Consider the following 57,671-nt stretch of genomic DNA (forward strand, 5'->3'; position numbering starts at 1 on the left):
GTGTTGTAGAGCTCGCGCACATTGCCCGGCCAATGATGCTGGCGCAGGTAGCGCAGCGAGTCGGCCGACAAAGCCTTCTCTCGCCCTTCCGCTTCATTCAGCCTCTGCAGGAAGCTGCGAGCGAGCAGGTAGATATCCTCGCCCCGCTGCCGCAATGGCGGGATATGCAGGTGAAACACGGCCAGCCGGTACATCAGATCGGCTCGCAGCTTGTTGTCCGAAAGCGCCTCGGACAACGGGCGATTGGTGGCGGCGATCACTCTGGCCTGTAGCGGTAGCTCGCGCTCGCCGCCAACGCGAGTAAAGCGCCGCGACTCCAAAGCCCGCAGCAACTTCACTTGCATCTCCAGCGGCATCTCGCCGGCTTCATCGAGAAACAACGTACCTCGACCGGCGCGCTCGAAGTAACCCGCCTGCGCGCGGATCGCGCCTGTGAAACTGCCGCGCTCGTAGCCAAACAACTCCGCTTCCACCAGCGTAGCTGGAATGGCGCCGCAGTTCACCGCAACGAATGGTTCATCTCGCCCGGCGCTCAGCGAATGTATGGTCTCGGCCACCAATTCCTTGCCCGTGCCGCTCTCGCCAGTCAGCAATATGCTCACTGCGGTCGGCGCGACTCGGCGAATTCGCTGAAACAGCTCACGCATCGGTGGGCAGACGCCTACCAGGCTTCCCAAGCCGCCCACCTGCGTATCGCCCCCCTGCTTCTCGCTCTGATCCTGCTCCGTCTCGAGCTCTGCGACGCTACTCTTTCCCAGACCCAGCCCGTCGTGCGCCGGCTCGTACTGCAACCTTCTATTCGAGTCCAGGGGATTCATGCTCACGACGGCTCCATGTTCCGGAGAGTCAACGGCGCCACCTTGAAACGAATGAACGATGGCGCGCACCGAGAACCGCGCATTCCAAGGACGCGCAAAGCCTGCGCATCGCCCCTCGACAATATCGAGCATGCCGTGATGGGCGGAGACTTCCGATAGTTGGAAGTCGATTGACGCCGCGGGGCCACTGCTAGATCGCGTTCACTCCCGCTAATGGCGTGGCGGCACTGGAAAGTTCCTTTGTACCCCGTAGTGACATGTCTCCGCGTCGCAGCCGCCGCTGCACATCCCGGATGGTCATCATCAACCCGGCATCGAGATCGGTGCGTGGCCGCCAGTCGAGCGCACTGATCGCCAGTGAGATATCGGGCCGTCGACGCGGCGGGTCATCCACCGGCAACGGCCGCATTTGAATCCTGGAACGCGAGCCGGTGAGCTTGATCACGCGTTCCGCCAGCTCCCGCACGCGAATTTCCGCGGGATTGCCGATATTCACTGGTCCGCCAAAGTCTTCCGGCGCCCCCATGATGCGCATGATGCCGTCGATCAAATCATCGACGTAACAGAACGAGCGGGTCTGAGTGCCATCGCCATACACGGTGAGCGGCGCATCCGACAGCGCTTGTGAGATGAAGTTGATCACGACCCGGCCGTCCTGGAGGCTCATTCCCGGACCATACGTGTTGAAGATGCGCGCGATGCGCGCGGCCACCCCAAACTCTTGCCTGTAGATGAAGCACAGAGTCTCGGCGCAACGCTTGCCTTCGTCATAACAGGCTCGTGGTCCAACCGTATTGACGTGCCCCCAGTACCGCTCCGACTGCGGATGAACGGTCGGATGTCCGTAAATCTCGCTGGTGGATGCCTGGAACAGCTTCACGCCGCAGCGACGCGCGACTCGCAAGAGCGTATCCACGCCACGCACGCTGCTGAAGAAGGTGTCGAGCGGATTGCGCTGATAGAGAACCGGCGACGCCGCACACGCGAGATTGAAGATTGCAGCCACGTCTCCGAACTGCCCTTCGTCCAGCGACATGACATCGCCGCGCATCAGCTCGAAATTCGGATGCGACAGCAAGTGCTCTACCGATTCGGGATCGCTGGTGCAGAAGTTGTCGACGCACAGGACAGGCTCGCCCTCCGCAAGCAATCGGGCACAGAGGTGCGAACCCAGAAAACCCGCTCCGCCGCACACCAGGATCGGCCTACGTGGGACTACTGACTTCGCGCCCTCGCCGCCGTTTTGCTTCTTGATTGCCGTACTCACAGGATCTCCTTCGGTGAGTCTCGGCTTACAAGAGACAGCACCTCGTCATTGCTGATGCGCCAGGGCGCACGAATACCGTTGAGGAAAGTAGCAACAAGCGTGCCGCACGACTTGGGCGCCGCGATCGTTGCACGACAGCGTACAAACAAGAAGCTGGATGCCGATCCAGCGGCACTGCGGTGGCGCAGAAATACCAAGGCGGCAGAAAAGTTACACGGGCCTGGATCGCTTACATATCGACGCCCGTATCGACGCCCGTATCGCCGCCGTGGCGATACATGAGCAGCGGAGCATGTGCCCGTGAGGATCAATCATCGAGGTGAGCCATTGGGGGGGTGAGCATTAGGCCGATCATGATCCAGCGAGCGCAGCTCACGCGAGGAAAGTTTCGTTTGGCGACCGCGTACGGCTGGAACCTTATGGCGGGCGCAAAGTTGTTTTGAGCAACGCCTTTCGATGTATCCGCAACGGAGTCAGCCATGAGCGAATCGACCGACAACATCTCGTCCCGCGCCGCCAATCGCGCGGCAGACCTGAAGCAGCGCGTAAAGCGCGACAGCAAGCAACGCATCGACAAGGGCAAGCGTGCCGCGGCCGATCAGATCGAGGATATCGCCGATGCTCTGGACGTTGCCGGCTCCAGACTCGATCAATCGCAGCCCACCCTCGCGAGCTACGCATCCAAGCTAGCGGATGGCGTAGGCGCGCTCGCCACGCGATTGCGTGAGGACAACATCGAGGACCTATATCGGGACGCGCGCCGCTTCGCGACGGAGCATCCAGGAATGTTCCTATTGGGCGGTGCTGCCGTGGGCCTCGCAATCGCGCGGTTCATGAAAGCGGAAGTCGTTGACGACGACCGTGCGAGCCTCGGTACCGATACCACCCAGTCGGCCTTTGCGTCCGAAGTCGGCCTCGAGCGATCCGAGCGGTTCGAAGGCGCATCCGGCTCGGCTCCGGGAGTGTAACGCCATGGCTACGCCCTCGAACCAGGTTGACGGCGGCGAAACAACTTCGATTGCCACCCTGCTGAGCAGACTCGTGGAGGACGCCACAGCGCTCGCGCGCAACGAAGTTGCACTCGCGAAAGCCGAAGTCCGCGGCGTCGTTCGCGACGTAAAGATGAGCGTGGTCCCGTTCACCATCGCTGGCGGTGTACTGCTGGCGGGCGGGCTCACACTGGTCGCCGCACTCGTACTGGCACTAGCTGAAGTCGTAGAGCCATGGCTGGCGGCGCTGATCGTTAGCGTCGTGCTGCTCGTCATCGGTTGGGCGCTGCTCAAGGCCGGCCAACGCAAGTGGTCCCACATCAGTTTCGACCGCACTCAGGAATCCCTGCAGAAAGATGCGACCGTGGTCGCGAGGAGAGCTTCATGAACGCCAGCACCGATAAAGGCGGAACCTGGAAGCGCGGCGGCACCTATGGTGGCGCCAGCGACCTGGAGCGCGAAGGCGATCAGCTGCGCGCCGACATGGATCGCACCCTGGACGAAATCGAACGCGAGTTGTCCCCGCACAAGTTGTTGGACCGCTCGATGGAGTTCTTTCGAGAGCACGGCTCGGACTTCGTCAGGGAGGCCGGCGACACGATTCGCCGCAATCCCATGCCGGTGCTGCTGACGGCCGCGGGTGTCATATGGTTGACGGCCGCAGTGGCGAGCTCGCGCTCGTCATCGGGTCAGGGGCGTCAGCGCTGGGACGGCGGATCGCATCTCGATGAGGACATGGCCTCCTTCGACGACTTCTCCGCAGGCCATGGGTACAGCGACACTTCGACGCACTCGGGGTCAACCAGTCGTTGGAGAGAAAAGTCCCAACATCTGCAGCATCAGCTGCACGAGAAGTCACAGCAAGTCAGCTCGGAAGTGGGCTCGCACCTGGCACGATTGGTGCGTGAGCAGCCCATCGCCCTTGGCGCATTGGCCGTCGCTGCCGGTGCATTACTAGGCGCGGCTTTGCCTATGACCCGGTATGAGAATCGCGTGATGGGTCCGTCCCGTAACCGTTCGTCGTGGCGAGATCGTGAGGAGCGTGGCCAGCGCAGTGATGAGTCTCGCGAGTTCTCCTCGTCGGCAGCGGGAACGACCGCGGGCGACACGACCATGATCGACGAGTAGGAGGCCATCATGGCGATTGCCGCAGGACCTGCCATGTCGAAGCTGCCCCAGGCGGCTTCCCGATCCATTCGAAATCTGCGCGATCGTGCGGATCGCGAAACCATCAATCGTTCGCTCGGCTGGTTCAGCCTTGGCCTGGGCGTCGCGCAATTGCTTGCGCCCAGAGCCGTAGGACGAGCCATCGGTATCGGTGACCGTCCAATTGCCATGCGCCTGTGTGGCGCGCGAGAAATCGCGAGCGGTATTGGCTTGCTCTCGGGTCGTGCTCCCACAGCGTTTGCCATGGCGCGCGTGGTAGGCGACGCGATGGACCTTGCCCTGCTCGGGGCATCGCTCGGGTCGCGGCGAGCCAACCGCAATCGAATTGCCGCTGCCGCCACCGCGGTAGCGGGCGTGACGGCGGTCGATCTCTATGCCAGCAAGCTCGACGTCGAGGAGTCGAGAAGACAGGCACGGCACGATCAACCCGTCACGGTCAGCCTGATCATCAACGCGCCGCCGGAACGGTTGTATGAATTCTGGCGCAAGCTCGACAACCTGCCCCGCTTCATGAAGCACCTGCAGTCGGTCGAAGTGCTGGACGAGCGTGTATCGCGCTGGGTTGCGGTGGCACCGGGCGGTGCGCGCGTGCAGTGGGAATCGGAGATCATCGACGATCGTCCGAACGAGTTGATCTCGTGGCGCACCCGCCCCGGTTCACAAGTGAATCACCGTGGCAGTGTTCGATTTTCCCCGGCACCAGGCGGACGAGGCACGTTGGTGCGCGTAGAGATGATTCACGGAGCGGTCCAGGGCGCACTTAACGGCGGAATTCGCGCTCGCATCACCAAACTGCTGGGTGCGGCACCCGAAGTGGTGATCAAGGAGGATCTGCGCCGGTTCAAACAGTTGATCGAGACCGGCGAAATACCAACGACGCGCGGGCAACCCACCGGTGCGCGCAGCTTCATCGGCCAGAACCTCTCACGCACGGTCCACCAGGAGGCAGAATGAAAGCGGTGTGTTGGCAAGGCATCGGCAAGGTGGGCGTCGAGCACGTTCCCGAGCCGCGCATCCTGAACCCGCGCGACGCTATTGTGAAGGTGACTCGTGCGGCGATCTGCGGCTCGGATGTGCACCTCTACGATGGCTATGTGCCGGGCATGCTGCGTGGAGACATCCTGGGTCACGAGTTCATGGGTGAAGTGGTCGAGGTCGGTTCAGCCGTCAGCAATCTGGCGGTCGGCGATCGTGTGGTGGTGCCCTTCCCCATCTCGTGCGGCAATTGTTTCTTCTGCGAACGGGAGATGTTCTCGCTGTGCGAGAACTCCAACCCGAATGCCAGGTTCGCCGAGAAATTCTGGGGATATTCTCCCGCCGGCATCTTCGGCTACTCGCACTTGCTGGGTGGATTTGCTGGCGGCCAGGCGGAGTATGTGCGCGTGCCGTTCGCGGACGTGGGTCCGCTGAAGATCCCGGAATCGCTCAACGACGAGCAGGTCTTGTTTCTGGGTGACATTCTGCCCACGGGCTACATGGCGGCCGAAAACTGCAACATTCAGGAAGGCGATACTGTCGCGGTGTGGGGCTGTGGCCCGGTAGGACTGTTCGCCATCCAGAGCGCCAAGCTGCTTGGAGCGACGCGCGTGATTGGTATTGATCGGTTCCCTGAACGTTTGCGACTTGCGCGCCAGGCGGGCGCAGAGCCGCTCAACTATGACGAGAGCGACGTGCTCGAAACGTTGCGCGATATGACCGGCGGTCGCGGGCCGGATTCGTGCATCGACGCGGTGGGCATGGAAGCACACATGCACGGGCTGCAACACGCTTATGATCGAACCAAGCAGGCGCTGCGCATGGAAACGGATCGGCCAGGAGTGCTACGGCAGGCGATTCAGGCCTGTCGCAAGGGCGGCACCGTGTCAGTTGCCGGCGTGTACGGCGGAGTGGTCGATAAAATTCCCTTCGGCGCCGTCGTCAACAAGGCGTTGACCGTGAAAGCCGGCCAGACCCACGTGCAGCACTACATGAAACCGCTGCTTGCCCGCATCGAGAGCGGCGAGATCGATCCCTCGTTCATCATCACGCACCGTGTCGGCATCGACGACGTGCCCGAGGCCTTCGCCATGTTCCGCGACAAGCAACACGAATGCGTGAAAGTGGTCATCCAGCCGAACGGGCACTGACCGGCTAGTTGTTTCCTTCGCGACGAGTGTGCTCTGCAACGTCATGCACGCCGAGGGGTTCCCAGGTCCGGGGCAAGGTTGTCGCAGACTGGTATGACGCGAGGGTGTGCGACGTGCGAAGCACCAGCGTGGAGTCGAGCTATCGGCTCCATCGCAACAGCAAGCCCGACACGATCGTGCTGGATCTGGCGATTCCATACCCGAACGCCACGGTTGACCTAGGTCAAGGCTGCACTGCCGCCTGCGAGCTGTAATTCAGACAAGAATTCTGCAGCAATGTCCGAGCAACGGACGCAAGCGAGCACCAGTGGCCGATCCCCTTCTCTATCCGTGTTTTCTCGGTCCGTACGCCGAGAATGACAATATCCTCGAAAAACTCGTCGTCGAGTTTTTGCGCGACCACGTGTACTGGCGCCGCAACTTCCACCCCGAGGATCCGCCGGCGATTCCCACGTCCGCCGCCCTGCAGCCGGAGTTCCAGGCCTTCGAAGCCCGGCTGCGGCGTGAGTTGCATTCGCTGTCGGCGGCGCTCAAGCGCTCCGTGCCGTTTCATAGCCCGCGCTTTCTCGGCCACATGGTTTCGGACCTGCTGCTGCCGGGGCTGATCGCGCAGATCCTGACGCTGCCGTACAACCCCAACAACGTGAACGACGACGCCGCGCCGGTCACCGTCGATCTCGAAATCCAGGTCGGTCTGCAACTGGCGCGCCTGGTTGGCTATCCGCACGATATCGCGCAGCCTGCGTGCGCCTTCGGTCATCTGACCTCCGGCGGCACGCTCGCCAACGTTCAAGCGTTGCGGCTGGCGCTGGCCATGAAAGCATTCCCCGTCGCTCTGCGTGCGATCCGTCCTCCGGACTTCGAGTTGCCCGACGACGACTGGACGGCGTTCGGTCTGTCGACTGACGCGGTGTGCTCGCTCCTTTGGCGATGGGAGCAATGGCTCGCGGAGCAGCCGACGCGCGACCAACACGCGTGGCGGCTCGCGCTGAGTCGCGAACGTCTCGAAACGCTGGGTCATCACGCCTTCTTTACACGACACCCGCAGCTTCGACCACCGTTGCTGCTGGCTCCCGCGAGTGCGCACTACTCCTGGCCAAAAGCCATGAAGCTCGTCGGGCTCGGTGTGGACCAGTACGTCACGATCGCGCAGCACGATCTGCATCTCGATCTGGGCGCATTGGAGGAAACGCTGGCTCGCGCTCACGCGCGACGCGAACCGGTCCTGGCGGCGGTTGCGATACTCGGCACGACGGAATTCGGTGGTGTAGATCCCATCGACGGCCTAGTCGCAGCTCGTGATCGATATGCAGCGGCAGGCAGCGGCTTTTCGGTCCACGTCGATGCGGCGTGGGGCGGCTATCTCGCCACGGTGTTCCGCAATCCCGACGGCACTCTGCGTTCGCAACAAGACGTCGCCGGCGACTTCAAGCACTTCCCTTCATCGCGAGTGCACGGCGCCATTGCCGCGCTCGGCCGCACCGACTCGATCACCATCGATCCCCACAAGCTCGGCTATATCTCTTATGGCGCGGGCGCCTTCGTCTGCAGGGACCATCGCCCGATGTCGTTGCTGGCGAGCGATGCCGACTATGTATTCACGGAAGCGGCTTCGACCGACTACATGCGCCGCTATCGCCAGCTCGGCCGCTATGTTCCGGAAGGATCCAAACCCGGTGCCATGGCCGCGGCAGTGTATGTCACCCACCGCGTGCTACCGCTCGACCATGCCCACTTCGGGCGATTGCCTGCCCAGTCGCTGCGCGGCGCCGAAGCGTTCGTGGAACGGGCACAGCAGTTCATCGTGGAATGCGCCGATCGAGTCCATGCCTGTTTGCCGTTCATGCCCGACTCGAACCTCGTCTGTCTCGCGCTCAACCCCGCGGGCAGTTCGGATCTCGAAACGGCCAACGCCTTCGTGCGCCGTATCTATGATGAGTTGCATATCGATCCGCACGCACCATTACAAACCCGAGAGTTCTTCGGTTCGACCACGACCCTGCGCCTGGACCGGCTGCGCCCGGAGACCTTGCAGCGCGCCCTCGATGCCTTGCATCTGGCGAAGCCCTCCGACCTCGCGGCCACGCCGCTGCTGGTCCTGCGTCATACCATCATGAATCCGTTCGTGCTGGACACGCAGAACGACATCAACTACATCGATCGCTATTTCGAGTACCTGTCCCGGCGCATCCGCTCACTGACGCCGCTGTGAGGCCAAGCCGACAGTCTGGCTGGCAACGCATTGTGCAACGACGCGACCCGCGCCACCCACCGGTCCATTTCAACCCTAAAATGCCTATGATATAGCGGTCCTTTTGCAGCGAACACGCTTATCGCAGAATTGATTCAGGATTCAAATTATAGTTCGACCGCCTTGCGCGCGCAATCCGCTCGCAGGTAGATTCCCGCCTCATCTTGTCATCGCGGGCCCAGCGTCGAAGCCCTGCCATCGCGGCGATTTCGGCAGCCCTGCAGAGCTACACGCGAACATGCTAAGCAAAACCGAAACCGCCCTGCTGCGCGCCTTGGAGAATGACGCTCGCCTCTCTTTCGCTGAGCTGGGCGAGAAGGTCGGCTTGTCGAAGACCCCCTGCTGGTCGCGAGTGCAGGAGCTCGAGAAGCTCGGCGTCATCAAGGGATACCGCGCGGAGATCGATCCAGCGGCATTGGGCTTGCAGATTCACGCGTTCGTGCAGGTCACCATCGACTCGGCGAAGCACGTCGAGTTCGAGGCGGCCATCAATCGCCACCCTTCGGTGGTCCAGTGTTTCGCCACGGCTGGCGACGGCGACTATCTGATTCAGGTTCTGGTGCCAGGCATCGCCGACCTGGACGTCCTGCTACGTACCGAAATCTCTCGTCTGCCTGGAGTGCAGCGAATCGTCACCACGGTCTGCGTGAAAACGATCAAACATCGCACGTCGATCGTCGACTGCGTGCGTTGAGGCCACGCGCCTTCGGCCAGAGAGTCCGCAGCATCGGCGGATGAGCGCGCGTTCCAGGCTCGGCGCGCCCTATCACATCGAGGAACCGCCGCGCTTGACCTATGTCAAGGCGACAGACCACCCGCGAATGTCAGAGTTCCGCGCATTCCGCGTCCTCGAAAGCCGATGCCTAGAATCGAAACCTACAATGATGATGTCGTGCGCCTGTTTCTGCTGGCCGCCGCGGTCTGGGGCGTGGTGGGCATGTCCATCGGCGTGTTCATCGCCGCGCAGCTGGCCTGGCCCGCGCTCAATCTCGATACTCCCTGGCTGACGTTCAGCCGCATTCGCGCCAACCACACCTTCGGGGTGATCTTCGCGTTCGGCGGTTCCGCCCTGATGGGCACCTGCTATTACATCGTGCAGCGCTCGGGGCACACGCGCCTCGCACTGGGCCGCCTGGCCACCTTCACTTTCTGGGGCTGGCAGTTGGCCGTCGTGCTCGCCATGGCCACGATGCCCTTCGGCGTGACCCAGGCGAAGGAGTACGCCGAGCCGGAATGGTTCATCGACATTCTCATCGCCGTCGTCTGGATCTGTTTCGGCATCGTGTTCTTCGCCACGCTGCGCCGGCGACGCATCAAGCACATCTATGTGGCGAACTGGTACTACGCCGCGTTCATCCTCGCGGTGGGCCTGCTGCATATCGTCAACAACCTCGCGCTGCCGGCCTCGCTGCTGAAGTCCTATCCGATCTACTCGGGCGTGGTCGACGCCATGGTGCAATGGTGGTACGGCCACAATGCGGTTGCGTTCTTCCTCACGGCCGGGTTCCTGGGAATGATGTACTACTTCGTGCCGCGACAGGCCCAGCAACCCTTGTGGAGCTACCGCTTCTCCATCGTCAATTTCTGGGCGCTGATCTCGGTGTACATGTGGGCCGGCGCGCACCATTTGATGTACAGCGCGCTGCCGGATTGGGTGCAGTCGGTCGGCATGGCGTTTTCGCTGGTGCTGTTGATGCCGAGCCTGGGCTCCGCCGCCAACGGCCTCATGACGTTCAACGGGTCCTGGGACAAGCTGCGCTCGGATCCCGCGGTCAAGTTCATGGTGGTTGCGCTGGTGTTCTACGCGGCGTCCACCTTTGAAGGCTCGATGCTGGCGATCAAGTCGGCCAACTCGCTGTCTCACTACACCGATTGGACCATCGCGCACGTGCATTCCGGCTCGATCGGCTGGGTCGCGATGATCACGATAGGCTCGTTGTACGCCATGGCACCGCGCGCACTGGCGCAGCCGTCCATGCACTCGCACCAGGCGATGGAACTGCATTTCTGGTTGCACACCATCGGTCTGCTTCTTTATGTGATCGCGATGTGGGCCGCCGGCCTGACGGAAGGTCTGATGTGGCGGGCGACCAATGCGGACGGCTCGCTCGCGTACAGCTTTCTCGAGAGCCTGATCGCGATCAAGCCGTTCTATGTGCTTCGCCTGCTCGGTGGTCTGCTGGTTCTCAGCGGCATGGTGGTCATGGCGTGGAATCTCTGGCACACGGCCGCGGACGCGCGAGCGGCCTTGATCAAGCCGATTCCCGTTCCCTTGCCGGCACCGCTGCCGGCGCATGGGTAAAGCGATGGCACTGCGTTACAAACATTTCGAAGCGATCGAAAAGCATGCCGGCCTGCTCGGCGTGCTGATCGCAATCATGGTCTCGCTCGGCGGTCTCGCCGAGATCACGCCGCTGTTCGTCAAAGCCTCGGCCGCGGCGGCACCGCCGGGATATCCGCCGTACGATGCCCTGCGCCTGGCGGGCAAAGACATCTATGTCCGTGAAGGATGTTACTTGTGCCACTCGCAGATGATCCGCTCGCTGCGCTTCGAAACACAGCGCTATGGCGAGCATTCCAGTGCCAGCGAGTCGGCATACGACCGGCCGTTTCAATGGGGCTCCAAGCGTACGGGACCGGATCTCGCCCGGGTCGGCGGAAAGTATTCGGACGAGTGGCATCGGTTGCACCTGACCGCTCCGCGCGCTGTTGTGCCGGAGTCGAACATGCCGAACTACGCCTGGCTGGCGGAGCGTACCGTCGATGTCACAACTGTGCAGGGACGCATGCAAACCCTGCGTCGCCTCGGTGATCCATATACAGACGCGGACATTGCTGCCGCCGCCGATGCGCTCGAGGACAAGACCGAGCTCGATGCACTGGTCGCGTACCTGCAGGGACTCGGGGTTCGCAACAAACCGCAGGCGCCAGGCGCGCCGGCCGCGCCATGAGCAGCGGCTGGGGACATTTCTCCGGGATCGTCACCCTCCTCCTCATGGCGATCTTCATCGGGATCTGGTTCTGGGCCTGGCGTCCGCGGCACAGGCACGTGTTCCATGACCTCGCACGGATTCCTCTCGCCGATGCGGACCCGCCGGCAGGAACGAAGGGGCATACGCGATGAGCGCGTTCTGGTCGACCTGGGTGAAATTCCTGGTGGTGCTGAACCTCGGCATCACGTTGTTCCTGTTTCTATGGGCTCAGCGCGTGCGCATCCCGACGCTGAACGATGGCACGACCGGCCACACGTGGGCACACGGCGTACTGCGCGAAGGCGTGCGCGATCTGCCTCGCTGGTGGATCGCATTCTCCGCATGCATGTTCCTCGCCGGCTTCGTTTACTTGCTTCTTTACCCCGGCTTCGGCAGCTTCAAGGGAGTGCTCGACTGGACGTCCGCGGCACAGTTGCAGCGCGAGATTTCCGTCAACGATGCAAAACTCGAAACGGCCATGCGTCCGTTGCGTTCGCTCTCCATTGCCGAGCTGGCAGCGCGGCCCGACGCGGTGGCACTCGGGTCACGCTTGTATCTGGACAACTGCGCCGGTTGCCATGGTCGTGCGGCGCTAGGCAATCAACAGTTGGGCGCGCCAGATCTTACGGATGCGGATTGGCTGTACGGCGGCTCCGGCGAAACCATCCAAACCAGCATTCTCGATGGTCGTCAGGGCACCATGCCCGCGTGGGGAGCCGTGCTCGGTCGCGACGGCGTCAACGAAGTGACCGCGTACGTGTTGAGCCTCGCCGGATACTCCGGGCCAGAGGATTGGATCGCGGCGGGCAAGTCTCGCTTCGAGACGCTATGCATTGGATGTCATGGCATCGATGGACGCGGCAATCCTGCCCTGGGCGCACCGAATCTGACTGATGGCGTGTGGCTCTACGGTGGCGACTTCTCCAGCATCGCCACCAGTGTGCGCGATGGCCGCCACGGCGTGATGCCCGGTTGGCGTGAACGCCTCGGCGAGGACCAGGCCCGCCTGCTCGCCGCGTGGGTCTATGCACAGGGCAAGCGATGATGCCTCGGAGTGAATCGCAATCTCCAAAACTCCATCGCGTGCCGGTGGTATGGCTCGCCGCCGCGATTCTGCTTGCTACGATCGGTGGCTGCGTAATCACTATCGTGCTGGCGCAGCGTTATCCGGACGATGCCCTCTCGACTGGCGGTTCGCTGTTACACATCGAGCCATAGCGATTTGCCGCACGCCGCCGCGGCCACCTACACCGGCCGGACTCTAGCGCGGGCAGCGGAACAAGCGGCCTCCTGTGTCGTTTGGTTGCATCGATCGAGACAAGTCGCGGTTGTGCAGCACACATCAGGGAGCAGCACCATGAGCATTTTCTCACGCATCAAAGACGCGATTTTCGGCGCGCAAGCCAAAGCCTCTCCGCCTCCCACCACTCCCGCAGCGAAACCTGCCCCGTCGGCTACGCCGACAGCGGCCCCGGAAGCGGCGCCGCCACCCGCTGCATCGAGCACCAGCGCGGCACCAGCTAGCGTGGACGTCGAAGCTGTCCTGACAGAGCTGGCGGCCAAGCAGGGCCAGAAGTTGAACTGGCGCACTTCGATCGTCGATCTGATGAAACTGGTGGGACTGGACTCCAGCCTGGAGAACCGCAAGGAGCTGGCGCGCGAGCTCGGCTACAAGGGAGACACCAGCGATTCGGCAGCCATGAATATCTGGCTGCACAAACAAGTGATGTCGCAACTCGCAACGCACGGAGGCAAGGTGCCCCCGGAGCTCAAGGACTGATCGCCACGCGGCAATGATGCTTCCGAGCCGGGGATCGAGCAGCCGTCCCCGCGAGGATTTCGAGCATCCCTCGTGGGGTCGACCGGTGGGCTTTGCGGCCGGTGTGGAATGGCGTGAGGAGGAACTGGTATCGCGCAACCCGTGGCAGATCGATGCCGGCTTGCAGATCCGTCCCGCGATTGCGGCAGTAGACGGCGATCGCCGCGTGGCTGCGGTATATGCCGAGGTGAATGTCCCGCTGACTTCGACGCTCGAGCTGCAACTCGCAGGACGCGGCGACGACTACAGCGACTTCGGTAGTGCCTTCTCGCCGAAGGCCAGCTTGCGTTGGCAACCATTCGATGTACTGGGCCTGCGTGCCGCCGCATCGCGCGGCTTCCGTGCGCCGTCGCTTTCCGAAAACTCGACGAGCACGAACATTTCCTATGGCTCGACTACGCCGGCACCAACCTGGGTACGTCGTTCTCGCTGCCTGCGAACAAGGCAACGACCCAGCTCGACTGGCAGATCGCCGCCTTCCGGACCGCGCTCACGTGGTATCACACCGGTGGTTATGATCAGAAGGCCAGCACTGCCGCCTCTGCCGTGCAGTCGCGGGTCGACTCGTACGAGCAGTTCGACGCGTACTTGGGTTGGGCGGGTATCGAGAACCTGACGCTCTATACGAAAGTCGAAAACCTGTTCAACGAGAAACCGCCATACGACGCGTCGTTCCCGGGCATTCGCGCACCGTACGACTTCACTCAATATGACTTGCGCGGACGGACCTTCCTGGTCGGCCTGGAATATCGGCTGTAACTAGCCTCACTCGCCCGGCGTAGCTGCATGTCGGCAGCTACGCCGAGGCTCACTGCGAGCAGCCGGCGCGCTCTCGTCTCTTGAAGCGGGAACGCGCTCGCACCTACCGAAGTACAACGGTTCGATTGCCGAATGCGAACACTCGACGCTCCGCATGCCACTGCACAGCGCGATTCAGAACTACGGCCTCGATCTCGTTGCCGAGCGTGGTCAGCTGCTCGACACCCATGTTGTGGTCTACGCGCTCGACGGCCTGCTCGATGATCGGTCCCTCGTCCAAGTCCCCGGTCACGTAGTGAGCGGTGGCGCCGATGAGCTTCACCCCGCGCTCGTGCGCCTGATGGTAGGGCTTTGCCCCCTTGAAGCCGGGCAGGAACGAGTGATGAATATTGATGGCGCGGCCCGCCAGCTTCCGGCAGGCACGTTCGGTGAGTATCTGCATGTAGCGCGCAAGTACCAACAGGTCCGCCTTCAACTCCGAGAACAGCCCCAGCAGTTTTTCCTCCTGATCCTCCTTGCGCCCGCCTTCGATCGGCAGATAGTGAAACGGCAAGCCGTGCCACTCCACCAGGCGCCGCTGCGTTTCATGATTGGACACGACGCCCACGATCTCGATCGGCAGAGTGCCTGACGCCCATCGATGCAGCAGGCTGTTGAGGCAGTGGCCCTGCTTGGAAACGGCCACCAGGACACGCATGGGTATCCTGGTATCCGTGATCTCCCAGGTCATCCCCAAACGGCCGGCGACGACGGCGAATTCGCGCCGCAGGGCGTCCATGTCGAGGCCGTGCTCGGCGCCTGGAGAGAATTCGAGGCGGAGCAACGAGCTGTTGGAGATGGGCTCCCGGTAGTGCTGTGCATCGACAATGAGTCCGCCATGCGCCGCCAATGCCTGCGTGACAGCCGCGACAATACCGACCTGGTCAGGACACGAGAGGGTCAGAATGTGACGTGTAGAGCGCGTGCTCATGTGGACGCCCTCCGAGCGGCCGAGCGCCAACCGGTTGTATGTGTCGATTCCATGTTGGTCGATTCCATGTTGGTCAATTCCACGCCGAACTCCGCGGCGCTCTCCCACAAGACGTGCCAGAAACTTCCGACCATGCTTCGATAGAGCGCAAGCTCGAACGCAGAGGTAGCACCCACCTCATCCGCAACCCGCCACATCGTTACGCCAATGTGCGCAGCGACTGTGACAACCGCCATCCCGACAGGGAATGCGCGCGGATGAACGTCGATCGGAACGAGCTTCGAGAGCGTTTCGCGCACCTTGGCCCCCGCCAGGCGAAGCACGACGTACCCGTCGCTCTGGTCCGAGATCGATGCAAGATCACCAGCCGCATGTCGCAAAGAGGTTGAAAACGCATAGCCGCCCGCCTCGGCCGTGGCCAGCCAACACCGAGGCCCCGTAGCGATGAACGCGATTCCGCGAGCATCGCTGTACGCGGGAGTTTGCGGCAGGCGGATGCCGTAACGCTGCTGTACGCGCTCGGCAAGCTCCGTTTCCTTGTTCTTCTTCGCCAGCACACTGGCAATGCCAAGGTTGTCGTATGTACTGACGCTTACGCCTCCTCCAGGAGTGCGCACCTTCGGCAGTCCGGCAAATGGAGAAATGGGAACGAGAGGTCTGGTGATTTCCAACATGTCTGTGCTCAATTGTTCAAACGCAGTCCTTGGGGATCGAAGAAGACGGGCGAGCAGACCTCGAGGATCAGATCGATGCCTCGCACCGGATCGTAAGCTCGCACATGCTCCCCCCAGCACTGGGCGCCGCCGCTCAAGAAGCCAAGCCCGATCCAGTGCCCGAGCGTCGGCGACATCGCCACCGACGTGAGATAGCCCCGGTCGTTCTGCGGATCGATCGCCGCACCCTTGCTGAAGAAATGAGCGCCACCGTGCAATCGCGCCGAGCGATCGACTGGCTTGACGCCCACGAGCGACGGTCGTTGCGGACTCGTCAGTCCCTCGCGCCGGGCAAGCACACCGCCGATGTGATCTTTCTTGCCCGACACCATGCGCCCGAGACCGAGATCGGTCGCAGTGGTCTGGCCATTCAGCTCGTTGCCCGCCACGTGCCCTTTCTCGATACGCATGACCGCAAGCGCCTCGGTCCCATACGGCACGACATCCCATTCCGCCCCAGCGGCCAGGATGGCGCGAATCGTCGCATCTCCATACCGCGCTGGAACCGCAAGCTCATATGCAAGCTCGCCCGAGAAGGAAATCCGAAAGAGCCGACAGGGAATGCCGCGCCAGGACAGCTCTGCGCAAGCAAGATATGGAAACGCGGTGTTGGAGACGTCGAGCGAATCTCCGAGCAGACGCTGGAGTAAGCGCCGGGAGTTGGGCCCCGCGATGGCATACTGCGCCCACTGCTCGGTGACGGAAACGATCTGCACATCGAGCTCCGGCCAGAGCACCTGGCGCGCATGTTCCATATGCTGCATGACCTTTGCCGCGTTCGCCGTCGTCGTGGAAACGACATAGTGCCCTTCCGCCAGGCGCGCGGCCGTGCCATCGTCGAAGACGATCCCGTCCTCGCGCAGCATGAGGCCGTAGCGAACCTTGCCGACAGGAAGCGTCGAAAACGTATTCGCATAGAGGCGGTCGAGAACGATGCCCGCATCCGCGCCTTGAACATCGATCTTGCCGAGCGTGGACACATCGCACACGCCCACACTGGAACGAACCGCTTTGACCTCACGCGTGACCGATTGAAGCCAATCGGTCTCTCCAGGCTGAGCAAACCATTGCGCACGCAGCCACTGACCTGCTTCGACGAATGTGGCGCCGCGCTCTTGCGCCCAGGCGTGGCCGGACGTCAACCGCGTCGGTCTGAAGTGCTTGCCGCGGTGGTGCCCCACAAACGCGGCAATTGCAACCGGCGTGTAGGGAGGCCGGAACACCGTCGTGCCTACATCGGGGATGGCGCGCTCCGTCAGCGAAGCCAGAATGGCGAGGCCATTGACGTTCGACGTCTTGCCTTGATCGGTCGCCATACCGAGCGTCGTATATCGCTTGAGCAGCTCGACCGAGCGATATCCTTCGCGAGTGGCGAGTGCAATATCCGGCGCGGTCACATCATGCTGCAGATCGACGAACGCTTTGCCCTTTGAATCGGCCACGTGCCAGAACGCAGCCGCCGCCGTACCCTCATCGTCCGTCCTTGGGCTGGGGATCGCTGAAACGCGATACCCCGAGGAGCGAGCGGCCTCGGTACCGGCGGCAATTCCCTCGGTGAGAGCGTCTGCCAACCGCCATGAGCCGCGCGCTGCACCGACCACTCTCATCTCGCGGGGCAACGTACCCGGCACGAAGGCAGCGATATCATCAGACCAACGAGGGCGCCCTCCGAGGTGGGTCGATAGCGCAAGCGTGGGATTCCAGCCGCCCGAAACCGCCAGCAGGTCGCACTCGAGACGGACCAATTGCCCCGTAGCATGGCGAATGGTGATCTTGCGCAAGCCGTGCATGCCTTGCGTATCGATGACCGTCGAGCCAAGAAACAACTCGGCGCGCAGCCGTTTGTTTGCCTCGGTGAGCACGCTCGACGTGACATTCTTGCGCGCATCTACCACGGCTCGCACCTGCACGCCGGCGGCCTCCATATCGAAGGCCGTGTTCCATCCGTCATCGGTCGCCGTGAAGATCACGACCTGGCGCCCCGGAGCGACGCCGAAACGATTGACGTAGGTGCGCACTGCCGAGCCCATCATCACTCCCGGACGATCGTTGCCACCGAAAACGATCGGGCGCTCGATGGCACCGGCCGCGAGTACGGAATGTTTCGCAACGATCTTCCAGAGCCTTTGCCTTGGAAGATGCGCCAGCGGCACTGGCAGGTGGTCCGCCACGCGTTCCAATGCTCCGTAGGTTCCGCCGTCGAAGACTCCGAAGACGCTCGTACGGTTCAAAACACGCACTTCGGGCAGAGCCCGCAACTCTGCTTCCACCTGCCGCGCCCAGAGCGAGCCATTCGTGCCATCGATCTCGCGACGGTCGCTATTCAGTCGCCCGCCCAGCACGAAATCTTCATCGCAGAGGATGACGCGCGCCCCCGCTCGCCCCGCGGTCAAAGCCGCAGCCAACCCTGCGGGGCCTGCGCCTATGACGAGCAGATCGCAGAAGGCATGAGCCTTTTCGTAGCGGTCGGGATCGGGCTCGATACTGGCCTTGCCAAGGCCGGCAGCGCGCCGGATCGCAGGTTCGTAGAGCTTCTCCCAGAACGCCCTCGGCCACATGAAGGTCTTGTAATAGAAGCCAGCGACAAAAAGTGGAGACAGCAACGAGTTGATCGCGCCGACATCGAAGCGAAGTGAAGGCCAGCGATTCTGACTGCGCGCCTGCAGGCCCTCGAATAGCTCGATGGTGGTGGCTTTGCTGTTGGGCTCGCGTCGGGCACCCGTACGTAGCTCGACCAACGCATTGGGTTCTTCTGACCCCGCTGTGAAAATGCCGCGTGGGCGATGATATTTAAAGGAGCGGCCGACCAGGCGGACTCCCGATGCGAGCAGCGCGGAAGCAAGCGTATCCCCGGCACAGCCGGCGTAGTTCTCGCCGTCGAACTGAAAGTTCAGGACCCGGCTACGGTTGATGAGCCCTCCGCTGCTCAGGCGGTTGGGCTGCTTGGCGTCGCGAACAGGCGCAGAGGTCATCAGCGGGCAACCTCGCTGGCTAGAGTCACGGTGAAGACTTCATGCGAGCGCGTATCGCGATTCACGCGCAGCCAACTGCGGCAGCCGCCGCCGTGATACCACAGCTCAGTGTGTCTCCCTGCAGGGTTGTCGCGCAGGTAAACAGCGTCGAAGAATTGCGAACGAGCCTCGGGCAAGTTGCCATCCGGGCGCCGGACATTGGCGTCGCCGCTCACCGTGAACTCGCTGGAGTCCCGCTCTCCGCAGAATGGACAGGGAATGCGCATGCTGAGCTTGATGATGGGTTGGTCTAGTGAAGGTTCGGCTGTGCGCCTTGGCCTTTTTCGTCAATGACGTGGCCGGTGGCGAAGCGATCGAGGCGATAGCCCCGTGCCAACGGGTGCGGTTGCTCGCTGGCCAGCAGATGCGCAAAGCACCAGCCCGAAGCCGGCGTCGCCTTGAAGCCGCCATAACACCAGCCCCCATTGAGATACAGGCCGGGCATCGGCGTGCGATCGATGATGGGCGAACCGTCCATGGACATATCCATGATGCCGCCCCAGGAACGCAGCAGGCGCACCCTCCCGATCATCGGCATCAGCGCCATGCCTTCTTCGCAGACATGCTCGACTGCCGGCAGGTTGCCGCGCTGTGCGTAGGAGTTGTATCCGTCGAGATCGCCGCCGAACACCAGGCCGCCTTTGTCGGACTGGCTGATATAGAAGTGCCCGGCGCCGAAGGTGATGACGCCGGGGATCAGCGGTTTGATCGCTTCGGACACGAATGCCTGCAACACATGGCTTTCGATCGGCAACCGCAAGCCGATCATATTCGCCAGTCGCGACGTGTTGCCGGCGACCGCCATGCCCACTTTGGCCGCGCGGATCTCACCTCGCGTGGTCTGCACGCCGGTTACCCGCCCCGCCTCACAAATGAAGCCCGTTACCTCGCAGTTCTGAATGATGTCGACGCCCAGGCGGCTTGCTGCGCGCGCATAGCCCCAAACCACCGCGTCATGACGCGCAGTGCCACCGCGTCTCTGCAGCAGTCCTCCCTTGATCGGAAACCGCGCGTTATCGAAATCCAGAAACGGCGCCATGCGCCGTACCGCCCGCACATCGAGTAGCTCGGCATCGACGCCACAGATGCGCATCGCGTTACCGCGGCGGATGAAAGCATCGCGTTGCGCATCCGAGTGGTACAGATTCAACACACCGCGCTGACTGACCATGGCGTTGTAGTTGAGATCTTGTTCGAGACCTTCCCACAACTTCAGAGACCACTCGTAGAAGGGCGTGTTCTCGGCGAGTAGATAGTTGGAACGGATGATGGTGGTATTGCGACCCGCGTTGCCCGAGCCGATGTAACCTTTCTCCAGCACGGCGACACGCGTAACGCCATGCACTTTGGCCAGGTAGTACGCCGTTGCAAGCCCGTGCCCGCCACCGCCGATGACGATGACATCGTAGGCCGCTCTCGGCTCGACCTCTCGCCAGGCTGGCGTCCAATCGCGGTGACCGCGGAACGCCTGACGCAACAAGTTGAACGCGGAATAACGCATGGAACGATCGTCTAACCGAGACCTCGCCACCCATCCTGCGCCAGCCATCGTAGAGAAACCGGATGGGCCTTATTGCCATTTCACGACGACGTATTTACCTTTCACGCCAATCATTCGAGCGGTGGCTGGTTCATGCGCAACGACGACGTTCCCGGCTCGCGTCAACCGATCAAGTCGGTCGGCTTTCTGCTCGTGCCAGGCTTCGCCCTGCTCACCTACGCTTCCGCCATCGAGCCGCTGCGCGCGGCAAACCAGCTCTCCGGCAAGACTCTCTATCGTTGGTGGAATGCCACGCCGGGGGACAAGCCGGCGACGGCATCGAATGGCGTGGCGGTACTGCCGAACTACAAGTTCGGCAGCGATGCTCGCGATCTCGACGTGATGCTGGTCTGTGCGGGCGGCAATCCGGCAACCTTCCGGGATCAACGCACGTTCGCGTGGCTGCGGAAACTGGCGGCTCGCGGAGTGATTGTTGGCGGCATCTCGGGAGGGCCGGTCATTCTGGCTCGGGCAGGTCTGCTCGATGGACGGCGTTGCACGGTTCACTGGGAGCACGCGCCGGCGCTGCAAGAGGCCTTTCCGCGCGTCAAGCTCACACAGACGCTGTTCGTGATCGACGGTGACCGGATCACGTGTTCAGGTGGCGTTGGAGGTCTCGACATGATGGTCGCCCTCATCGCACGCGACCACGGCTACCCGCTGGCCGCGGCCGTCAGCGAATGGTTTCTGCACACTCATGTGCGGGAAGGAGCGCGACCGCAACGGATGGATCTGCGGGCGCGGCTTGGCGTCAGAGATGAGGCCCTACTCAAGGCACTGAAAATCATGGAGGCGCACATCGAGTCCCCTTTGTCGCGGGAACGGCTGGCCAAGCTCGCTGGAGTCTCGCTCAGGCAGCTGGAGCGATTGTTTCGCCGGGAGCTCGGCCAGGGCGTGCATGCGCGTTATCTGGCGTTACGACTGGACCGCGCTCGGCAGTTGCTGCGGGAAACCTCGCACTCGATCCTGGAAGTCGGGATGGCCACGGGCTTTGCATCGTCGAGTCAGTTCTGCAGAGCATTCGGGCGCTCTTTCGGAATCACGCCGAATGCCGCACGTCGGCGCGATCTGGAGTTGGCGACCCGCAGGCTCGACTAGCGCTATGCCAGATCCCCCAGCGCCTCCTTCAGGGGCCCAAGCCACGGCTCATAGTTCCGCCACTGATCAATGCCGTCGCGATTGATCGGTCGCCGCACCTGTTCCGAGCTCGCCGAATGGACGCTGCGCTTGGTCTGATAGAACTCGAGACAGGCCGGCTCGAAGGGCAACTCGCAGTATTCGAGGATACGACGGACATTGGCCTCGAAATCCTCCACCACGCTTTCGTGCTCGACGCGCAGTATCCTGCCCGGAAGCGTCGCATCCCAATGCTGCATCAACTCGATGTACATGCGGTAGTAGCGCGCAATGTCCTCGATGCCATAAGTGAATTGCTGGCCGAACGCGAACAGTTGCTTGTAATTGCTGAAGCAGCACGCCAGCGGCTTGCGCCTGGCATCGATGATCCTAGCGTTCGGCAGGATCAAGTGAATCAGGCCGATGTGCCGAAAGTTGTTGGGCATCTTGTCGATGAAGAACGGCTTGCCCTCACGGTACACCCGGGTTTCCGCCAGGTATTCCTCGCCCATTCGTTTGCAGTCGTCGGCCGTCAGCTGCGCGAGTATGCCGGGATAACGCGGGTTCGCATCGTTATTGTCGCGGCCCATCAGCTCCTGTGCGAGGCGGGGTATGTTGGCAAGCTCCATCGTGCCCTCGACCTGCGAGTGCGAAGCCAACACCTGCTCGATGAGCGTGGAACCGGAGCGCGGCAGGCCGACGATGAAAATCGGCGCGGGGCTGGACGAGCCATACCCGCGTCGTGCAGCGAAGAATTCCGGCGTGCACAGCTCTGCCTGCAAGCGCGCACTTTTCTCCAGAGGCTCCGGCCGATAACGACATTCCGTCTTCTTCAATGCATTGCCGCGCTCGTAGAAGGCGAATGAGTCGGCGTACTCGCCGCGATCTTCGAGCGCCTTGCCGAGCGCGAAACAGAGGTGATAACGATCGCCCAGCTGCGTCGTTGGATCCGCTTCGTCGCTGCGCATGCGGGCGATCTCTTCGTCCGTGAAGCGGTAGGTCTTGAGATTCGCGAGACTCCAGTAGGCTTCGCCATACCGTGGTCTGGCAGCGCTGGCCGCGCGATAGGATTCGATCGCCTCGTCGGTCTTCCCCGCGGTCTTCAGACAGTGCGCAATGGACAGATGCAATTCGGCATCGTTCGGCGTCTCCTTCAGAATCTCGCGGTAGAGCGGTATCGCCTGGTCATAGTCTCCGAAACCCGTGCACACCGTGGCATACGTGGTTCGGTACGCGCGGTTGCGCGGATCGATCGCCAGCAACTTCTGCATCTCCTCGCGCGCACGCACGTGCTTGTGACGTTTGAGGAGCACCAGCGCGTAATCGTAGCGCGCCAGCTGATAATCAGGCGCAAGCTCGAGAACCTTCTCCAATAGAAACTCGGCGTCGTCCGCCACATCCAGCTTCATGCCGATCTGCGCCAACAAGCGCATGCCTTCCACATGATTGCCATGGGTCAGCAGGTACTGGCGGACCATCTGTTCGGCGAGCTGTATGTCTCCGTCCGCGAACAGGCCGCTTGCGGTCAAAACCTCTACTGGAAATGCGGCCAGCCTCGCAACATGGCCCGCGGCGATTTCGGAGTCCTGGAGCCGGCCGGTGATGCGGAACAGCAGTTCCAGCGAGCGCCAGCTGGCCTGCAATGATGGATTGAGATTGACGGCGCGAACGAAAGCGTCGATGGCCGGCTCGGCATTGCGCATGGCCGTGTAACAGTGGCCGCGCTCTTGAAACAGACGACTGAAATTGGGATGGCGCGTTTCGAGCTCGGCGAGCGCCGTCAACGCCTCCGGAATGCGTTGCAGATAACGCAGACACACCGCGATCATGTAGAGCACGTCGCGATTATTGGGATCTTGCGCACGCAGGGCTTCGGCAGCGCGCAATGCCGCTGCGAAGTCCCTCTGATCCATCAGTTCACGAACGCGCGGGAGTTCGGTCTCTATCGATGAATGGTCAAGATCGCGCGTTGCTGCAGTCATTTGAACCTGAGCCAAGCTGTGGCCGGTGAGTATGCGAAGGGCAGCGCCATCCTCGCGCAGACTCAGATCCTTCCGCAAGCGTGCTTCAGGCGCATCCATGACGCCTGAAGCACGCACACTGGCTATGGGCAGCCGATCACGCTATCAATCATCTCCGAAGCTGTAACCCACCCGCAACCCGATCTGACGCGGCCGATTCGGGAACTCGGTGAGCACCCACTGGCTGATGTCGATGGTCGTAGGCTTGATCACGTTGGTGACGTTCTGCGAGAACAGCGTGGCACTCCAACGGTCCTTCGAAATGCCGAGCGACACATCGAAGGTCGTAATCGCCGGGATGGTGTACGCGGAACCCAGCGAGTAGCCCGTTGCCGTGACCATGTCCCCTCGGTGTTGCGCACCGATCTGGAACGCTCCCATATAGCTGTCGCCGAACGGCCGCTCGTAGCGCAACCGCGTGCTGAAGGACAGGTCCGGCGAGTACGCCGTCGGGCTGCCCAAGGGCCCGTAAGGGTTCGGGTAGTCCGTGAGCGGCTGGCCGTAGTTGACGCTGTCCGGATTGTTGACGACCAGGTACGGCGAGTTGGTCTGCTTCGACTTGTTGTAAGCCCCCGCGAACTGGAACGTCAGTCCGCTGATGGGCCGCACCATGATCTGCGGCTCGAAGCCTCTCACCCGGAAGGTCGGGCCGTTCGTGCCGAAGCCCAGGCTGCCGAGCGACCTCGGATCGAAGAAGCGCACCTGCGCGTTCTTCCACTCTTCCTGGTACACCGCCACGTTGATCATCAGGCGGCCGTCGAGCCACTCCGATTTCCAGCCGATCTCGTTGTTGGTGACGTTGTCAGGCACGGTGAAGATCGGGATGCAGTACTGGCGCACGCCATCGGGTCCCGGCAGATGACAGGTCGCCGAGCGGTTGAAATAGCCGGCACGGAATCCTTCCGAGAAGGTGTAGTAGAGAAGTTGATCGTCCGTGATGTGCCAGTTGATGCCAGCCCGGCTGCGCACGCCCGAGGGGTGAGAGCTGTTGGGATTTCTGGCACCCATGTCGGTGCCCGACGGTGACGGGCACGGACCGAAGTCGGTCACCGGGGTGGTGCGCAGGCAGCGCCAGGGGCCGACGTTACCGCCGCGGACACTGTTGTCGTACTTGAAGTGCCGGATGCCGCCCGTGATCGTCAACACGTCGGGAATGATGTCGAAGTCGAGCGAGAGAAACTCGGCGAGCTGCTCCACCTCACGCCGCACATTGTTGAAGAACCCGGTGGTGTCATCCGCAACCTGGTAAGGAGACCCGGGCCACGGCTGATGAGGCAGGAAGCAGTTGACGTTGGGTCCGTTCGGAGAACAGGCAGGTACGGTCACATCGTCGAACAGCGTGTAGTCGTCGATCCTGTAGTTGTCCCAGTACACGCCCACCGTGCCGCGCAGACGCCAGTCGGACGGAGTGCTCAAGCGCAATTCCTGACTCAGGTGCGTGTTCTTCTCGATTTCCTTCCAGGTCGCCGCGGGAGTGAAACACTGCCCCGTGGAAGGATCGGAAGAATAGCCGACGCACTGATAATAGGTCGCTGCGTAGCCGCGCGCGTAGTTCGTGTAGTCCTGCTGCTGATCGACATCGCGGCTCAGGTAGGCACCGCTGTAAATCACGCTCAGATCGCCGATCTGTCCGTTGACCACCAGCGCGGTGTTTTCGAATTTGTCCTTGTTCCAGGACGGCGTGAATGTCGTCACCGACAGATCCGGCAACGGCTTCGAACCGGTGGGATTTCTGTTCTGATCGAAGTAGGTGCCATCCGAGCTGAAGGGCATCTGATAGAACACGCCCTGAGAATCCATGTCCTGGTAGGTGTGCGACAGCAACACATCCCAGTCGTCGTTGATCTTCCACAGCATGCTGGCGCGAATGCCGGTGAAGGTCACCGGGTTGATGTCCTTCCCGGCAGTGGTACGGTTGTCGATCACCAGGCTGTTGGTCGGCACCACGCCATTGTTATAGACGACGATGCCCCGGTCGGTGCTGCTGCGCTGGAACGTGGCCGGCAGATTGTCGATGTAGCCGCCGCGCCGGTCGCTGAAGATCACACCGCGCACCGCAAGACGATCCTCGAGCAGAGGAATATTGATCACCGCCACGCCGCTCGCGTTCGGACCGCCATCTTTCGTGACCCCGTAGCTGCCCTCCACGCTGCCTTCGGTCCTGTCGAGTTTCGGCTTGTTGGTGACGTAGCGCAGTACGCCGGTCAGGGCGCCGCCACCGAACAACGTGCCTTGTGGACCTTCCAGGACTTCGATCCGCTCGAGATCGGCCGCATAGATATCCAGGTTGCGACCCGGCAATTGACCCGACTGCTCGTCGAGATAGATCGCAACGGGCGGGAACGCGTGCGTCGTGCCCGAACCCACGTACCCGTACCCGCCGAGGCTCAGGCCGCGCATGTAGATCTGGCCCTGTGCCGGTCCCGCGCTGAACTGGGTGACGTTGGGTAGATACTTCACCGCCTCGGCGAACGTTTGAACGTTCAACTGCGTGAGTACTTCGTCAGTGAGTGCCTGTACCGTGATGGGCACATCCTGGATGTTTTCCGCCCGGCGCTGTGCGGTCACGATGACCTCTTGCAGCGCTTCGGACACAGTGTTGGTGGGCGCGCTCCTTTTCGGTGCTTCACCCTCGGCTGCTGCTGCGACCGCGTGTGCACCAAGGACACCGAGGACCGCATAGTAGATTTTTCTGTTCAGTTTCAAAGCGAATCTCCCCAAATAGTTGTCGGGCACCAGAGCGTGTGGCCACCCGCTCGATCAGACCCCCGGTTATCGCGCGCGCCTTGCGCAGATCACTTCATGAGTTGGCCCCCGCCGTCGGCATCGCCCCGGCATGGCCCTACTGCATCACGGCTGCCCCGGCGCCCTCGCAGCAGTACCTCGAGTCATTGCGCCAGTTATCTTTCCTGACCCGCCGTTCAATTACATTACACCTGCAGTATGTCGTTTTCAACGGTAGTTTAGTTCCGGCTGCGAGCCGGGCACCGCGGCGGCTCGGACGAGGATGACGAGCCTGGCGAAACGAGTCCGTCCTGCGCGGTCGGTTACGCGACTTGCGCTGCCGAACGGCCCAAGGGCGGCTTCGAGTATCATGACGGGCAAGCATGGGTGCCGCGGCGATGAGCTTCTGGACGGTGCAGCACCTGACGGAACATCTGGAGGACAATGGTGGCTGGCACATCCGAGCCCGAGAACACGATAGAGCCAAAACCCGGCTCGACGATTCAATCGGTCGAAGCGTCATGGCGGTTACTGGATTTGCTCGGCAGATCGCACATTCCGACAGGTGTTACGGAGCTGGCGAAGACACTTGGCGAACCCAAGGCCAAGATTCATCGACATCTGACCACGCTCAAACGGCTCGGCGTGGTTGAACAGATCCACGGCGGCGATCGATACCGGCTCGGCTGGAAGCTGTACCAGCTCGGACAGGTGGCCTTCGAGCACTTCGACCTGAAGACGATCGCGGAGCCCTTCATGGCACGGCTGCGCGACGAGGCAACTCAGTCCGTGCTCCTGGCAATCCCCACGGGTATTGAGGGACTGCTGATTGCGAATGTCGATTATGCCGCGGCGGGGCAGCCAAAAATCTCAGGCGTTCCCGGAACTGTCGTGCCGCCGGGCGTATCGAGCACTGGCCGCATCATCCTGGCCTTCGCCAAGCCGGCGCAACAGAACGAAGTCCTGGCCGCACCGTTGAAGGCCTATACACGTCGTTCGATTACCGACCCGGCGACCATCAAGGAACGCCTGCAACAGATCCGTGAGCGGCTGTATGACTATGCCAGCGAGGAGCTGACGCTTGGCATCTCCACCGTGGCCGCTCCGATTCTCGACGGCAACGGTCGACTGTTGGGGATCGTTTCGATCGTGGGGTCCGTGCAGTTCATTGCCGATCCACCCTCGCAATTGCAGATCGAGCAGGTACAGCGATGTGCTGCTGCAATCTCCGCCCGCTTCGCCTCGACGGCCTACGAGGATCTGTCGCCCAGATAGATCGATCAGGATAGATCGGTCAGGATGGATCGATCAGGATGGATCGATCAGGCCACGCGATAGCGATGGCGATGCCGATGCGCTCGAGTCCGCGCCGGACGGGCGGCAACGATAGACATCGGAAAGATTGCGGCAGCGGCGTGACCCGCGATCACACGATCGCGGATCACATTCCTTGCAACGAATGAATGTCGACACCCTGCCGCGGAGGGGCTGAACCCATCGAGTCAGCCATGTCGCGTTTTTATTCGAGGAAATTCCCGGCCTCGAGAGCAACGTTCGCGTCGGGTTCAGCAAATGCGACACCGATCGGATCTCCGCCCTCCTCGACGATCTGCACTTGCTTCTCCAGCAAGCGACGCAGCAACGCAATGCCTCGATCGGTGCTCGTGAGGTGCTCCTCGGAGTGCCATGTGATCGGTCCCTGGCTCACTTGAGCCTCGTAGTCGCCCGGAAACTTCTGGTGCTCCGCTTCCGACAGCTCCGACCACTGCTTGCCCCCGAAGGTCGAGCGCATCCTGCTCAAAGCTCCTGCTTCGGTGACGCGACCGACCACATAGATCCGGAAGTGCGTGTCATCGAGCGGCAGCACCCAGCCTATGGCTTCCGCCCTTTCATACGCGCGCACTCGAGGGCTCGGCACAACGCGGAGCGTTGGCAGGACTGCCTCGGTCTGGCGACGGAACGTTCGACCTTCATCCGCGGGACGGCGTTGAACACTCATGACGCCGCGCGAGGTCGTCTTGAACTCGACTTCCGGAAGCGGCGCCATCTGGCTCACGAACTGCGGACCACTGAACGATCCATGCAGGATCGGCACGTGGAAGGGATCCACGACATTCTCGAAGTGCTGCAACCAATTGCACGGAACAATGACGGGCCCCGCGGCACCGATACTCGAATCGTCGGCCTCCAGCCACTCTCCCGGCCCCAACTCCTCCAGCACACTGTAACGCGGCAGCAGCGGCTTGCGTGCCGGCGGACCGAGATAGGCAAAGACGAGCCCGTAGCGCTCCTCGACTGGATACCACGGCTGGTACACGACATTGCGAGATCTGCCACCGCCCGGCTCGCACGGCTGTTCGAGACAACGTCCGTTCACATCAAACAACCAGCCGTGGTAGCAGCAGCGAATGCCGCGCTCTTCCACTTTGCCGTAGAAGAGACTGGAACCACGATGCGCGCATCGCGGATGTAACAATCCGGGTCGCCCTGTCCCGTCGCGAAACAAAATCAGCTCTTCACCGAGCACCTGCACGGTCTTGGGGGTTTCCGTTGCGTCGCTGCTCAAACCCACCGGATGCCAATAGCGGCGCAGATACTCCCCCATCGGCGTACCGCGACCCACCCGAGTCAAGCGGTCGTTGAAGGTGGGGGTGGGACGATCGTATCCAGATCCGCGAAGCACTTGGTCGCTCATATCGATCTCTCTCCAACGACAACTAGCCAACACGCAGACCAACTCGAGTCAGCCTCGCCGAGGCTGAGAACTACGGTTGATGCAAGCACCAGAGCCGCGCCACAGGCGTGGCGATCGCCGCAAACGGTAGCACCGCGTTCCGATTAGGGCAACTTTGTATTGTTCTCCGATACAAACTCGCTTAATCTGCCGCTGTTTTTTGGACTGTTTTTTGGACACCCACCTTTGGAGAGCACGCGTGGCTCAATCGATTCTGGAAAACAATGCGGCAGCGCTGACTGGCGGACAGGGGCTCGCACGACAGCTGGTTGCCGAAGGTGTGCGCCACGTGTTCGCCCTGCCCGGGGTGCAGCTCGATTGGGCGTTCGATGCGCTCATCGACGTGCAATCGCAGATCAAGGTCATCGTTCCCCGTCACGAGCAGGCCACTTCGTATATGGCCGACGGCTACGCGCGAGCCTCGGGCGAGACCGGTGTCTGCATGGTTGTGCCCGGCCCGGGTGTTCTGAACGCGCTCTCGGGACTCGCGACTGCTTATGCGTGCTCGTCACCTGTTGTTTGCATTGCCGGCCAGATTCGTACACCCGCTATCGGGCATGGGCTGGGCCTGCTGCACGAAGTCCCCGGCCAATCCGAAGTCCTGAAGTCCGTGACCAAGTGGTCCGCGCTCGCGCGCTCGCCGGAAGAAGTGCCGGAGCTCGTCCACGAAGCATTCCGTCGGGCGCAGTCCGGGAGACCTCGACCCGTCGCTGTGGAGATTCCGCCCGACGTGCTCGAAGCACGCGCGGCCATGACGTTTCATGAGCGCGCAACACGCGAGCGCGCAGCGGCACCATCGACGGAGATTCTGAAAGATGCAGCCTCCATCCTCGCCAGCGCGCGAGCACCTGCCATCTGGGCGGGTAATGGCGTAGTAGCAGCCGACGCACAGTCGGAACTGACGCGACTGGCCGAGCGGCTTGGAGCGCCAGTGATGATGAGCGATAACGGTCGGGGAGCGATATCCGATCACCATCCTCTCGCGCTGACGGCGCTGGGCGCGCGCGCGGTATTGCCGCACGCGGACGTCGTACTGGTCGTCGGCAGCCGCTTCCTCAATCTGCGCGGCCAACCAGCCGTGGATGCACCGCAGGCACGATTCATCTACATCAACGTCGAGGCCGCGGATACGGACGCGCCGAGGCCATCTGGGTTGGCAATCATCGGCGACGCAAAAATCGCTTTGAACCATCTTGCGGACGCCGTACCAGCACGCGACCAGAGTGGCGCTGTCGCTGCATGCGCTCGCGTCCGCGATTGGTGTGACCATCAGTTCGCGTCGATCGAACCACAACGCGGGTGGCTTCAGGCACTGCGCCGGGCCATCCCGGAGAACGGCATTCTGATCAATGAGCTCACGCAGGTTGGCTATCCGGCTCCGCTTGCCTTTCCCGTCTACACGCCGCGAACTTTCATCACTCCCGGCTACCAGGGAACCTTGGGCTATGGCTTCCCCACCGGGCTGGGCGCGGCAACGGCGCATCCGGACCGCGTCGTCGTTTCCATCAGCGGCGATGGTGGTTTCGGTTGGAACCTGCAGGAGCTTGCAACGGCGGCCCGTTACCGGATTCCGCTCATTGTCGTGGTATTCAGCGACGGCTCATTCGGCAATGTTCGCAGGATCCAACGCGAGGTCTTCGGTCGTGAGTTCTGCTCCACACTGGCAAACCCCGATTTTCAAGCACTGGCGCGCGCCTTCAATGTCGAGGCGGCTCGCGCCGATTCTCCGTCGGAGCTTCAGAACCTGATTGCAACCGCGGCAGCGACGCGTCGCACTCCATTGCTGATCGAGGTCCCGGTCGGCGAAATGCCGAGTCCCTGGCACCTGCTGCATCGATTGTCCCGCCCACCCGCCCACGAACCGCCGAATCCTCTTGGCGAACCGTCCGCCAATCAGCAAGCGCGGCCCTGGGGAGCGCCGTGATGAACTTCATGTTGACCATCGACGGTCAGCCTGTATCCACCGGTGCGATGTTGGATGTCATCAATCCAGCGGACGAAACGATTGTCGCGAAATGTCCGCAGGGCAACCGTGAAATAGTCGATGCGGCGGTTGCTGCCGCCCGACGCGCGTTTCCGCAATGGTCGGCGGCGCCGGATGCCGAACGAGTCGCGAAGCTCCTCGAGATTGCAGACCTCATCCAGAACCATAGCAAGGAGCTCGCCGAGCTCATCACTCTCGAGCAAGGAAAACCACAGAGCGGACCTGGCGCAAACCAGGAGTTGAAAGGCGCAGCGGCCTGGACTCGGGCCACCGCGAGCCTCACCCTGCCCGAGCAAATCATTCAGGACGACGCGGCGGGCAAAATCCTCGTGCGACGCAAGCCCGTCGGCGTGGTGGGCTCGATCACCCCTTGGAACTGGCCCTTGTTGATCGCCGTGTGGCACATCATGCCGGCGCTTCGTGTCGGCTGCACGGTGGTCATCAAACCTTCTCCGTTCACGCCCCTCTCGACACTGCGGCTCATCGAGCTCATGAGCAAAGTGCTGCCGCCCGGCGTCATCAACGCGGTCACCGGAGGCCCTGAAGTCGGAGCGCATCTGACCACGCATCCGAACGTGGACAAGATCGTGTTCACAGGCTCGATTACCACCGGCAAACAGATCATGCGTGGCGGGGCGGCGACCTTGAAGCGCATGACGCTCGAGCTGGGCGGCAACGACGCCGGCATCATTCTGCCGGGCACGCGCATCGAGCCCCTCCTCGAGAAACTGTTCTGGAGCTGTTTCGTCAACGCGGGGCAGACTTGCGCAGCGCTCAAGCGGCTCTACGTGCATGCCGACCAATATGAAGAGGTGGTGCGCAACTTTGCCGACTACTGCGCCACGATTCCCGTCGGCAATGGCATGGACCCGAAGCATCTGATCGGTCCACTCACCAATCGCATGCAGTTCGAGAAGGTCGCCGGCTATGTGGAGGACGCGCAGGCGCGAGGAGCCCGCATAGTGCTGGGTGGCCGCAAGCCGCCCGGTCCGGGATTTTTCTATCCTCTCACGATCATCGCGGACGCCACGCACGACATGCTCGTTGTGACAGAGGAACAGTTCGGTCCGGCCCTGCCCATTGTGAAATACACGACGGTGGATGAAGCAATCGCTTACGCCAACGCGCTGGAGGTCGGACTGGGGGGCTCCGTGTGGGGCAACGATCCGCAAGTGGCCGCGGAGTTGGCCGGCCGGCTCGAATGCGGCACGGCCTGGGTCAACCAGCATGGCGCCCTGCATCCCCTGGCGCCTTTCGGCGGCGTGAAATGTTCCGGCATCGGCGTGGAATTCGGCGTCGATGGCCTGAAGGAATACACGACGGCGCAAGTCATCAGTATCGCGCGCTAGGTCGTCGCCTCGGAGTTGTCAGCCGCAGATTGTCAGCTCCGGGGCGTCAGCCCTGGAGCGGCCCGTCGCGTAGATAACGTTTCTCTGATGCGGGCGCGCCCAATTCTCGGCCGCAGTCGTGACCGCTGTAGATGGCGTGCGCGATCGCGCCGGGAGCCAGCGCATCGCCTATGCAAGTCACGGATTCGATTCCAACGCGTTCGAGCTGGTGCGGCTCGCGCATCAGTTCGTTGTAAAGCCGGTCCTCCCCGAATCGAGCGCCCACGATCAGCAGCGAACGGCAAGCCAGCCGGGTTTCGGCGCCTGTAAACAGGTCGGCCAGCGTCACTGTCCCAGGCTCGAAGCGAGTCACTCGGCTCAATGTTCGAAGCTCGACCCCCGCATGCCGCAGGGCCACGTGAACCTGTGGCCGCTCGTTGGCCAGGACGGCCCATTCAGAAGCGTGGCCCGCCGGCGTCACATAGGTGACAACGTTTTTCTGCGCGAGATGGAGTGCAAGCACTCCTCCCAGATAATGATTGTCGAAATCGAACACCACGATCGGGCCTTCGAGCTGAGCGCCCGCGGCAAGGTCGTCAGGCGTGAATACGCCCTCGCCCTGCGGTTCTCCTACTGGAATCTCGAGCGGTGAGTACAGCATCCGCGACCAGCGCGCACCGGTGGCGATGACGACGTGTCGAGGCGCGAATTCACGGACATCATCCGCAGTGAGACGGCTGTCCAGATAAATACTCACATTGGGCAGCGCTTCGAGCTGAGACCGGCGCCAGTCCAGCACCCGTCGCCAAGCCGCAAGTCCCGGCAGACCTGTCTCGAACAACAACCGTCCGCCGAGTGCGTGGGCGCCGTCGGCAAGCGCGACGTCGAATCCGCGCCGGGCCAGCGTAAGCGCACATTCGAGCCCCGCTGGGCCTGCCCCGACGACCAGCACGGAATCGCGCGCGCCCGCCTGCACAAAGCGCTCAGGATGCCAGCCGCGGCGCCATTCCTCTCCGATCGTCGGGTTCTGGGTGCATCGAACCGGCACAGCTTCGTGCCAGCTGGAAATACAAATATTGCAGCCGATGCACTCACGAATGTCGGCCTCGCGCCCGCTGGCTATCTTCTTCGGCAGGAACGGGTCGGCGATCGAAGGCCGCGCACCACCGATCAGATCGAGCACCCCGCGTCGTATCTGGCTCACCATCGTATCTGGAGAGGTGAACCGCCCCACGCCGACGACCGGCTTCGAGGTTACTGACTTGACGAAAGCCATCGTGGCTTCGTGACTGCCCTCGGGTGAGAATCGAGAAGGCCCGCAGTCAGTGGGCCCCGAATCCATTTTCACATCGAACAGATCGGTCCAGTCGGCCAATGCGGCGACCACCTCATGCGCTTGCGATTCGGCGTGTTCGCCCGGCAGCGCGCGCAGTTCTTCGAGACTGATGCGCAACGCTACGGCACAACGGTCGCCGACCGCCTCACGCGTGACTTCGAGCAGCTCTCGAACCAGGCGGCATCGATTGGCCACCGATCCACCGTAGGCATCCGTGCGTTGATTCCAGTTCGGCAGCAGGAATTGGTGCGGCAGGTAGCCCATGCCGGCATACACATAGACGATATCGAAGCCGGCTGAACGGGCGCGACGCGCAGCAGCCGCCTGCATTCCAAGCAACTCGCGAATGGCTGCCGCATCCATGGCGCGCGGCTGCACACGCCCCATGAAGCCCAGGTGCGTTGGCATCGCTGCAATGCCCGACGGAGACAGCGGCGGCAGGCGGCTGGTGCGATTGAAAACGGAGCCACCGCCATGCCACAGCTCGATCCCTGCCAGCGCACCATGCGCATGAACGGCATCCGTCATGAGCTGAAATGTGCGGACATCATCGTCATCCCACAGCGATGCATAGGGCAGCGGGGAATCATCCGAGCTCGGATGGATAGAAACGTATCCGGTACATACCACGCCCCAGCCACCTTCCGCCTTCATCTCACGGAAGGCCGCGCGCGTACGTGGCATGCGGTTCGTCATGCCACTCGAGTGAGGCACTGAATAGAAGCGATTGGGCGCAGTAACCGGACCTATGCGTACCGGCTCGAACAGCACGTCATAGCGTGGGTTGCGGAGCATTGTTGGCGATCAGCGGAGTGCCTGCAAAGCTTGCTCCAGGTCGGCAATCAAGTCCTGTACGTCCTCGATACCCGTCGAATAACGCACCAGCCCCTCGGGGATTCCGGCTGCGGCTCGCTCCGCGTCGGTGCACTCGACGTGGCTGGTGACCACCGGAGGCCCAACGACCGTTTCGACGCTGCCGAGATTGGCGGCACGATTTGCGTATTGGAGCTTCGGCAGAAACACACGGATCGCTTCGAGCCCGCCAACGACACTGAAGCTGAGCACACCGCCGAAGCCACGCATCTGCCGTCGAGCGATGTCATGATCCGGGTGTGACTCCAGGCCGGGGTAGTTGACCTGATCAACGAGGGGGTGCTGTTGCAGCCACTTCGCGATGCGCAGCGCACTCTCGTTCTGACGCTCGATGCGAAGCGCCAGCGTCTTCATCCCGCGCAACAAGCTGTAGGCGTCCTCCGCCGAAAGCGCTGCCCCGTTGATCTCGCGAAAGTGATACAGCTGATGAATGAGCGCACGGCTGCCACAAGCAACTCCGCCAAGTGCGTCGGCGTGCCCGCCCAAGAACTTCGAAGCACTGTGTATTACCAGGTCCGCGCCGAGTCGTAGCGGATTCTGATTGATCGGTGTCGCGAGCGTATTGTCCACGACGACGAGCGCGCCAGCGGCGTGCGCCGCCCGAGCCAACCGCTCGATATCGACCACCTTCACTGTCGGATTGGTCGGAGACTCCAGATAGAGCACCTGGCAGCCGGCCGCCACCTGCGCCTCGATGGCAGCAGCGTCCGTGGTGTCGCACAGACATACATCGATACCGAACGATGGCAGGAACTCGGTGAACAGCTTGTTGGTCCCGCCGTAGGTATCACGGATGGACACGATCCTCTGGCCCGGTTTCAGCAGCGTGAACAGTGTCGCGCTGATCGCGGCCATACCGGAAGTGAAGCTCGTGGCGGCTTCGGCGCCCTCGAGAATGCGAATCTTGTCCTCGAAAGCCTCGACAGTGGGATTCGTGTTGCGCGAGTAGATGTGCCCCGGTTGGCGACCGAGGGCCACGTCATGCCACATCGCAAGATCGTCGTAACCGAAAGAGATGCTGCGCACGACCGGGATCTGGGTCGCTTGCTGGTAACGACGGCTGCGGTCCTCGCCAGCCCAAACGGCAAGCGTGGCGGATGCAGGTGACTTGGATGTCATGATGCTGTTCGACCTTCGGTCAGCGAGTCAGTTGAGGCCCCACGGGAAGCGATGACGGCGAGCGAATCGCTTGCGCTTGCGGCCCACTCGATCAAATGCGTGGCGAGCGGCCGCTCCACGAATACATCGAAGTGATCGATGGCCCTGCGCAGAAGGATGACCGGAACCTGCAGCACACGGGTGGACGCGCAACTGCCGACTGGAAAGGCGGATAGACGCAGGTCCAGGCTGCAGCCGCAGTTGAGCAATGCGGACGCGTCACGGCCGACGATGCTGAGCTCGGTGAACCGGGCGCCAGCTTCCAGCATATGCACGTCATCAGGAGCTTCTGCACGCAGCCGCTCCACGAGATCTGCGCCACCCGGTGGTTCGACGAGCAGCAATCGTTGGTCAGGTCTCAAGCAGAGACAGGTACCGATGCCCGGCGTTTGGCTGACTTCCAATACCCGCTCGGGAATCACCAGCAGTGAGCCAAAAACGCGGGCGAGCGCCGCGGACGATCCGAGCAACAGCAGCTTCTCACGGCGTGCTCGGACGTCGATGACCACGGTAGGTGCTGTGATTGGGAGCATGACGCATGCGCGCGACCTGTCATCCATGAAGCCTCTCCCCGCGCGGATCGAAGAACGCCGTGTCAACGATTGCCGCCGAATACCGTCTGCCGGCGATGTCGAGCATTACTGACTCACCCTTGCGAGAAAGGCCGCGCCGAACCATCGCGAGAGCAACGGATCGATTGAGATGCGGACTCATGCAACTCGATGTCACGTGGCCCTCCACCTCTCCGCCACGGCCCACCGCATGCGTACCGACCGGCACAGCCAGTTGCGACTCCTGCAGAAGAAGCCCAACGAGCTGCAGCCTATCCGGTGCCCGAAGCGCCGCGCGTTGCAGCGATCGGCGCCCAATGAAGTCTTCCGTCTTGCGCTCCACGGCCTGAGCCCAACCCACATCGAGCGGCGACGTCTCGCCGTCGGTATCGACCCCGACTTCGAGAAACCCCTTCTCCACGCGGAGCCGATCGAGTGCCTCCATCCCAAGCGGCGTGATGCCATACGGGGCTCCAAGCTCGAGTAGCCGCTGCCACAGCGCGTTGGCGCGATCAGCGGGCACGTCAAGCTCATAGCTGACTTCGCCAGTAAAGCTGGCGCGACGTACACGAATTGGTGCGCCGTTGTATTCAGTCTCCCGGATCTGCATGTGCGCGAAGGCTTTCGGATCGAGGTCGAGAGCCAGACCAAGCGCTGCAATTACAGCTCGAGCGCGCGGACCGGAAACCGTGAGCGTCGCCCACTGTGCCGTTTGTTGCGCCACCCATACGCGCAAGTCTCGCCACTCACACTGCAACCACTCCTCCATCCAGAAATGAATGTTCAGAGCCCCCGCACTCGATGTGTTGACGAGGTAGTGGCCGGGCCGCAGACAGGCAAAGACACCATCGTCGATGATGATGCCCGCATCATTGAGCATGAGCCCATAACGTAAGCAGCCCGGCCGCAGCGTCTTGACGTTGTTGACATACAGGCGGTTGAGGAACTCCGCCGCGTCAGGACCGACGACCTCCAGCTTGCCCAGCGAAGAACTATCGAACAGCACGGCGTCACGTCGGGCCGCGCGCACCTCGCGGTCGATGGCTTGTTCCTCGGTTTCACCCGGGCGCAGATAGCAGGCCGGCCGCAACCAGCCACTGTGGTCCTCCAGAACGGCGCCGCCTTGCTCATGCCAGTCCACCGGCAAGCGGCGAAAGCGGTGCGAAAGATGCCCTGTGCGCCCTGCGGTGAACGCGCCGATCCTCACAGGATGAAACGGCGGACGGAATGTTGTAGTACCGACCTGTGCAGGGGGTCGCCCCGTCGCGGCCCCGACAATTGCGAGCGCATTGACATTGCTGGTCTTGCCTTGGTCCGCCGCCATGCCCGTGCCGGTGTAACGCTTTGCGAGCTCGATCGCGCCGAATCCCTCGGAGGCAGCAAGCTCGAGATCGGACACGGTCACGTCGTGAGCCAGATCCACCCATTGGCGATGGCGCAGATCGCGTTTACCCCAGGCAGGCACTCTCCACACCGGAGCCACCGCCGGTACCTCGCCTGCCGCCGCACCCACGCAGCTGACGTGGCGCAAGCGACGATCGGGGACGAAGCATCCGCGCTGCTCGTCGTAAACGAGTTTTCCTCCGGCTTGCGAATAGAGATGAACGGTCGGATTCCATCCACCCGACACGCACAGCAGGTTGCAGTCCAGAGAGCGAAGCGTGCCTGGCAACGGTGTTCCGGCGGAATCGCAACTTGCCACTCTGACCGAGCGGACGCCCTTCCTCCCACGAGTATCGACGACGACACTGCTCGCGAGCAGCGTCAGTCCGAGCTCGCGAGCGCGCTCTGCAATCGCTCGGCCCGGTGCCGGCCTCACGTCGACGATCGCAACGACGCTGACGCCTCTCTCACGTAGCGCGAAAGCAGTCTCGTAGGCCGAGTCGTTGTTAGTAAACACGACCACTTGGTCGCCGAGGCACACAGCATAGCGCCGTGCATACGCGAGAACCGCGGACGCAAGCATGATTCCCGGCCGATCGTTGTTCGTGAAGATCAACGGCCGCTCGATGGCACCCGTCGCGAGAACGACCTCCTGCGCGCGGATCTTCCAAAGGCAATAGGGTTCGAGGGGTGTCGCAGGCTCCTCGACCGCGGCCACGAGATTGCTCTCGTAATGACCGAATGCGAGCGTGCGAAGCCGGATCTGGACGTTGGGTCGCTCTGCGAGCGCCCGTAAGCGATCGGCAATCCAAGCGGCAGGCGGCTGGCCATCGATTGGTGTCCGATCGAACAGCGCTGAACCGCCTGCCACTACGTCGCGCTCGAGGACAACGACATCGAGCCCGCGCTCGGCAGCAGACTCAGCTGCAGCGAGACCCGCCGGCCCCGCCCCAACGATCAGGACGTCACAGTGCAGATAGCGCTGCGCGTACTTGCCTGGATCCGGATCGATCGCAGCGCGCCCCGAACCTGCGAGCTTGCGAACCATGCCTTCATACCAGGCCCATGAGGGCCACATGAGCGTCTTGTGGTAGAAGCCGGCAGGCAACAACGGCGCAAAGAGATCGAGCACATGGCCGAGATCGAACCGCACGCTGGGCCAGCAGTTCTGGCTGTGCGCCACGAGGCCGTCGACGAGTTGCACCTCCGTCGCGCGGACATTGATGTTACGCATGCCGCCGTGCGTGACCGTCACCAGTGCGTTCGGCTCCTCCAGCCCGGCACCGAGAATTCCACGAGGGCGATGCAACTTGAAACTACGCGCGACGACGCGCACGCCGTTGGCAACCAACGCGGAAGCCAGCGTATCTCCATGCAGCCCTTGATAGCGGCGGCCATCGAATGTGAATTCGATCGGCCGGTTGCGATCCACAACGGCTACTCCGCCAAGACGAGCGACAGTCATGGCTGCTCCACCTCGTGACTTACCGTGTCTCTTCGCACGGCGAACCACTGGCCACAGCCATAGGTATGACACCAGCGCTCATGCGTGATGCCCCGCGGATTGACTCTCAAATACAGATAAGCGGCCCATTCGGAATCCGATACCGACGCGGGATCGACTGGACGAGTGATGTCCGCCTCTCCACCCCAGGTGAACTCGATCACGTCGCGCACGCCGCAATGAGGACAAGGCAGGCGCATCATAGGAGCGGCTCCGACATGTCCATGCCCGATGAGCCGCCCTCGTCGATCAGGGCGCCCGTCGTGAATCGCTCCAGCGAGAATGGCGCCGCAATCGGGTGGCTTTGTCCGGTTGCAAGCAAATGCGCGAGCGTCATACCGCCGGCCGGAATCGCCTTGAACCCGTACGAACCCCAGCCGCAGCTCAGACTCAGACCCGCCACCGGCGCAGGAGCGATGATCGGGCTGGCATCGGGCGTCAGATCCAGTGTTCCCGCCCACTGACGCTGGAACCGCAGACGGCCGAACGCAGGGAACAGATCAACCAGGGCGGCGAGATTGTCTTCCAGCCGCTGGATGCCACTGCGCTGAGCATATGAGGGGAACACATCGGTGCCCCCGCCCATGACCAGCTCGCCGCGGTCCGACTGACTCACATAGAACCCGCCATCCAGAACGACATCGAACACCGGCTTCACCGCCTCCGAAACGAGCGCCTGCAGGCCCATGCACACCAGCGGAAGCTGAACTCCAAGCCGGGCTGCCAGCACAGATGAATGCGCCGCTGCGGCCAGCGCGACGCGCGATGTGGAAATGGTGCCCTGATTCGTTTCGACACCCACGACAGCGCCGTTCGACGTCCGAAATCCCGTCACTTCGCAGCCCTGCACGATGTCGACGCCAAGCGCGTCGGCCGCGCGTGCATAACCCCAGGCCACCGCATCGTGACGAGCGATGCCGCCCCGCCGTTGCACGAATCCACCGAACACACGCCGGCCCGCGGCAGTGCGCTCTGCAAGCAGAGGCATGAGACGCAGGACCTGCTCAATGTCGAGCATCTCTGCTGCCACGCCTGCGTGGCGCAGTGCCTCGACACGGCGGGACATGACCCGCAGCTGATGCCGGCTGAAGGCCAATGTCACAACCCCACGCTGGCTGAGCATGATGTTGTAGCCCAGCTCACGCGAAAGCCCCTCGTACAGCTTCAGCGACTGCTCGTAGAAACGTATCGACGGCCCGGCCAGATAATTCGAGCGGACGATCGTGGTATTGCGAGCGGTATTGCCGCCGCCTATCCAACCCTTCTCGAGCACAGCGACATTGCGAATGCCGAAGTTGCGCGCAAGATAGTAGGCGGTTGCGAGACCGTGCCCACCGCCGCCGACGATAACGACGTCGTAGTGATCACGTGGCCGCGCGTTACGCCAGAACCGAGGCCAGCGTCGATGCCCCGTCAGCGCGTGCTTCGCAATTTGGAAAAGTGACAGGCGCATCAGCTCAACCTTGCGCCAGCAGAGCTCTCATCCCTCTCGCCTTGCCCATATGACGGGCACGCGCTGCCTGGATTCCGCCCCGTGCTGCCAACCCCGCTGTGCTGATCGCTCATCGCTCAAAACCTTTTCATCTCGGCCGGAACCGACGACGCCCTGTTCCACCATTCAAATGCATTGTATCGTCAGTCGTATTACTTGAACAGTGGTTCAAACCGACGAATAGGCCACCGCACGCGGGTGTTGCGCAGCCAGGGGCCTGGCGGCCGACCAGAACAGCAGCGTGGCGATCGAGGCCGCGGAGGCGGTCACGATGGCGATCGATCGGCCGACCGCTTGCGGGTCCTGAAACACGTAGTCCGTCAGCGCCGCCGCGCTGCCATGCCCGATGCTGGCGCCAAAGAACAGATCGAAGAACGCGATGCAGGCGATGTTCACACCGCGCATGTCACTGGGAAGCACCTCCTGAAGCGCGGAAATCACCAGGATCTGACATAAATTCGACAGTGCGATCCACAGGCCGATGCATGCGAACGCAATCGGCATGTCGATCCGAAAATAGATCGTTGCGGTTGCGATACCCATGGCCGAGACGGCGGCAGCGGCTGAAATGCGCAGGTGCGGCCCGCCGAACACGGAAAGGCGATCACCTAGAAAGCCGCCGAGCAGAGTCCCTGCCACTCCGCACATGATCGCCAGCGTGCCGAGGTTCGTCCCGATCGCCGCGATCGGAGTGTGGTAGACCCTCGATAGAAAGGTCGGCGCCCAACCGGACATCGCCGCATCACCGGCAGTCCACAATGCAAGCGCGATCCAAAGGGGAAAGATGTATCGCCGACGCTCGAGGAATGCCGCCAGGACATCCCGCGTTCTGCGACGACTGTGGCCGGCAATAGCAATGCCCCGTCGTGCAGGTTCACGCACCGTCATCCAAAGAAGAAGCGCGATCGGAACTCCGGGTGCCGCGAGGCACAGCAGGACCACGCGCCACGGCGCCAGATCGCCGAAAAGCAGAGTCTGCGCCGGCGCAGCGGTGCTCATCAGATGGAACAGCCCGCCGCCGATGATGAGCGAGGTCCCCTGCCCGACTGTCGTTCCCGCCGTGAATACTGCCGTGGCCGTTCCCTGACGATGCGGCGGAAACAAGTCGCCGATCATGGAAAACACTGCGGGCGCCAGCGCAGCTTCGCCTACTCCAACCAGCACTCTGGCGACAAACATGCTCGTAAAGTCGGTCGCCAGACCGCAGGCGGCGGTTGCCGAGCTCCACAACAGTATGCCAACGATCATGAGCCGCACCCGCTGACCCTGATCGGCGAGGCGGCCGAGCGGCAACCCCGCGATGGCGTAGGCGGATGCGAACGCAAGGCCCTGGATCAAGCTCATCTGCGTGTCCGAGATGAGCAACTCGGCGCGAATCTGATCCACCAACAAGCTCAGTGCGTTTCTATCGGTGTACGATGAAACAGCGCAAAGCGTAAACACGCCGATTGCCCACCAGGCAGCGGAGGCACGGGGCCACGCAGGCGCCTCGCTAGATTCCGATACGCCTGTGCGTCCCCCGCGACCGAGCACGCGAGCTACCAGAAGACCAGCGGTCCTGAACATCGAATGAGTGCCCCCACAGGCTGCGTGTGTGCGCACGGCTCGGGGCCCCACCAGCACGCCCCGCCGCCGCGAAACTTCTACTTCTGATCGAATATACTATAGGTTCAATTACACCTACCAAATGTTTAGTTTATTCATAGGGCAATTCGGTGTAGAGTTACCGCGTCGTCAGATGGGTTGTCCGGTTGATCCAGTTGAAAAGGAACGAGGAATAACTCGATGCGCCACGAGGCAGAACGTGGACGCTCGGCTTGGGACAAGGCCAGGCTCGAGTCGGCCAAGATCAAGCTGGAGGTCATCCTCCAGGAAGCCGACATGCTCTTCACACGCAAGGGCTACAACGCCACCTCGCTCGATGACATCGCGAGCCGGCTGAACGTCACCAAGACCGCGCTTTATCACTACGTAAAGAACAAGAACGAGCTGCTCTGCCGCTGCTACCTGCGCTCGATCGAGCTGACCGAGAAGTGCTACGACCAAGCCGACCTCGAGGGCAAGACCGGCCTCGAGAAGATCATCGCGTACTTGCGAATCGACGCGAGCAGCGGCGTCATGTCGATGACCCCGCTGATGGAGCTCGACGCGATTCGTGACGCGAAGATGCGCCAGAAGCTCAGTCAGCGGCTCGCCGCGTGCGAGGCCCGCCTGCGCGGATTTATCGAGGTTGGCATCAAGGATGGCAGCATTCGCCCTTGCGATCCCGAGCTGACCGCCCTGTTCATCCTCGGCGCTTCGCGGCACATCCTCCAGTGGTACAACCCGGACGTCGGCCACGACCTCAAGGTCATCGTCGAGCGCTTCATCGAGTTCTGCAAGCACGGGTTGCTGCCCACGCCAGCGACCTGAACCGATCGCGCGCTCGTCAGAAGCGCGTGATCGAGTAAGGACTCAAATCGAGCGCAGGCTGCCGACCGACGACCAGCTCTGCGACGAGCCGTCCGCTCAAAGGCCCTCCGCTCAGACCGCTCATCCCGTGACCGAAGCAGGCATGCAGCCCCGGATGACCGGGGATGGGCCCGAGGGCCGGAAGCTCATCCGGCAGGCTTGGACGGTGCCCCATCCACCAGCTCGGACGGCCGGCGCGAAGCTCGGGAAACACGCGGACCGCTCTCTTGTGCAAGACAATTGCCCGGCGCTCGTCCGGAGCCGCATCCAGCCCGGCGAATTCGATGGTGCCGCCCACTCGCAAGCCCTCCTCCATGGGCGTGATGCCTAGAGCAAATTCCCGGTGGATCAACCCATGCCGCAGCTCCAGCGACGGCGCGGGCAACATCACGTGGTATCCGCGTTGCGACTGGAGAGGAACTCGTACCCCGAGCGGGGAAAGAAGCCGTGCCGACCATACCCCGGCGGCAATCACCACATCGTTCGCGATGTGATTTTGCGCATTGGTCATGATGATCCAGCGGTTGCCCTCACCGGAGGGGATGACCTTCTGGACATCTTCATAGACGATCTGTCCGCCCGCCTCACGGAATATCTGCGCCAACGTTCTGAAAAGGCGGGTCGTGCTCACGACATAGCCATTGGGAGGCAGCACCACGCCACGTGCGACCTCCTCAGAGATGCCCGGGAACATCTCTCTGATCTCGGCGCGCCCGATCGTCTCTCTCTTGATACCGAAGCGCTCTTCCAGTTTCTTTTCTTGCTCCTGCAACGGCCCATCGGTCGCCAGGTTGGTAAGCGAGACCACCGCGCTGGGGCGCATCAGGTCATTGAACGATTGAGCGCCCAGCAGCGTTCGCCACTCTTCCCAAGTGGTCTGGTGCAGTGTGTTCAGCGCCGCCGACACCTCGCTCCTGCGGGCGCTGCGCCCCGCCAGCATCCAACGCATCAGCCACGGTGCGGCTCGAAGCGCATAGGAGGGATCGATTCGCAACGGCCCCTCCGGATCGCTGAGCCACCGCGGCACGTGACGCATCATGCCGGGCCTCGAAGCCGGGATGCACGAGTTGGGCGAGATAAAACCGCAGTTGCCGAATGAAGCGCCACCGGGAGGCTCGAGACGATCGATTACGACGACCTTGCGACCGAGCCGCTGCAGGTGAACCGCAACCGACAGGCCGGCGACGCCCGCGCCTATGACAACGACTGGTAGTGCCTCAGGCATGCTCAGGCCGCTTCCACGTAAGCAAACGCCACGATCTCGATTAGCATCTCCGGTCTCGCGAGCTCTTTGGCGACGATGGTGGCTCGCTCTGGAAACGGCGCCTCCGTGAAGTACTCCGCCCAAACCTCGTTCATCGCCGACCAATCGGCAGCACTGATCAAGAAGACCTGCACGAGAGTGACATCGCGCAGCGAGCCGCCCGCTTCGCGCATTGATTCCTTGAGGCCCTCAAAGACCCTGCGCGACTGCTCGCGAATGTCTCCGCGCGACAGCCCACCCGTGGTTGGGTCCTTTGGAATTTGCACTGTTACGACCCACGGTCCCCGCTTGACTGGACCGGTTGCGACCGACCCGGACTTCTGGCGTGTCTCATTCATGATTGCGCGACTCTTCTGTTGCAGGCATGGTCGAACATAGCATGTTGCAGACCCGCGGTTCAATAAATTAGACTCGCCGTTACTTTCAGATAAATCGCCGTTTCCAGTAGCTGGATTCGAGTGCTGCCAGGCGTCGATCTGCGACGCTGCCCATGCAGTCAACCGTTCGCAACCCAACAAGCCATGGCAATGACCTCACAGCCCGAGTCCAAATACAACTCGTCGAGATATCGCCACTATGTGTTGTTCCTGCTTTGTGGCGTCTACGGACTCAACTTTCTCGACCGGCAGATTCTCAATATTCTGATCGACCCGATTCAGGCCGAGCTGGGGATCTCCAACACGGCCATGGGGCTGCTGACCGGCTTCGGGTTTTCCATCTTCTACGTGCTGTTCGGCATCCCCATTGCACGATGGGCGGATCTTGGCGAACGGCGCCTCATCGTAACGATCGGCCTGTCGATCTGGAGCCTCGCCACCGCACTATCGGGATTCGCCCAACATTACTGGCAGCTCGCATGCGCACGCGTGTTCGTGGCCATAGGCGAGTCCGGCGGCACGTCGCCGTCATCTTCGATGATCGCGGACTACTTTCCGCGGGCGGATCGAGCCCGGGCAATGTCGATCTTCCAGACGTCGATCTATGTTGGGGTGCTGTTCGGGTATTTGTTCGGCGGCTGGATCAGTGAATGGTATGGATGGCGTGCCGCCTTCATGATCGCCGGGCTGCCCGGCCTGGCTCTGGCCGCGGTGCTGTACTTCACTGTGCGCGAGCCACAGCGCGGCATGTCCGAAGCCAGACCGGTCGATCCCAGACCACTGACCATTCGTGAAAGCCTGAGCTTCATTTTGAGTCAGCGCTCGCTGGTGTTGCTGACGCTCGGCTCGGTCCTCATCGCCGCTTCCAATTTCGGGTTTGGAGCCTGGGTACCGACCTTCCTGCGGCGCGTCCATCATCTCAGTGGCGGAGAGCTTGGCACCTGGCTCGGATTTGCTGGCGGCCTTGGTGGCTGTGCCGGCACTTTGCTGGGTGGCTTCCTCGTGGGAAGGCTCAAGCCTGGCTCCGAAAGTTGGACTCTGCGGTTGCCTGCGTTGACTACCCTGTGCGCGGCCCCTGTTCTGGCCACGTTTCTCCTGGCACCCTCGGTTGCCACGGCGATGCTTGCTTACGCGATCGGCAGTGCACTGACGGCGATGCAGCTCGGGCCCGTCGCGGCGTTGGTGCAGTCGCTTTCGAGAGTGCGAGCCCGCACCCTGACCGCCGCGGTCATCAACATGCTGTGCATTCTGATTGGCGGGGGCATGGGCCCGACTTTCGTTGGCGTGATGACCGACGGCTTCACGTCCAGCTTCGGGCCGGAAGCCGTGCGATGGGCCTTGATGGCTACGGTCCCTGCCGTGGTTCTCGCTGCGCTTTGTTTCCTGGCCGGGTCCTTCTTCATTCGCCGCGATCTGGATTGCGCCGAACATGCCGACGCCGCCCCTGCGCCATCCCGTTGACGAGCCGGAGACTCAAACAACAAGGCCCACGCATGTAAATTCCTTCAGAAGACTCTCACCGTGGACGAGCCGCCATGGAACTCGATCAAACCGACATTCGCATTCTAAGCATCGTGCAGAAGAACAATCGGCTCACGTCCGAGGTGATCGCCGAGATGGTGGGGCTGTCGGCCACCGCGTGTCAGCGGCGACTGAAACAGTTGCGCGCCGAGGGCATCATCGAGGCGGATGTCTCGATCGTATCTCCCAAGGCCGTGGGTCGCCGGATCCAGATGCTGGTGCTGGTGAAACTCGAGCGCGAGCGGCGTGACATCATCGACCGTTTCAAGAAAGCCATTCGCGCAACCTGCGAGGTCGTCAACGGCTTCTATGTCACCGGCGAAAGCGACTTCGTGCTGTACATAACCGCCAAGGACATGGAGGACTACGAGGAGTTTACGCGGCGATTCTTCTACGAGAATCCAGACATCAAGACATTCAAGACCCTGGTCATCATGGATCGCGTGAAAGTCGGGTTTACCCTTCCCCTGGAGGCCGATGGCGCGGCGCTTGGAGACGCAGCGTCTCAGTAAGCTGCCGAGGGCGCGGATGCAGCAGCCTTGTCGGCATTGGGATTGAACACAGCCAACAACTCCTTGGCTGCACGCACCAGCAGCGTAGTATCGATGCCCACGGCGACAAAAGTCGCACCCGCTTCAAGATATTTCTTGGCGAGAGCCGGATCGGCCGAGAGCACTCCCGTCGCCTTACCCGCGGTCCGAACGGCCTGGATGCCGTCCACGATAGCCTGCTGCACCCGGGGATGCCCGGGCTGGCCCAGCAAACCCATGGACGCGGACAGATCGGCGGGACCGAAGAAAACGCCATCCACGCCGTCCACCGCAGCGATCTCCGGAACGCGATTCAATGCGGCTGCGCTCTCCACCTGCACGAGCAAACAGATTTCGCTGTCGGCATGGTTGAGATAGCCGTCGATCTGATTCCATCGCGAAGACCGAGCCAATGCACTGCCTACGCCTCGGACACCATGAGGTGGGTAGCGCGTTGCGGCCACCATCTGCGCGGCTTGTTCGGGCGTGTCCACCATCGGGATCAGCAAGGTCTGTGCGCCCAGATCGAGCAGCTGCTTGATGGCGACGGCCGTGCCTTCCGGCGGCCGCACGATGGGATGCGACTGGTACGCAGCAATGGCCTGAAGCTGGGCAAGAATGCTGCGCAGATCATTGGGTGCATGCTCCGCATCGATCAACAGCCAGTCATAGCCGGTGTTGGCCAAGGACTCGGCCACATAGGCATCGGCATAGCCGAGCCATAAGCCCAGTTGCACCTGTCCATTGCGCAGGGCCCGCTTGAATGCGTTCTGCGGCATTTGCATCGCCGTACCCTCAGACGAATGTGAACTTGAACCGGCCGAGAACACCGTAGTCGGCGTCGAAGACATCGCCGCGCTTCGCAGTCACGGGGCGCGTGAAGGAGCCGGCCAGAACGACGTGTCCCGGCAGCAGAGCCTCGCCCCAAGGAGCGAGCTTCTGGGCCAACCAGGCGATGCCCACGGCCGGGTGCCCCTGAACGCCCGCTGCCAACCCGGTTTCTTCCACCACATCGTTCTGACGCAGGACAGCGCCACACCACGGTAGATCCACCTCGCTGGGGCGAACCTTCCGGCCGCCAAGAATGATACCCGCGCACGCCGCGTTGTCGCTGATGGTGTCGTACACCTTGCGCATCGCCTTGGTGTGCCGGTCGAACTGCTCGATCCGTGAGTCGATGATCTCGATCGCAGGCTGGATGTAGTCAGTAGCGGCCAGCACGCGCTCGACGCTGACGCCTTCAGGATCGAGTCTGTCCTTCAGGATGAAGGCCAGCTCGACTTCCACGCGCGGTGCGATGAACCGGTCGGTCGGAATATCCCCCGGTTCGAAGAACATCTCTTCCAGCAAGGTGCCGTAGTCGGGCTCATTGATCTGGCTGGCCTGCTGCATCGCCCGGGAGGTCAAGCCGATCTTGTGGCCCTTGACGACCGCTCCCTCCGCCAGCTTGAGCTTCATCCAGGCGCGCGAGATGGCATAGCCATCCTGCAGGGTCATCGTGGGGAAACGCTTGGAGAAATGCTCGACTTGCGTGCGCGATTTCTCGCTGGCATCGAGCTCTTGCGCCAATTGATCGATCAGGGCCGGGGTCAGCATGCGGCGTACTATTTCTTGTTGAACAGAGGATGCAGGTTGCTGTGCTTGCCGTCGTACACCTGCCCGGGACTCTCGTCGATTTGCAGGGTACAACCCAGCAACTGCTGATCGAAGATCGGCGCCACGTGTGCCTTCACCGCGGCCAGCAGCTCGTCGCCAACTCGCTTCTGCACGGCAGGCGTTCGCCCGGCTCCCATCCGCAAGTTGAGATACACGAAGGCATAGTCGCCCTTGCCATCGGCGACAGCATAATGCGCCGCCGGGAAAGCCAGTACGCGCGTGCCGCCCGTGGGAAAGACCTGACGCCCCTGCTCGTCACGCTGTTCAAGCATCACATCCGCAAGACGCCGGCACAGCGTCGTCATGTCGGTGCGGTGTTCGAGGTTGGGCGTATAAAGAATGACCAGGTGTGGCATGGGCGCTCGGATCTTCGCTCAGAGACGAGACAGCGATTGGAATCCCTCGGCTCGGCTTGCTTGCGCCTCCGGGATGGCATCGCCGTCCTGCGGAGTCACCGGCAACACCACATTGATCTGTCCAGTCGCGGACGAGCCGAAGTACGGCGTGATGACTTCCGCCCTGCCATCGTAGGCCGACCAACCCAATGCGCCAAGCAGCATGGCCGTGTCGTGCATGAAGCCCTCGCCATGACCTTTAGAGGCATACTCGGGCAGCATGGCACAGAAGTCGGCCCATTCGCCCTGCTCCCACATGCGGATCACTTCGTGGTCCAGTCGCTCCAGAAAGGGACTCCACACGCGGTCGGCGAACTGTGGCGCCAGCCCGTTCTGCGCGAAGCGGTGAGACAGCGAGCCGCTGGCGAAGAAGGCCACCGTACCCTCGTAGTGATCTTCCACCGCGCGGCGCATGGCCCAACCCAGACGGGCACTGTCATTCAGATAGTGACTGGTGCACAAAGCCGAGACACAGATGACTTTGAAGCGCTGGTCCGCATTCATGTAGCGCATGGGCACCAGGGTGCCGTACTCGGGGCCAAGCGTGGTGGCATCGTGCGCCAGCGTCTCCACACCCCGCTCGTTGCACGCTCGGGCCAGCAATCTGCCCAGCGTCGGATTGCCGGGGAATTCATAAGACATGTTGCTGATGAAGTGCGGCAATTCGTTGCTGGTGTACACGCCCTTGAAGTGCGGCGCGCAGTTGACGTGGTAGCTGGCGTTGACCAGCCAATGGGTATCGAACACCACGATGGTGTCCACGCCCAGCTCGCGGCAGCGACGGCCGATCTCCTTGTGGCCGTCGATGGCGGCCTGGCGGCTGCCCTTGCGCGGGCCGTCCAGTTCACTGAGATAGAGCGAAGGGACGTGAGTGATCTTGGCCGCGAGTGCGAGCTTCCCCATGATTCATGTCTCCTCGAGTGACTTGTCTTGACGAGTTGCTGCTCGCTGCACGACGGCGCCCTTCTGGGTCAGACACCCCATCGAGGGATGTGGTGCGACCCGAGGCTCACCGCCACGTTCTTGGGCTCCAGGAACACTTCGTAGCTCCAGGTACCGCCCTCACGGCCGGTGCCGCTGGCCTTGGTGCCGCCGAAGGGCTGCCGCAGATCACGCACGTTCTGGCTGTTGACGAAGCACATGCCCGCCTCGACGGCGGCAGCGACACGGTGCGCCTTGCCGATGTTCTCCGTCCACACGTAGCTCGACAGACCATAGGCAATGTCGTTCGCGATGCGGATCGCGTCCTGCTCGTCCTTGAACGGAATCAGGCAGGCGACCGGACCGAAGATTTCTTCCTGGGCGATCTTCATGCGGTTGTCCACATCGGCAAACACCGTGGGCACGACGAAATTGCCCCGCTTCACGCGATCGGGCAGCGCCGGCACCTCCAGGCCGCCGCACAACATCGTGGCGCCCTCCTTCTGGCCCAGCTCGATGTAGCTGCGCACCTTGGCCAGGTGACCTTGGGAGATCATGGGACCGATGATGGTCTTCTCATCGAGTGGATCGCCCACCGTAATGCGCTTGGCGCGGGCCACGAACTTCTCGACAAAGCTGGCGTAGATATTCTGCTGCACCAGGATGCGGCTGCCTGCCGTGCAACGCTCGCCGTTGTTCGAGAAGATCATGAACACAGCGGCGTCCAGCGCGCGATCCAAATCGGCATCGTCGAAGATCACGAAGGGGCTCTTGCCGCCCAGCTCCATGCTGAACTTCTTCAGGCCCGCCGCCTGCACGATGCGATTGCCGGTCGCCGTCGAGCCCGTGAACGAGATGGCCCGGACATCGGGATGGCTGCACAGAGGTTCGCCCGCAGGCTGGCCATAGCCGTGAACTACATTGAGCACCCCGGCCGGAATGCCCGCTTCCATTGCCAACTCACCCAAGCGTGCGGCGGTCAGAGGAGACAACTCGCTCATCTTCAATACGGCCGTGTTGCCGAACGCAAGGCAAGGCGCCACCTTCCAGGTGGCCGTCATGAAAGGCACATTCCAGGGCGAGATCAGCGCACAAACGCCCACCGGGTGAAACAACGTGTAGTTCAGATGCGTGGGCGTAGGGTATGTGTGGCCGTCAACGCGCGTACACATCTCGGCAAAGTAGTAAAAGTTGTCGGCCGCGCGCGGCACGAGCTGCTTGCCAGTCTGGCTAATGGTCTGGCCGGTGTCGTTGGTCTCGGTCCGCGACAGTTCGGGAACGTGCTTCGCGATCAGATCGCCCAGCTTGCGAAGCAGCTTTGCGCGCTCGGTCGCGGGCAACCCGGCCCACGCGGGGAAGGCATCTTTGGCCGCCGCTACGGCTGCATTGACTTCAGCTGCGCCGCCAGCAGCAACTTCGGCCAGCACCTCCTGCGTGGCTGGATTGACGGTCTGGAAATAGTCTTTGCCGACGACGCTCTTGCCGCCGATCAGATGATCAACTTGCATGTGTGAATTTCTCTGCAGTCGTGGTCAGCAACCGAAAACTTCATCGTCCACGAGGGTGTTCACCAAACGTCCGATACCCTCGATCTCACAAACGACCTCATCGCCGGCCTGCACGTTCACCACGCCTTCCGGGGTTCCCGTCAGGATGACATCGCCAGGATTGAGCGTCATGAAGCTGCTCAGGTATTCGATGAGAGAGGGAATGTCGTTGACCATGTTCGCGGTGCTGCCCTGCTGTGTGATCCGACCGTTGACCGTGGTCGAAAGTGCCAGCGCCTGCGGATCCGGAACGTCGGCTGCAGGGACGAACCACGGACCGAGCACGGTGCACGTGTCACGATTCTTCACGCGCATATTGGGTCGATACCAGTTCTCCAGGTAGTCACGGACCGCATAGTCATTGCAGACGGTGTATCCGGCTACGTACTGCATGGCATCTTTGCGGCTGACATTGCGCGCTACCTGGCCGATCACCACCGCCAATTCGCACTCGTAGTGCATAAAGCTGGCATCGCGCGGCCGGCGGGTGAAACCGCGGTGACCGATCAGCGCGCCAGGACCCTTGAGAAAGGCCAGCGGCTCGTCATCGGATCGAACCGTGAGCTCCTTGGACAGTTCCTTCACGTGGTCCGAATAGTTCAAGCCCAGAGCTATGATGGTGCCGACATTGAAGGGCGGTAGCCAGACCACCGACTCTTCGGTCAGCACGCGACCGTCTCGCAGTTGCAACCCTTGAGGGTGCGGCACGGCTTCATGCAAGGCGCCTGCGTAGGCAACGCGCGCACTCTTCATTCGATCTCTCCGTCGTGCTCCACCTCGGCAGTCAACGTGTCAAGGCCATCTATCTCCACCTTGAAGCGTTGCCCTGCGCGTACTACGGGCGCACCGTAGCTTGCGCCAAGTAGCAGCACGTCGCCTGGGCGTAGAGTCATGAATGCAGTCACGTCAGCAATGAGTTGGGCGGCGCTGCGCGTGCGACCCGCCGTGCTTGTTGTCTGCACCACACTACCGTGCACGAGGACTCGTATCGACAGTTCATCAGGAGTCGAGATCGACGCTGCTGGTGTGACCCGTGGACCGATGACGCAGCTGCCATCGCGGGCCTTGAAGCGCAGGTTTGGCCGGTAGTAGCTCTTCTGGGGCAGGCTCAGATCGGCCACGGTGATGTAGCCCGCCAAATGGTCGAGGGCCTGTTCGCGCGAGACGCGACAGGCCGTGCTTCCTATCACCATGCCCAAGCAGGCGCCAACCTCATAGCCCACCTCGTCGCGCGCCAGCACTACACGGTGCCCCGAGGTGGCCAGAGTATTGCGCGGTTTGAGGTAGAGCACGGGAGCCTGTGGAGGGGCCATATATGGCCGCGCGTTCACGGTAGCGCCCAACGATTCCACCCAGGCGGGGTCGTTGGCCAACACACCGTACACGACCCCCGACAAGCCCATTGCCTGCAACGCTTCAGGCACTCCTGCAGTCAACAGAGGATTCAGCAGAGCGGGATGCGCCAACATGACCGTCAGCGCTTCTCGCGAGCCAGCTCGTCCATGACCTCGTTGACCGCTTCGACAGCGATGGCGACGATTTCATCCACCTCCGCTTCGGTGATGATCAGCGGCGGCGCGAAGCCGAGGATGTCTCCGTGTGGCATGGCGCGGGCGATGAGCCCACGATCACGCGCAGCCTTGGAGACACGTGCGCCCACCTTCAATGCCGGGTCGAATCGTCGTTTGCGCTCACGATCAGCCACGAATTCCACCGCTGCGAGCAAGCCCACACCGCGCACTTCACCAACGATATCCACTGAGGAAAAGCTCTCGCGCAGGCGCCGCTGCAGATATGCGCCTACTTTCTCCGCGCGCTCTGTCAGTTTCTCCTTCTCGAAAATATCGAGCACCGCGTTGGCAGCGGCGGCCGAGATCGGATGGCCGGTATATGTGTAGCCATGAGAGAAGGAGCCGACGCGGTCGGCAGCCTCTTCCATCACCGAGTATATCTTCTCCGAGACGATTGCGCCTGACAGCGGCATGTAGCCCGAGGTGAGGCCCTTCGCAACCGTCACCAGATCCGGCTCCATGTCGTACAACTGACTGCCGAAATCCCGCCCGGTCCGTCCGAAGCCGCAGATCACCTCGTCGGCAATGAGCAGCACGTCATGCCGCTTCAGGACTTGCTGGATCTCGCGCCAATAGCCCTTCGGAGGCGGCGTCAACCCGCCGGTGCCCAGTACCGGCTCGGCAATGAACGCCCCAACGGTATCAGGCCCTTCGCGCACGATGAGTGCGTCGAGCTCCGCCGCCCGGCGACGCGAGAAGGCTTCTTCGCTCTCGCCCGGCGCAGCCCCCCAATAGTGATGAGGAACGCCGGCGTGCAGGATGCCCGCAAACGGCAGGTCCATGTAATCGTGGTAGAACGACATGCCCGTCATCGATCCCGCGATGACGCTGCAGCCATGGTAGCCGCGCTCGCGCGAAATGATCTTTTTCTTCTGCGGGCGGCCGCGCAGGTTGTTGTAGTACCAAACCAGCTTCGCCTGGGTTTCGTTGGCATCCGAACCGGAAAGGCCAAAGAACACCTTGCTCATTTTTCCAGGCGCCATGCGCACCAGCCGCTGTCCCAGCACGGCCAGTTCTTCCGTCGTATGCGCGGCATACGAGTGATAGTAAGCAAGCGCGTGCGCCTGGCGCGAAATGGCTTCGGCGACTTCGGTACGACCGTACCCGATGTTCACGCAGTACAGTCCGGCGAAGCCATCGATGTAGCTGCGTCCCGTGGCGTCCTGAATGCGGATGCCCTTGCCGCCCGTCACAATGGTGGGCGGACCCGACTTGCCGGTGGCGAAGTCCTTCAGCTGAGTGAACGGATGTAGAACACTGCCGCGGTCACTATCGATCAAAACGTCGATGTCACGCATGTTGCAAACTCCTAAAGTCAGATCCTGATGGCGTTGCGAACCGACTACGCCGCCAGATCGCCAAAGCACACATACTTCAGCTCGATATACTCGCTCATGCCGTGACGCGAGCCTTCCCGGCCGAGTCCCGACTGCTTCCAACCACCAAACGGAATCGGCGGCCCGGTGAATGAGGCGGTGTTGACTCCCACCATGCCGCATTCGAGGCTGTCCGAGATGCGCAAGCCACGGCGCAGATCGTTCGTATACAGGTACGCCGCCAACCCCATTTCGTTCGCGTTCGCCCGGCGCAGCACTTCATCCTCGGAGTCGAACGGCAGCACCGCCGCCACTGGCCCGAATGTTTCTTCGGTGGCGATCGCCATGTCGTCCGTGACATCCGCCAGCAGCGTGGGAGTCACGAATCGCTCGCCGAGCCTGGAATCGGCACCGCCGGTAATCAGCCGTGCACCGCGCGCGAGCGCATCCTGGATGTGCGAGTGGCATTTTTCCGCGACGGAAAGCCGAGTCATCGGTCCGATGTCGGTGCCCGGCTCCAGCCCATGCCCCACTCTCAAGCTTTGAATGGCATCTGCGAAAGCATTGATGAAGCGGTCGTAGATCGGCCGCTGTACATAAATCCGGTTCGCGGCCAGGCAGTCCTGACCGGAAGTCGCGAACTTCGCCGCCATCGCACCGCGCACAGCCAGATCGAGCGGCGCGTCCTCGAACAGCAGGAATGGCGCATGCCCGCCAAGCTCGAGCGACACCTTCTTCACCGATTCCGCCGCCTTTCCAAGCAGCAGGCGCCCGACCGCTGTCGAGCCGGTGAACGAGAGCGCCCTTACGCGAGTGTCCTCCAGCAAACGGTTCGACAACTTCGCGGCATGGCCGGTGAGCACTTGGAAGATTCCCGCAGGCAGCCCGACCTCTTGTCCGAGCCGCCCGAGCGCAAGACCGGACAGCGGCGTTTCCGGCGCGGGTTTCACGATGACAGGGCAGCCGGCGGCGAGCGCGGCAGCGGCCTTGCGCGTGATCATGGCACTAGGGAAATTCCAGGGCGTGATGATGGCCGCGATGCCGACTGGTTGCGCTCGAGTGTGCAGCAGGCTCGATCGCTTGTGACTCGGAATCGTCTCGCCGTACGCGCGCTCACCTTCCGCGGCAAACCAGTCCAGAAAGCCTGCCGCATACTCGATCTCATAGCGCGACTCGGCCAGCGGTTTCCCCTGCTCGCACGTCATCAGGACGGCGAGATCCTCCGAGTGCTCCCGCATCTTGCCAGCCCAAGCCCGCAGTATGTTGCCCCGCTCGGCGGGCAGAAGCTTGCGCCACGCCGGAAAGTCCCTCTCCGCCGCCGCAATTGCGCGGTCCACTTCCTGAAGCTCGCAGCAGGCGACGTGGGCAATCTCTTCGCCTGTCGCCGGATCGAACACCGCCGCTCGCTGTTCCCCCGATAGCCATCGGCCATCGACGAGTGCATCGCCAATCAGGAAATCACGGCGACTCAGCCGATCAAGGTATTGTTTCGCCAGCCCACGCAAGACTTCTCTCCCACTGTCCCGTCGCAGGAGCATATCCAGCCCACAGCAGGCATTTGCGTCTCAATCCCCCCGGACGGCGATGAATTCCTGCGTCGCCGGCTGCTTTGCGCAGGAAATCAACAACCACAAGCGGTCGATACCCGCACGGCATCGTCCACCATTGCGAGACTGCGATTTACATGACGGTAATTTGCGGTCGGCGTGGAGGAAGGCAGCGCCTGGTCATGGGGCCAATCACGGTGCGCCCTCTGGCGGTGTGCCACTGGAGTCGGCACTGTCGCTGCACCGGCAGCCAGCGCCCCTTCCCTTTGTTATCGCTAACTCCGCTGGCCGTTGTTTTGCCAACCCCAGGGCCCAGCCGCCCCAATCCTGGGACCAGATATTCCCATCGGCGGCTTAGACGAAAGCAAACGGGCGCGTGTCATTGATGACGGAGGTGACGCCCATGCCGTTTGAGATGCTGAGACCGCCGGGCTTGCCGTGCTTGTACCAAGCCCACGCGCTGCGCGACCACAAGTTAGTAACGCGGGGCGGTAGACCTACACACGTTTGCGCGGCACGTGCATTCGCACGCTCGGGGCAACCTCATGTGCAGCAGTTGTCGACTGGCTTCGCTGCCGCTTCCACTGCTGCTAGAAGATAAGCAAGCGCGCGGGCAATGTTGCGCCTGATATGACGTGGCGTGATGTTCAGCCGCTTTGCAGCCTCATCGACACTGAGCTCCTCGAGACGAACCAGCCGGAATGATTCGCGGCAGGTCGGCGGCAGCTCGTTCAAAGCCCGGTACACTACTGCAATCTCTCGATCTCCCGCCCAGGCGCGCTCGGGCGAACGGTTATCTTCAAACGACGTATCGAAAAACACGATCTCATCGTTACGTCGCCGCTGGATGCGCTGCTTGATACGGTTCTTTGCGAGATTGGAAGCTGTCCTGAATAGATAGCCCTGCAGGAAGTGCACAGTCTCGGGATGATCGAGGCCAAGCAACTGCACATAGGCTTCTTGTGCAACTTCCTTCGCCTCCTCGTACGAATGCAGCTTCGCGCGGAGATAGCGCAGAAGAGACTCGTTGTGCTCACGAAACAGGCGCTCTACGTGCTGTTCATGGGTCTCGCTGGAGCGAGGTCCGTCCGCATTCGCCGCTTGCATACCCGATTTATCAGCAGGGGGGTGGCTAGACATGCGTTACGAGACCATGGCTATTCCTGACGGCATGACAACTGACCGGTTGAGGAAGGACCAAGGCCCCCCCGCATACAAATACGCACAGTGATCTTGCTTTCGTAGAGGCCGATAAACGAGGAATCGCTGCGGCGCTACCGCAATGTCTGTAGTCATCTGTCCGTGCAACCTTGCGGGTTGTCACCCAGGGACCAGCGGAGCTCAGTCGAAGAACGCGACGTAATACAGCTGCAATGACAATCTCAGCATCTCGTTAGCAGATGGATGCTTGCGGTGCTCGCGCCAGTGACAATCGTTCTTCAGGAACAGCCCTCCGAAGGGACCGGGGGCGACGCAGCAACGTTAGATGGCTTTGGAGTGATGAGCAGCCGAGCTCGGCTTCAGCCTGGCACTGCAGCAGGCGGCCGATTATTCCAGGGATTCAACCTGATCGCCAAACGACGCCGCCTCCATGGCATTTTCACCTGCTCGTTGAAACCTTCCATGCGACGAAGCGCCTCCGCGCGGTACGGCAACTTCAACCACGCTTCGTAGCGCCGACGCTGGGCCGCAGTGAGCCCTTCTTCCTTCAGCAGCATCCACAGCGCGGCTTGCTCTTCGATCTGGTGCTGTGGGGGGTTGATTCGATGGTTCACCATGGTGATCCTCCCGTGGAAGCCCGGGATACGAACCCGCGGCACATGTCCGTACGTCGCTCCCGATATGTTTGCAGCGAGCCGGAGGAAGCTTTAGACGTCGCTTCCCGACGCGCTGCCCATGCGCGATGTGCTCCAGCGCTGAAACAAAAGTTCACCAATCAAATTTGAGCGATCTCATTATAGAGGCCGTC

51 protein-coding genes and 1 pseudogene (1 of these 52 running past the window's edge) are annotated in these 57,671 nt (G+C 62.2%); 22 read left to right on the forward strand and 30 right to left on the reverse strand.

All coding sequences use genetic code 11. The annotated features are described in order from the left end of the window. Window positions 1-818, reverse strand: partial view of a sigma-54 dependent transcriptional regulator gene (locus VGE08_RS01210; RefSeq protein ID WP_331066076.1) — the 5' portion only. It extends 265 nt beyond the left edge of the window; the window shows 818 of its 1,083 coding nt (coding positions 1-818); the start codon lies at window positions 816-818; the stop codon falls past the left edge of the window. A 190-nt stretch (window positions 819-1,008) separates the two neighbouring features. Continuing rightward, entirely contained in the window at window positions 1,009-2,085 is a 1,077-nt protein-coding gene (locus tag VGE08_RS01215) for a UDP-glucuronic acid decarboxylase family protein (protein WP_331066021.1), read from the reverse strand. Between the two features lie 479 nt (window positions 2,086-2,564). Between VGE08_RS01215 and VGE08_RS01220 the strand changes: the two genes are divergently transcribed. From VGE08_RS01220 to VGE08_RS01285, 15 genes and pseudogenes are all read left to right on the forward strand, one after another. Next, the gene (locus tag VGE08_RS01220) at window positions 2,565-3,053 is read left to right on the forward strand and encodes a hypothetical protein (protein ID WP_331066022.1); all 489 of its coding nucleotides are present in this window, start codon (window positions 2,565-2,567) and stop codon (window positions 3,051-3,053) included. Between the two features lie 4 nt (window positions 3,054-3,057). Next, window positions 3,058-3,462 (forward strand): phage holin family protein, encoded by a 405-nt coding sequence (locus VGE08_RS01225; protein WP_331066023.1) that lies wholly within the window; start codon window positions 3,058-3,060, stop codon window positions 3,460-3,462. Further along, window positions 3,459-4,202 carry a DUF3618 domain-containing protein gene (locus VGE08_RS01230; protein WP_331066024.1) on the forward strand — a complete coding sequence of 248 codons (744 nt, stop codon included), beginning with the start codon at window positions 3,459-3,461 and terminating at the stop codon, window positions 4,200-4,202. The genes VGE08_RS01225 and VGE08_RS01230 overlap by 4 nt, the downstream gene beginning before the upstream one ends. Before the next feature lie 9 nt (window positions 4,203-4,211). Beyond that, on the forward strand, window positions 4,212-5,195 hold the full coding sequence (locus VGE08_RS01235; RefSeq protein ID WP_331066025.1) for an SRPBCC family protein: 984 nt from the start codon (window positions 4,212-4,214) through the stop codon (window positions 5,193-5,195). Beyond that, window positions 5,192-6,367: a zinc-dependent alcohol dehydrogenase gene (locus tag VGE08_RS01240; RefSeq protein WP_331066026.1), complete on the forward strand. Its 1,176-nt coding sequence runs from the start codon at window positions 5,192-5,194 to the stop codon at window positions 6,365-6,367. The genes VGE08_RS01235 and VGE08_RS01240 overlap by 4 nt, the downstream gene beginning before the upstream one ends. 113 nt (window positions 6,368-6,480) lie before the next feature. Further along, window positions 6,481-6,621 (forward strand): hypothetical protein, encoded by a 141-nt coding sequence (locus tag VGE08_RS01245; protein WP_331066027.1) that lies wholly within the window; start codon window positions 6,481-6,483, stop codon window positions 6,619-6,621. Window positions 6,622-6,674: 53 nt separating this feature from the next. Then, window positions 6,675-8,579, forward strand: a complete 1,905-nt coding sequence (locus tag VGE08_RS01250) for a pyridoxal phosphate-dependent decarboxylase family protein (protein ID WP_331066028.1) — start codon at window positions 6,675-6,677, stop codon at window positions 8,577-8,579. A gap of 277 nt (window positions 8,580-8,856) precedes the next feature. Then, the gene (locus VGE08_RS01255) at window positions 8,857-9,312 is read left to right on the forward strand and encodes an Lrp/AsnC family transcriptional regulator (RefSeq protein WP_331066029.1); all 456 of its coding nucleotides are present in this window, start codon (window positions 8,857-8,859) and stop codon (window positions 9,310-9,312) included. 165 nt (window positions 9,313-9,477) lie between these two features. Then, complete coding sequence (ccoN, locus tag VGE08_RS01260) at window positions 9,478-10,920, forward strand: cytochrome-c oxidase, cbb3-type subunit I (protein ID WP_331066030.1); 1,443 nt, start codon at window positions 9,478-9,480, stop codon at window positions 10,918-10,920. A 10-nt stretch (window positions 10,921-10,930) separates the two neighbouring features. Further along, complete coding sequence (ccoO, locus tag VGE08_RS01265; RefSeq protein WP_349258593.1) at window positions 10,931-11,569, forward strand: cytochrome-c oxidase, cbb3-type subunit II; 639 nt, start codon at window positions 10,931-10,933, stop codon at window positions 11,567-11,569. Then, the gene (locus VGE08_RS26235; RefSeq protein WP_349258583.1) at window positions 11,566-11,742 is read left to right on the forward strand and encodes a cbb3-type cytochrome c oxidase subunit 3; all 177 of its coding nucleotides are present in this window, start codon (window positions 11,566-11,568) and stop codon (window positions 11,740-11,742) included. Before ccoO ends, VGE08_RS26235 begins: the two co-directional genes overlap by 4 nt. Then, window positions 11,739-12,635: a cytochrome-c oxidase, cbb3-type subunit III gene (ccoP, locus tag VGE08_RS01270; RefSeq protein WP_331066032.1), complete on the forward strand. Its 897-nt coding sequence runs from the start codon at window positions 11,739-11,741 to the stop codon at window positions 12,633-12,635. Before VGE08_RS26235 ends, ccoP begins: the two co-directional genes overlap by 4 nt. Then, window positions 12,632-12,808, forward strand: a complete 177-nt coding sequence (locus VGE08_RS01275; RefSeq protein ID WP_331066033.1) for a hypothetical protein — start codon at window positions 12,632-12,634, stop codon at window positions 12,806-12,808. The genes ccoP and VGE08_RS01275 overlap by 4 nt, the downstream gene beginning before the upstream one ends. A gap of 139 nt (window positions 12,809-12,947) precedes the next feature. Next, complete coding sequence (locus tag VGE08_RS01280) at window positions 12,948-13,370, forward strand: DUF3597 domain-containing protein (RefSeq protein ID WP_331066034.1); 423 nt, start codon at window positions 12,948-12,950, stop codon at window positions 13,368-13,370. Further along, window positions 13,342-14,168, forward strand: a pseudogene (locus VGE08_RS01285) (TonB-dependent receptor); the annotation flags it as partial. The gene VGE08_RS01280 and the pseudogene VGE08_RS01285, both read left to right, overlap by 29 nt. A gap of 103 nt (window positions 14,169-14,271) precedes the next feature. On the opposite strand, the gene purU reads toward VGE08_RS01285, so the two are convergent. From purU to VGE08_RS01310, 5 genes are read right to left on the reverse strand one after another with little or no spacing between them, the layout of a single operon-like run. Next, window positions 14,272-15,138: a formyltetrahydrofolate deformylase gene (purU, locus tag VGE08_RS01290; RefSeq protein ID WP_331066036.1), complete on the reverse strand. Its 867-nt coding sequence runs from the start codon at window positions 15,136-15,138 to the stop codon at window positions 14,272-14,274. Next, window positions 15,135-15,812: a sarcosine oxidase subunit gamma gene (locus VGE08_RS01295; RefSeq protein WP_331066037.1), complete on the reverse strand. Its 678-nt coding sequence runs from the start codon at window positions 15,810-15,812 to the stop codon at window positions 15,135-15,137. The genes purU and VGE08_RS01295 overlap by 4 nt, the downstream gene beginning before the upstream one ends. Window positions 15,813-15,820: 8 nt before the next feature. Next, entirely contained in the window at window positions 15,821-18,823 is a 3,003-nt protein-coding gene (locus tag VGE08_RS01300; RefSeq protein ID WP_331066038.1) for a sarcosine oxidase subunit alpha family protein, read from the reverse strand. Then, window positions 18,823-19,089 (reverse strand): sarcosine oxidase subunit delta, encoded by a 267-nt coding sequence (locus tag VGE08_RS01305; RefSeq protein ID WP_331066039.1) that lies wholly within the window; start codon window positions 19,087-19,089, stop codon window positions 18,823-18,825. Before VGE08_RS01305 ends, VGE08_RS01300 begins: the two co-directional genes overlap by 1 nt. 23 nt (window positions 19,090-19,112) lie before the next feature. Next, complete coding sequence (locus VGE08_RS01310) at window positions 19,113-20,363, reverse strand: sarcosine oxidase subunit beta family protein (protein WP_331066040.1); 1,251 nt, start codon at window positions 20,361-20,363, stop codon at window positions 19,113-19,115. Between the two features lie 132 nt (window positions 20,364-20,495). Between VGE08_RS01310 and VGE08_RS01315 the strand changes: the two genes are divergently transcribed. Continuing rightward, complete coding sequence (locus VGE08_RS01315; protein ID WP_331066041.1) at window positions 20,496-21,500, forward strand: GlxA family transcriptional regulator; 1,005 nt, start codon at window positions 20,496-20,498, stop codon at window positions 21,498-21,500. Window positions 21,501-21,502: 2 nt separating this feature from the next. Here the strand turns inward: VGE08_RS01315 and VGE08_RS01320 are convergent, their stop codons facing one another. Then, window positions 21,503-23,500, reverse strand: a complete 1,998-nt coding sequence (locus VGE08_RS01320) for a sulfotransferase (protein WP_349258584.1) — start codon at window positions 23,498-23,500, stop codon at window positions 21,503-21,505. Window positions 23,501-23,644: 144 nt separating this feature from the next. After that, window positions 23,645-26,245, reverse strand: a complete 2,601-nt coding sequence (locus VGE08_RS01325; protein WP_331066043.1) for a TonB-dependent receptor — start codon at window positions 26,243-26,245, stop codon at window positions 23,645-23,647. 465 nt (window positions 26,246-26,710) lie between these two features. On the opposite strand from VGE08_RS01325, the gene VGE08_RS01330 reads away from it, so the two are divergent. Beyond that, window positions 26,711-27,538, forward strand: a complete 828-nt coding sequence (locus tag VGE08_RS01330) for an IclR family transcriptional regulator (protein WP_331066044.1) — start codon at window positions 26,711-26,713, stop codon at window positions 27,536-27,538. Window positions 27,539-27,782: 244 nt separating this feature from the next. Here VGE08_RS01330 and VGE08_RS01335 read toward each other — a convergent pair whose 3' ends face one another. Beyond that, the gene (locus VGE08_RS01335; RefSeq protein ID WP_331066045.1) at window positions 27,783-28,958 is read right to left on the reverse strand and encodes an aromatic ring-hydroxylating dioxygenase subunit alpha; all 1,176 of its coding nucleotides are present in this window, start codon (window positions 28,956-28,958) and stop codon (window positions 27,783-27,785) included. 238 nt (window positions 28,959-29,196) lie between these two features. Between VGE08_RS01335 and VGE08_RS01340 the strand changes: the two genes are divergently transcribed. Continuing rightward, a complete protein-coding gene (locus tag VGE08_RS01340) occupies window positions 29,197-30,921 on the forward strand; it encodes a thiamine pyrophosphate-dependent enzyme (protein ID WP_331066046.1) in 1,725 nt (574 codons plus the stop codon). Next, the gene (locus VGE08_RS01345; protein WP_331066047.1) at window positions 30,921-32,330 is read left to right on the forward strand and encodes an aldehyde dehydrogenase family protein; all 1,410 of its coding nucleotides are present in this window, start codon (window positions 30,921-30,923) and stop codon (window positions 32,328-32,330) included. Before VGE08_RS01340 ends, VGE08_RS01345 begins: the two co-directional genes overlap by 1 nt. A 46-nt stretch (window positions 32,331-32,376) precedes the next feature. Here VGE08_RS01345 and VGE08_RS01350 read toward each other — a convergent pair whose 3' ends face one another. The 7 genes from VGE08_RS01350 to VGE08_RS01380 form a co-directional block, all read right to left on the reverse strand. Next, entirely contained in the window at window positions 32,377-34,440 is a 2,064-nt protein-coding gene (locus VGE08_RS01350) for an FAD-dependent oxidoreductase (RefSeq protein WP_331066048.1), read from the reverse strand. 9 nt (window positions 34,441-34,449) lie between these two features. After that, the gene (locus tag VGE08_RS01355; protein WP_331066049.1) at window positions 34,450-35,637 is read right to left on the reverse strand and encodes a cystathionine gamma-synthase family protein; all 1,188 of its coding nucleotides are present in this window, start codon (window positions 35,635-35,637) and stop codon (window positions 34,450-34,452) included. Then, on the reverse strand, window positions 35,634-36,209 hold the full coding sequence (locus VGE08_RS01360; RefSeq protein ID WP_331066050.1) for a sarcosine oxidase subunit gamma family protein: 576 nt from the start codon (window positions 36,207-36,209) through the stop codon (window positions 35,634-35,636). The genes VGE08_RS01355 and VGE08_RS01360 overlap by 4 nt, the downstream gene beginning before the upstream one ends. 19 nt (window positions 36,210-36,228) lie before the next feature. Then, window positions 36,229-39,075: a 2Fe-2S iron-sulfur cluster-binding protein gene (locus VGE08_RS01365; RefSeq protein WP_331066051.1), complete on the reverse strand. Its 2,847-nt coding sequence runs from the start codon at window positions 39,073-39,075 to the stop codon at window positions 36,229-36,231. Then, window positions 39,072-39,317, reverse strand: coding sequence for a sarcosine oxidase subunit delta (locus VGE08_RS01370; protein ID WP_331066052.1), 246 nt, complete (start codon window positions 39,315-39,317; stop codon window positions 39,072-39,074). The genes VGE08_RS01365 and VGE08_RS01370 overlap by 4 nt, the downstream gene beginning before the upstream one ends. Next, window positions 39,314-40,567, reverse strand: a complete 1,254-nt coding sequence (locus tag VGE08_RS01375) for a sarcosine oxidase subunit beta family protein (protein ID WP_349258586.1) — start codon at window positions 40,565-40,567, stop codon at window positions 39,314-39,316. Before VGE08_RS01375 ends, VGE08_RS01370 begins: the two co-directional genes overlap by 4 nt. A gap of 207 nt (window positions 40,568-40,774) precedes the next feature. Continuing rightward, window positions 40,775-42,172: an MFS transporter gene (locus VGE08_RS01380; protein ID WP_331066053.1), complete on the reverse strand. Its 1,398-nt coding sequence runs from the start codon at window positions 42,170-42,172 to the stop codon at window positions 40,775-40,777. A 219-nt stretch (window positions 42,173-42,391) separates the two neighbouring features. Here VGE08_RS01380 and VGE08_RS01385 point away from each other — a divergent pair, with 219 nt between their 5' ends. Next, on the forward strand, window positions 42,392-43,018 hold the full coding sequence (locus VGE08_RS01385; RefSeq protein WP_331066054.1) for a TetR/AcrR family transcriptional regulator: 627 nt from the start codon (window positions 42,392-42,394) through the stop codon (window positions 43,016-43,018). A gap of 16 nt (window positions 43,019-43,034) precedes the next feature. Here the strand turns inward: VGE08_RS01385 and VGE08_RS01390 are convergent, their stop codons facing one another. Continuing rightward, window positions 43,035-44,282 (reverse strand): FAD-binding oxidoreductase, encoded by a 1,248-nt coding sequence (locus VGE08_RS01390; protein WP_331066055.1) that lies wholly within the window; start codon window positions 44,280-44,282, stop codon window positions 43,035-43,037. 2 nt (window positions 44,283-44,284) lie between these two features. Then, window positions 44,285-44,587 (reverse strand): RidA family protein, encoded by a 303-nt coding sequence (locus VGE08_RS01395; protein WP_331066056.1) that lies wholly within the window; start codon window positions 44,585-44,587, stop codon window positions 44,285-44,287. Window positions 44,588-44,842: 255 nt separating this feature from the next. Between VGE08_RS01395 and VGE08_RS01400 the strand changes: the two genes are divergently transcribed. Both VGE08_RS01400 and VGE08_RS01405 read left to right on the forward strand, forming a co-directional pair. Next, window positions 44,843-46,159: an MFS transporter gene (locus VGE08_RS01400; RefSeq protein WP_331066057.1), complete on the forward strand. Its 1,317-nt coding sequence runs from the start codon at window positions 44,843-44,845 to the stop codon at window positions 46,157-46,159. Between the two features lie 74 nt (window positions 46,160-46,233). Beyond that, window positions 46,234-46,731, forward strand: a complete 498-nt coding sequence (locus VGE08_RS01405; RefSeq protein WP_331066058.1) for an Lrp/AsnC family transcriptional regulator — start codon at window positions 46,234-46,236, stop codon at window positions 46,729-46,731. Here the strand turns inward: VGE08_RS01405 and hpaI are convergent. From hpaI to VGE08_RS01460, 11 genes are all read right to left on the reverse strand, one after another. Next, window positions 46,725-47,534, reverse strand: a complete 810-nt coding sequence (gene hpaI, locus VGE08_RS01410; protein WP_331066059.1) for a 4-hydroxy-2-oxoheptanedioate aldolase — start codon at window positions 47,532-47,534, stop codon at window positions 46,725-46,727. The two genes, VGE08_RS01405 and hpaI, sit on opposite strands and share 7 nt — an antisense overlap. A 10-nt stretch (window positions 47,535-47,544) precedes the next feature. Continuing rightward, window positions 47,545-48,345, reverse strand: coding sequence for a 2-oxo-hept-4-ene-1,7-dioate hydratase (gene hpaH / locus VGE08_RS01415; protein WP_331066060.1), 801 nt, complete (start codon window positions 48,343-48,345; stop codon window positions 47,545-47,547). Window positions 48,346-48,353: 8 nt separating this feature from the next. After that, entirely contained in the window at window positions 48,354-48,761 is a 408-nt protein-coding gene (locus tag VGE08_RS01420) for a 5-carboxymethyl-2-hydroxymuconate Delta-isomerase (RefSeq protein ID WP_331066061.1), read from the reverse strand. Between the two features lie 18 nt (window positions 48,762-48,779). Continuing rightward, window positions 48,780-49,703 carry a 3,4-dihydroxyphenylacetate 2,3-dioxygenase gene (hpaD, locus tag VGE08_RS01425; protein WP_331066062.1) on the reverse strand — a complete coding sequence of 308 codons (924 nt, stop codon included), beginning with the start codon at window positions 49,701-49,703 and terminating at the stop codon, window positions 48,780-48,782. A gap of 68 nt (window positions 49,704-49,771) precedes the next feature. Then, window positions 49,772-51,229: a 5-carboxymethyl-2-hydroxymuconate semialdehyde dehydrogenase gene (gene hpaE / locus VGE08_RS01430; protein WP_331066063.1), complete on the reverse strand. Its 1,458-nt coding sequence runs from the start codon at window positions 51,227-51,229 to the stop codon at window positions 49,772-49,774. Window positions 51,230-51,253: 24 nt separating this feature from the next. After that, window positions 51,254-52,021, reverse strand: coding sequence for a fumarylacetoacetate hydrolase family protein (locus VGE08_RS01435; RefSeq protein ID WP_331066064.1), 768 nt, complete (start codon window positions 52,019-52,021; stop codon window positions 51,254-51,256). Next, window positions 52,018-52,737 carry a fumarylacetoacetate hydrolase family protein gene (locus VGE08_RS01440; protein ID WP_331066065.1) on the reverse strand — a complete coding sequence of 240 codons (720 nt, stop codon included), beginning with the start codon at window positions 52,735-52,737 and terminating at the stop codon, window positions 52,018-52,020. Before VGE08_RS01440 ends, VGE08_RS01435 begins: the two co-directional genes overlap by 4 nt. 5 nt (window positions 52,738-52,742) lie before the next feature. Beyond that, window positions 52,743-54,137, reverse strand: a complete 1,395-nt coding sequence (locus tag VGE08_RS01445; RefSeq protein WP_331066066.1) for an aminotransferase — start codon at window positions 54,135-54,137, stop codon at window positions 52,743-52,745. A gap of 44 nt (window positions 54,138-54,181) precedes the next feature. Beyond that, window positions 54,182-55,660, reverse strand: a complete 1,479-nt coding sequence (locus VGE08_RS01450) for an NAD-dependent succinate-semialdehyde dehydrogenase (RefSeq protein WP_331066067.1) — start codon at window positions 55,658-55,660, stop codon at window positions 54,182-54,184. Window positions 55,661-56,245: 585 nt separating this feature from the next. Continuing rightward, window positions 56,246-56,809 carry an RNA polymerase sigma factor gene (locus VGE08_RS01455; protein ID WP_331066068.1) on the reverse strand — a complete coding sequence of 188 codons (564 nt, stop codon included), beginning with the start codon at window positions 56,807-56,809 and terminating at the stop codon, window positions 56,246-56,248. 413 nt (window positions 56,810-57,222) lie between these two features. Further along, on the reverse strand, window positions 57,223-57,480 hold the full coding sequence (locus VGE08_RS01460; protein ID WP_331066069.1) for a hypothetical protein: 258 nt from the start codon (window positions 57,478-57,480) through the stop codon (window positions 57,223-57,225). Window positions 57,481-57,671 lie beyond the last annotated feature (191 nt).

Origin of the sequence: Steroidobacter sp. (assembly GCF_036406195.1) — a bacterium.
GTDB lineage: Bacteria > Pseudomonadota > Gammaproteobacteria > Steroidobacterales > Steroidobacteraceae > Steroidobacter.

Coding starts and splice junctions, on each gene's coding strand:
- VGE08_RS01380 (WP_331066053.1), bottom strand. CDS start 42,172: ATGTTCAGGACCGCTGGTCTTCTGGTAGCTCGCGTGCTCGGTCGCGGG.
- VGE08_RS01455 (WP_331066068.1), bottom strand. CDS start 56,809: ATGCAAGCGGCGAATGCGGACGGACCTCGCTCCAGCGAGACCCATGAA.
- VGE08_RS01360 (WP_331066050.1), bottom strand. CDS start 36,209: ATGCTCCCAATCACAGCACCTACCGTGGTCATCGACGTCCGAGCACGC.
- VGE08_RS01445 (WP_331066066.1), bottom strand. CDS start 54,137: ATGCGTGACATCGACGTTTTGATCGATAGTGACCGCGGCAGTGTTCTA.
- purU (WP_331066036.1), bottom strand. CDS start 15,138: ATGAGCACGCGCTCTACACGTCACATTCTGACCCTCTCGTGTCCTGAC.
- VGE08_RS01435 (WP_331066064.1), bottom strand. CDS start 52,021: ATGAAGAGTGCGCGCGTTGCCTACGCAGGCGCCTTGCATGAAGCCGTG.
- VGE08_RS01405 (WP_331066058.1), top strand. CDS start 46,234: ATGGAACTCGATCAAACCGACATTCGCATTCTAAGCATCGTGCAGAAG.
- VGE08_RS01460 (WP_331066069.1), bottom strand. CDS start 57,480: ATGGTGAACCATCGAATCAACCCCCCACAGCACCAGATCGAAGAGCAA.
- VGE08_RS01335 (WP_331066045.1), bottom strand. CDS start 28,958: ATGAGCGACCAAGTGCTTCGCGGATCTGGATACGATCGTCCCACCCCC.
- VGE08_RS01295 (WP_331066037.1), bottom strand. CDS start 15,812: ATGTTGGAAATCACCAGACCTCTCGTTCCCATTTCTCCATTTGCCGGA.
- VGE08_RS01315 (WP_331066041.1), top strand. CDS start 20,496: ATGCGCAACGACGACGTTCCCGGCTCGCGTCAACCGATCAAGTCGGTC.
- ccoN (WP_331066030.1), top strand. CDS start 9,478: ATGCCTAGAATCGAAACCTACAATGATGATGTCGTGCGCCTGTTTCTG.
- VGE08_RS01400 (WP_331066057.1), top strand. CDS start 44,843: ATGGCAATGACCTCACAGCCCGAGTCCAAATACAACTCGTCGAGATAT.
- VGE08_RS01390 (WP_331066055.1), bottom strand. CDS start 44,282: ATGCCTGAGGCACTACCAGTCGTTGTCATAGGCGCGGGCGTCGCCGGC.
- VGE08_RS01370 (WP_331066052.1), bottom strand. CDS start 39,317: ATGATGCGCCTGCCTTGTCCTCATTGCGGCGTGCGCGACGTGATCGAG.
- VGE08_RS01225 (WP_331066023.1), top strand. CDS start 3,058: ATGGCTACGCCCTCGAACCAGGTTGACGGCGGCGAAACAACTTCGATT.
- VGE08_RS01275 (WP_331066033.1), top strand. CDS start 12,632: ATGATGCCTCGGAGTGAATCGCAATCTCCAAAACTCCATCGCGTGCCG.
- VGE08_RS01365 (WP_331066051.1), bottom strand. CDS start 39,075: ATGACTGTCGCTCGTCTTGGCGGAGTAGCCGTTGTGGATCGCAACCGG.
- VGE08_RS01310 (WP_331066040.1), bottom strand. CDS start 20,363: ATGCGTTATTCCGCGTTCAACTTGTTGCGTCAGGCGTTCCGCGGTCAC.
- ccoP (WP_331066032.1), top strand. CDS start 11,739: ATGAGCGCGTTCTGGTCGACCTGGGTGAAATTCCTGGTGGTGCTGAAC.
- VGE08_RS01385 (WP_331066054.1), top strand. CDS start 42,392: ATGCGCCACGAGGCAGAACGTGGACGCTCGGCTTGGGACAAGGCCAGG.
- VGE08_RS01300 (WP_331066038.1), bottom strand. CDS start 18,823: ATGACCTCTGCGCCTGTTCGCGACGCCAAGCAGCCCAACCGCCTGAGC.
- VGE08_RS01345 (WP_331066047.1), top strand. CDS start 30,921: ATGAACTTCATGTTGACCATCGACGGTCAGCCTGTATCCACCGGTGCG.
- VGE08_RS01440 (WP_331066065.1), bottom strand. CDS start 52,737: ATGTTGGCGCATCCCGCTCTGCTGAATCCTCTGTTGACTGCAGGAGTG.
- VGE08_RS01305 (WP_331066039.1), bottom strand. CDS start 19,089: ATGCGCATTCCCTGTCCATTCTGCGGAGAGCGGGACTCCAGCGAGTTC.
- hpaI (WP_331066059.1), bottom strand. CDS start 47,534: ATGCAAATGCCGCAGAACGCATTCAAGCGGGCCCTGCGCAATGGACAG.
- VGE08_RS01220 (WP_331066022.1), top strand. CDS start 2,565: ATGAGCGAATCGACCGACAACATCTCGTCCCGCGCCGCCAATCGCGCG.
- VGE08_RS01320 (WP_349258584.1), bottom strand. CDS start 23,500: ATGACTGCAGCAACGCGCGATCTTGACCATTCATCGATAGAGACCGAA.
- VGE08_RS26235 (WP_349258583.1), top strand. CDS start 11,566: ATGAGCAGCGGCTGGGGACATTTCTCCGGGATCGTCACCCTCCTCCTC.
- VGE08_RS01240 (WP_331066026.1), top strand. CDS start 5,192: ATGAAAGCGGTGTGTTGGCAAGGCATCGGCAAGGTGGGCGTCGAGCAC.
- VGE08_RS01375 (WP_349258586.1), bottom strand. CDS start 40,567: ATGCGCCTGTCACTTTTCCAAATTGCGAAGCACGCGCTGACGGGGCAT.
- hpaD (WP_331066062.1), bottom strand. CDS start 49,703: ATGGGGAAGCTCGCACTCGCGGCCAAGATCACTCACGTCCCTTCGCTC.
- VGE08_RS01255 (WP_331066029.1), top strand. CDS start 8,857: ATGCTAAGCAAAACCGAAACCGCCCTGCTGCGCGCCTTGGAGAATGAC.
- VGE08_RS01420 (WP_331066061.1), bottom strand. CDS start 48,761: ATGCCACACCTGGTCATTCTTTATACGCCCAACCTCGAACACCGCACC.
- VGE08_RS01355 (WP_331066049.1), bottom strand. CDS start 35,637: ATGACATCCAAGTCACCTGCATCCGCCACGCTTGCCGTTTGGGCTGGC.
- VGE08_RS01235 (WP_331066025.1), top strand. CDS start 4,212: ATGGCGATTGCCGCAGGACCTGCCATGTCGAAGCTGCCCCAGGCGGCT.
- hpaH (WP_331066060.1), bottom strand. CDS start 48,345: ATGCTGACCCCGGCCCTGATCGATCAATTGGCGCAAGAGCTCGATGCC.
- hpaE (WP_331066063.1), bottom strand. CDS start 51,229: ATGCAAGTTGATCATCTGATCGGCGGCAAGAGCGTCGTCGGCAAAGAC.
- VGE08_RS01350 (WP_331066048.1), bottom strand. CDS start 34,440: ATGCTCCGCAACCCACGCTATGACGTGCTGTTCGAGCCGGTACGCATA.
- VGE08_RS01280 (WP_331066034.1), top strand. CDS start 12,948: ATGAGCATTTTCTCACGCATCAAAGACGCGATTTTCGGCGCGCAAGCC.
- VGE08_RS01230 (WP_331066024.1), top strand. CDS start 3,459: ATGAACGCCAGCACCGATAAAGGCGGAACCTGGAAGCGCGGCGGCACC.